The organism is Pseudarthrobacter sp. NPDC059871 (assembly GCF_042731175.1).
Taxonomy (GTDB): Bacteria; Actinomycetota; Actinomycetes; order Actinomycetales; family Micrococcaceae; genus Arthrobacter.
Genome location: NZ_JBHWJV010000004.1, coordinates 157,814 through 214,012 on the forward strand (window position 1 = coordinate 157,814; position 56,199 = coordinate 214,012).

At 67.2% G+C, this 56,199-nt stretch carries 50 protein-coding genes and 1 pseudogene (1 of these 51 running past the window's edge); 26 read left to right on the forward strand and 25 right to left on the reverse strand.

What is annotated here, in order from left to right; all coding sequences use genetic code 11:
- Positions 1-371: pseudogene (locus ACFV4R_RS07590) on the forward strand (hypothetical protein); the annotation flags it as partial.
- A 138-nt stretch (positions 372-509) separates the two neighbouring features.
- Entirely contained in the window at positions 510-2,258 is a 1,749-nt protein-coding gene (locus tag ACFV4R_RS07595; RefSeq protein ID WP_377201783.1) for a pyruvate dehydrogenase, read from the forward strand.
- Between the two features lie 101 nt (positions 2,259-2,359).
- Here ACFV4R_RS07595 and ACFV4R_RS07600 read toward each other — a convergent pair whose 3' ends face one another.
- From ACFV4R_RS07600 to ACFV4R_RS07615, 4 genes are all read right to left on the reverse strand, one after another.
- On the reverse strand, positions 2,360-3,217 hold the full coding sequence (locus ACFV4R_RS07600; RefSeq protein ID WP_377201784.1) for a hydroxymethylpyrimidine/phosphomethylpyrimidine kinase: 858 nt from the start codon (positions 3,215-3,217) through the stop codon (positions 2,360-2,362).
- A gap of 70 nt (positions 3,218-3,287) precedes the next feature.
- Positions 3,288-3,713, reverse strand: a complete 426-nt coding sequence (locus tag ACFV4R_RS07605) for a hypothetical protein (protein WP_377201785.1) — start codon at positions 3,711-3,713, stop codon at positions 3,288-3,290.
- Positions 3,710-4,621 carry a TIGR01777 family oxidoreductase gene (locus ACFV4R_RS07610; RefSeq protein ID WP_377201786.1) on the reverse strand — a complete coding sequence of 304 codons (912 nt, stop codon included), beginning with the start codon at positions 4,619-4,621 and terminating at the stop codon, positions 3,710-3,712. The genes ACFV4R_RS07605 and ACFV4R_RS07610 overlap by 4 nt, the downstream gene beginning before the upstream one ends.
- Positions 4,622-4,661: 40 nt before the next feature.
- Entirely contained in the window at positions 4,662-5,318 is a 657-nt protein-coding gene (locus ACFV4R_RS07615) for a TetR/AcrR family transcriptional regulator (RefSeq protein ID WP_377201787.1), read from the reverse strand.
- Between the two features lie 190 nt (positions 5,319-5,508).
- Here ACFV4R_RS07615 and ACFV4R_RS07620 point away from each other — a divergent pair, with 190 nt between their 5' ends.
- A complete protein-coding gene (locus tag ACFV4R_RS07620) occupies positions 5,509-6,246 on the forward strand; it encodes a queuosine precursor transporter (protein WP_377201788.1) in 738 nt (245 codons plus the stop codon).
- 97 nt (positions 6,247-6,343) lie between these two features.
- Here the strand turns inward: ACFV4R_RS07620 and ACFV4R_RS07625 are convergent, their stop codons facing one another.
- The 6 genes from ACFV4R_RS07625 to ACFV4R_RS07650 form a co-directional block, all read right to left on the reverse strand.
- Entirely contained in the window at positions 6,344-7,276 is a 933-nt protein-coding gene (locus ACFV4R_RS07625; protein ID WP_377201789.1) for a hypothetical protein, read from the reverse strand.
- 172 nt (positions 7,277-7,448) lie between these two features.
- Entirely contained in the window at positions 7,449-8,753 is a 1,305-nt protein-coding gene (tgt, locus tag ACFV4R_RS07630) for a tRNA guanosine(34) transglycosylase Tgt (protein ID WP_377201790.1), read from the reverse strand.
- A 128-nt stretch (positions 8,754-8,881) separates the two neighbouring features.
- Positions 8,882-9,607, reverse strand: coding sequence for an SRPBCC domain-containing protein (locus ACFV4R_RS07635; protein ID WP_377201791.1), 726 nt, complete (start codon positions 9,605-9,607; stop codon positions 8,882-8,884).
- 48 nt (positions 9,608-9,655) lie between these two features.
- Positions 9,656-10,732 (reverse strand): DUF6707 family protein, encoded by a 1,077-nt coding sequence (locus ACFV4R_RS07640; RefSeq protein WP_377201792.1) that lies wholly within the window; start codon positions 10,730-10,732, stop codon positions 9,656-9,658.
- 87 nt (positions 10,733-10,819) lie between these two features.
- The gene (locus ACFV4R_RS07645) at positions 10,820-11,359 is read right to left on the reverse strand and encodes an NUDIX hydrolase family protein (RefSeq protein WP_015935952.1); all 540 of its coding nucleotides are present in this window, start codon (positions 11,357-11,359) and stop codon (positions 10,820-10,822) included.
- Between the two features lie 9 nt (positions 11,360-11,368).
- Positions 11,369-12,103, reverse strand: coding sequence for a VOC family protein (locus tag ACFV4R_RS07650; RefSeq protein ID WP_377201793.1), 735 nt, complete (start codon positions 12,101-12,103; stop codon positions 11,369-11,371).
- Between the two features lie 147 nt (positions 12,104-12,250).
- On the opposite strand from ACFV4R_RS07650, the gene ACFV4R_RS07655 reads away from it, so the two are divergent.
- Complete coding sequence (locus ACFV4R_RS07655; RefSeq protein WP_377201794.1) at positions 12,251-12,859, forward strand: YdeI family protein; 609 nt, start codon at positions 12,251-12,253, stop codon at positions 12,857-12,859.
- A gap of 181 nt (positions 12,860-13,040) precedes the next feature.
- Positions 13,041-15,032, forward strand: coding sequence for a glycoside hydrolase family 32 protein (locus tag ACFV4R_RS07660; protein ID WP_377201795.1), 1,992 nt, complete (start codon positions 13,041-13,043; stop codon positions 15,030-15,032).
- On the opposite strand, the gene ACFV4R_RS07665 is transcribed toward ACFV4R_RS07660, so the two are convergent.
- From ACFV4R_RS07665 to ACFV4R_RS07680, 4 genes are all read right to left on the reverse strand, one after another.
- Positions 15,029-16,225: an ABC transporter ATP-binding protein gene (locus ACFV4R_RS07665; RefSeq protein WP_377201796.1), complete on the reverse strand. Its 1,197-nt coding sequence runs from the start codon at positions 16,223-16,225 to the stop codon at positions 15,029-15,031. The two genes, ACFV4R_RS07660 and ACFV4R_RS07665, sit on opposite strands and share 4 nt — an antisense overlap.
- Positions 16,222-17,814, reverse strand: a complete 1,593-nt coding sequence (locus ACFV4R_RS07670) for an ABC transporter permease (protein WP_377201797.1) — start codon at positions 17,812-17,814, stop codon at positions 16,222-16,224. Before ACFV4R_RS07670 ends, ACFV4R_RS07665 begins: the two co-directional genes overlap by 4 nt.
- A gap of 4 nt (positions 17,815-17,818) precedes the next feature.
- Entirely contained in the window at positions 17,819-18,877 is a 1,059-nt protein-coding gene (locus ACFV4R_RS07675) for an iron ABC transporter substrate-binding protein (RefSeq protein WP_377201798.1), read from the reverse strand.
- Positions 18,878-19,047: 170 nt separating this feature from the next.
- Entirely contained in the window at positions 19,048-20,262 is a 1,215-nt protein-coding gene (locus tag ACFV4R_RS07680; RefSeq protein WP_377201799.1) for a glycoside hydrolase family 76 protein, read from the reverse strand.
- 151 nt (positions 20,263-20,413) lie between these two features.
- On the opposite strand from ACFV4R_RS07680, the gene ACFV4R_RS07685 reads away from it, so the two are divergent.
- Positions 20,414-21,217 carry an SDR family NAD(P)-dependent oxidoreductase gene (locus ACFV4R_RS07685; RefSeq protein ID WP_377201800.1) on the forward strand — a complete coding sequence of 268 codons (804 nt, stop codon included), beginning with the start codon at positions 20,414-20,416 and terminating at the stop codon, positions 21,215-21,217.
- Positions 21,214-22,446 (forward strand): acyl-CoA dehydrogenase family protein, encoded by a 1,233-nt coding sequence (locus tag ACFV4R_RS07690; RefSeq protein ID WP_377201801.1) that lies wholly within the window; start codon positions 21,214-21,216, stop codon positions 22,444-22,446. Before ACFV4R_RS07685 ends, ACFV4R_RS07690 begins: the two co-directional genes overlap by 4 nt.
- Positions 22,447-22,499: 53 nt before the next feature.
- Here ACFV4R_RS07690 and ACFV4R_RS07695 read toward each other — a convergent pair whose 3' ends face one another.
- Positions 22,500-23,390, reverse strand: coding sequence for a DUF1684 domain-containing protein (locus ACFV4R_RS07695; protein WP_377201802.1), 891 nt, complete (start codon positions 23,388-23,390; stop codon positions 22,500-22,502).
- A gap of 151 nt (positions 23,391-23,541) precedes the next feature.
- Between ACFV4R_RS07695 and ACFV4R_RS07700 the strand changes: the two genes are divergently transcribed.
- The 4 genes from ACFV4R_RS07700 (at position 23,542) to ACFV4R_RS07715 (ending at position 27,628) form a co-directional block, all read left to right on the forward strand.
- On the forward strand, positions 23,542-24,024 hold the full coding sequence (locus ACFV4R_RS07700) for an NADPH-dependent F420 reductase (protein WP_377201803.1): 483 nt from the start codon (positions 23,542-23,544) through the stop codon (positions 24,022-24,024).
- Positions 24,025-24,031: 7 nt separating this feature from the next.
- Positions 24,032-24,229 carry a hypothetical protein gene (locus tag ACFV4R_RS07705; protein ID WP_377201804.1) on the forward strand — a complete coding sequence of 66 codons (198 nt, stop codon included), beginning with the start codon at positions 24,032-24,034 and terminating at the stop codon, positions 24,227-24,229.
- A gap of 123 nt (positions 24,230-24,352) precedes the next feature.
- Positions 24,353-27,166, forward strand: a complete 2,814-nt coding sequence (gene ppc, locus ACFV4R_RS07710) for a phosphoenolpyruvate carboxylase (protein WP_377201805.1) — start codon at positions 24,353-24,355, stop codon at positions 27,164-27,166.
- 156 nt (positions 27,167-27,322) lie between these two features.
- The gene (locus tag ACFV4R_RS07715) at positions 27,323-27,628 is read left to right on the forward strand and encodes a hypothetical protein (RefSeq protein ID WP_056077060.1); all 306 of its coding nucleotides are present in this window, start codon (positions 27,323-27,325) and stop codon (positions 27,626-27,628) included.
- A gap of 23 nt (positions 27,629-27,651) precedes the next feature.
- Here ACFV4R_RS07715 and ACFV4R_RS07720 read toward each other — a convergent pair whose 3' ends face one another.
- Together ACFV4R_RS07720 and ACFV4R_RS07725 are read right to left on the reverse strand one after the other, a co-directional pair.
- Positions 27,652-28,269, reverse strand: a complete 618-nt coding sequence (locus ACFV4R_RS07720; RefSeq protein ID WP_377201806.1) for a DedA family protein — start codon at positions 28,267-28,269, stop codon at positions 27,652-27,654.
- A gap of 48 nt (positions 28,270-28,317) precedes the next feature.
- A complete protein-coding gene (locus ACFV4R_RS07725; RefSeq protein WP_377201877.1) occupies positions 28,318-29,337 on the reverse strand; it encodes an RluA family pseudouridine synthase in 1,020 nt (339 codons plus the stop codon).
- Between the two features lie 98 nt (positions 29,338-29,435).
- Between ACFV4R_RS07725 and ACFV4R_RS07730 the strand changes: the two genes are divergently transcribed.
- Together ACFV4R_RS07730 and ACFV4R_RS07735 are read left to right on the forward strand one after the other, a co-directional pair.
- Entirely contained in the window at positions 29,436-30,068 is a 633-nt protein-coding gene (locus ACFV4R_RS07730; protein ID WP_377201807.1) for an ArsR/SmtB family transcription factor, read from the forward strand.
- Entirely contained in the window at positions 30,061-30,753 is a 693-nt protein-coding gene (locus ACFV4R_RS07735; RefSeq protein ID WP_377201808.1) for an SRPBCC domain-containing protein, read from the forward strand. The genes ACFV4R_RS07730 and ACFV4R_RS07735 overlap by 8 nt, the downstream gene beginning before the upstream one ends.
- A 131-nt stretch (positions 30,754-30,884) precedes the next feature.
- Here the strand turns inward: ACFV4R_RS07735 and ACFV4R_RS07740 are convergent, their stop codons facing one another.
- Positions 30,885-32,366, reverse strand: a complete 1,482-nt coding sequence (locus tag ACFV4R_RS07740) for a PLP-dependent aminotransferase family protein (protein ID WP_377201809.1) — start codon at positions 32,364-32,366, stop codon at positions 30,885-30,887.
- Positions 32,367-32,426: 60 nt separating this feature from the next.
- Between ACFV4R_RS07740 and ACFV4R_RS07745 the strand changes: the two genes are divergently transcribed.
- Positions 32,427-33,116 (forward strand): YitT family protein, encoded by a 690-nt coding sequence (locus ACFV4R_RS07745; RefSeq protein WP_377201810.1) that lies wholly within the window; start codon positions 32,427-32,429, stop codon positions 33,114-33,116.
- On the opposite strand, the gene ACFV4R_RS07750 is transcribed toward ACFV4R_RS07745, so the two are convergent.
- The 6 genes from ACFV4R_RS07750 to ACFV4R_RS07775 form a co-directional block, all read right to left on the reverse strand.
- Positions 33,080-33,910 (reverse strand): Fpg/Nei family DNA glycosylase, encoded by an 831-nt coding sequence (locus tag ACFV4R_RS07750; protein ID WP_377201811.1) that lies wholly within the window; start codon positions 33,908-33,910, stop codon positions 33,080-33,082. The genes ACFV4R_RS07745 and ACFV4R_RS07750 overlap by 37 nt on opposite strands.
- Complete coding sequence (locus tag ACFV4R_RS07755) at positions 33,903-39,068, reverse strand: DEAD/DEAH box helicase (protein WP_377201812.1); 5,166 nt, start codon at positions 39,066-39,068, stop codon at positions 33,903-33,905. Before ACFV4R_RS07755 ends, ACFV4R_RS07750 begins: the two co-directional genes overlap by 8 nt.
- 118 nt (positions 39,069-39,186) lie before the next feature.
- Positions 39,187-39,828: a DUF4232 domain-containing protein gene (locus ACFV4R_RS07760; RefSeq protein WP_377201813.1), complete on the reverse strand. Its 642-nt coding sequence runs from the start codon at positions 39,826-39,828 to the stop codon at positions 39,187-39,189.
- A 100-nt stretch (positions 39,829-39,928) separates the two neighbouring features.
- A complete protein-coding gene (locus ACFV4R_RS07765; RefSeq protein WP_377201814.1) occupies positions 39,929-40,666 on the reverse strand; it encodes a YcnI family protein in 738 nt (245 codons plus the stop codon).
- Positions 40,667-40,749: 83 nt separating this feature from the next.
- Positions 40,750-41,376 (reverse strand): hypothetical protein, encoded by a 627-nt coding sequence (locus tag ACFV4R_RS07770; RefSeq protein WP_377201815.1) that lies wholly within the window; start codon positions 41,374-41,376, stop codon positions 40,750-40,752.
- A 153-nt stretch (positions 41,377-41,529) separates the two neighbouring features.
- Positions 41,530-42,597 (reverse strand): NAD(P)H-dependent flavin oxidoreductase, encoded by a 1,068-nt coding sequence (locus ACFV4R_RS07775; protein WP_377201816.1) that lies wholly within the window; start codon positions 42,595-42,597, stop codon positions 41,530-41,532.
- Between the two features lie 180 nt (positions 42,598-42,777).
- Here ACFV4R_RS07775 and ACFV4R_RS07780 point away from each other — a divergent pair, with 180 nt between their 5' ends.
- From ACFV4R_RS07780 to ACFV4R_RS07790, 3 genes are all read left to right on the forward strand, one after another.
- The gene (locus tag ACFV4R_RS07780; protein WP_091718143.1) at positions 42,778-43,125 is read left to right on the forward strand and encodes a hypothetical protein; all 348 of its coding nucleotides are present in this window, start codon (positions 42,778-42,780) and stop codon (positions 43,123-43,125) included.
- Positions 43,126-43,204: 79 nt separating this feature from the next.
- Positions 43,205-43,462 (forward strand): hypothetical protein, encoded by a 258-nt coding sequence (locus ACFV4R_RS07785; protein WP_377201817.1) that lies wholly within the window; start codon positions 43,205-43,207, stop codon positions 43,460-43,462.
- Positions 43,463-43,563: 101 nt separating this feature from the next.
- The gene (locus ACFV4R_RS07790) at positions 43,564-44,418 is read left to right on the forward strand and encodes a phosphotransferase (RefSeq protein ID WP_377201818.1); all 855 of its coding nucleotides are present in this window, start codon (positions 43,564-43,566) and stop codon (positions 44,416-44,418) included.
- 139 nt (positions 44,419-44,557) lie between these two features.
- On the opposite strand, the gene ACFV4R_RS07795 is transcribed toward ACFV4R_RS07790, so the two are convergent.
- Complete coding sequence (locus ACFV4R_RS07795) at positions 44,558-45,577, reverse strand: LacI family DNA-binding transcriptional regulator (protein WP_377201819.1); 1,020 nt, start codon at positions 45,575-45,577, stop codon at positions 44,558-44,560.
- 205 nt (positions 45,578-45,782) lie between these two features.
- Between ACFV4R_RS07795 and ACFV4R_RS07800 the strand changes: the two genes are divergently transcribed.
- The 9 genes from ACFV4R_RS07800 to ACFV4R_RS07840 all read left to right on the forward strand — a co-directional run.
- Complete coding sequence (locus ACFV4R_RS07800; protein WP_377201820.1) at positions 45,783-46,625, forward strand: sugar phosphate isomerase/epimerase family protein; 843 nt, start codon at positions 45,783-45,785, stop codon at positions 46,623-46,625.
- Positions 46,622-47,632: a Gfo/Idh/MocA family protein gene (locus ACFV4R_RS07805; protein WP_377201821.1), complete on the forward strand. Its 1,011-nt coding sequence runs from the start codon at positions 46,622-46,624 to the stop codon at positions 47,630-47,632. The genes ACFV4R_RS07800 and ACFV4R_RS07805 overlap by 4 nt, the downstream gene beginning before the upstream one ends.
- Before the next feature lie 146 nt (positions 47,633-47,778).
- Positions 47,779-49,311: an ABC transporter substrate-binding protein gene (locus ACFV4R_RS07810; protein ID WP_377201822.1), complete on the forward strand. Its 1,533-nt coding sequence runs from the start codon at positions 47,779-47,781 to the stop codon at positions 49,309-49,311.
- A gap of 6 nt (positions 49,312-49,317) precedes the next feature.
- The gene (locus ACFV4R_RS07815; protein ID WP_377201823.1) at positions 49,318-50,259 is read left to right on the forward strand and encodes an ABC transporter permease; all 942 of its coding nucleotides are present in this window, start codon (positions 49,318-49,320) and stop codon (positions 50,257-50,259) included.
- On the forward strand, positions 50,256-52,157 hold the full coding sequence (locus ACFV4R_RS07820; protein WP_377201824.1) for a dipeptide/oligopeptide/nickel ABC transporter permease/ATP-binding protein: 1,902 nt from the start codon (positions 50,256-50,258) through the stop codon (positions 52,155-52,157). The genes ACFV4R_RS07815 and ACFV4R_RS07820 overlap by 4 nt, the downstream gene beginning before the upstream one ends.
- Positions 52,154-53,035: an ATP-binding cassette domain-containing protein gene (locus ACFV4R_RS07825; protein WP_377201825.1), complete on the forward strand. Its 882-nt coding sequence runs from the start codon at positions 52,154-52,156 to the stop codon at positions 53,033-53,035. The genes ACFV4R_RS07820 and ACFV4R_RS07825 overlap by 4 nt, the downstream gene beginning before the upstream one ends.
- Before the next feature lie 61 nt (positions 53,036-53,096).
- Positions 53,097-53,957 (forward strand): sugar phosphate isomerase/epimerase family protein, encoded by an 861-nt coding sequence (locus ACFV4R_RS07830; protein WP_377201826.1) that lies wholly within the window; start codon positions 53,097-53,099, stop codon positions 53,955-53,957.
- Between the two features lie 30 nt (positions 53,958-53,987).
- A complete protein-coding gene (locus ACFV4R_RS07835; protein WP_377201827.1) occupies positions 53,988-55,154 on the forward strand; it encodes a Gfo/Idh/MocA family protein in 1,167 nt (388 codons plus the stop codon).
- 83 nt (positions 55,155-55,237) lie between these two features.
- On the forward strand, positions 55,238-56,199 hold the 5' portion of the coding sequence (locus ACFV4R_RS07840; RefSeq protein ID WP_377201828.1) for a LacI family DNA-binding transcriptional regulator. The gene runs 109 nt beyond the window's last position; the window shows 962 of its 1,071 coding nt (coding positions 1-962); its start codon is at positions 55,238-55,240; the stop codon falls past the right edge of the window.

A 56,199-nucleotide genomic window follows, 5' to 3' on the forward strand; every position in this document is an offset into this window, starting at 1 on the left:
CGGCTGACCTGGGCAAGACGTTGACGGTCCGGGTGACCGGCACCAAGTCCGGGTTTACGACGGCGGCGAAGACCTCAGCGGCCACGGCCGCCGTGGTTGCCGGTACCTTCACAGGACCCACCCCGACGATCACCGGCACCAAGACCGTCGGAAGCACCCTGACGGCAAACCCCGGCAGCTGGGGCCCGGCCCCGGTCACGCTGGCCTACCAGTGGTACCGCGGCAGCACCGCCATCACCGGAGCCACAGCCCAGACGTACAAGCTGGTGGCCGCTGACAAGGGAGCCGCCGTCAAGGTCCGGGTCACCGGCACCAAGACGGCCTACACCGCGCTGGCGCGCTACTCGGCTGCAACTGCGCTGATCGGCTGATCCCTCCGGAGCAACAGGCTCGCCGCCCACCCGTGCCAGCTGCACGGGTGGGCGGCGCCACTTAACAGGGGCCGGTGAGCCGCGCGGACTATATTGGGGCGTGTCAGCACACCACCACCACCGCGGGAGTCTGCACCCATGGCCAAGGAACTTGCCACCCAGCTCATCGAACAACTCCAGGCTGCCGGCGTGCAGCGGATATATGGGATTGTGGGGGACAGCCTCAACCCCCTTGTGGACGCCGTCCGGCAAACCGGCGGTTCGGCCAAGGGCGGCATCGACTGGGTCCACGTCCGGCACGAGGAGGCCGCCGCGTTTGCAGCCGCCGCAGAGGCACAGCTCACGGGCCGCCTCGCCGTGTGCGCCGGTTCCTGCGGCCCCGGCAACCTGCACCTCATCAACGGGCTGTACGACGCCAACCGCAGCGGCGCCCCGGTGCTGGCCATCGCCTCCCACATCCCCAGCAAGCAGATTGGCAGCAGCTTCTTCCAGGAAACCCACCCGGACCGGCTCTTCAACGAATGCTCGGTCTACTCGGAACTGGTCAGCACCGCCGAGCAGGCACCGCGCGTCATGCACAGCGCCATCCAGCATGCGCTGGGACTGGGCGGAGTGGCCGTCGTGACCCTTCCCGGCGACATCGCCGGGCTCGAAGCCAGCGCGCCGACGCCGCTGCCCGCCACCTTCCGCCCCGCCAGCCTCGTCCCGGACCCGGCCAGCGTCCAGGCCCTGGCGGACGCCATCAACGACGCCGGCAAGGTCGCCATTTTCGCGGGCGCCGGCGTCGAAGGTGCCCACAGTGAACTGATGGCACTCGCGGAACTCGCGAAGGCGCCCATCGGCCACTCCCTCCGCGGCAAGGACTTTGTCCAGTACGACAATCCGTTCGATATCGGCATGACCGGGCTGCTGGGCTACGGCGCCGCCGCCGAGGGAATCGAGGATGCCGATCTCCTGGTCCTTCTTGGCACCGATTTTCCGTACGACCAGTTCCTTCCGGACACCCGGACTGCGCAGGTGGACCGGGTGGCGCACCGGCTGGGACGGCGGACCGACGTCGACATTGCCGTGCACGGCGACGTGCTGCCGACCCTGCGCGCCCTGCTGCCCCTGGTGAAGGCAAAAAGGAGCCGCCGGTTCCTGGACCAGATGCTCAAGAAACACGACCGGCTGATGAACAAGGCCGTGGGCGCCTACACCCGCAAGGTGGAGAAGAAGCAGCCCATCCACCCGGAATACGCGGCCTCCCTGCTGGACCAGATAGCCGCAGAGGATGCCATCTTCACCGCGGACACGGGCATGTGCAACGTCTGGACGGCACGGTACATCAACCCGCTGGGCACGCGGCGGCTGATCGGGTCCTTCCTGCACGGCTCCATGGCCAACGCCCTGCCACACGCCATCGGCGCGCAGCTGGCGTACCCCGGCCGGCAGGTCATCTCCGTATCCGGTGACGGCGGGCTGTCCATGCTGCTCGGCGAGCTCATCACCGCCGCCGCCTACAAGCTGCCCGTCAACGTGGTGGTGTTCAACAACTCCACCCTGGGCATGGTTAAGCTCGAGATGCTGGTGGACGGGCTCCCCGACTTCGGCGTGGACGTACCGGACGCCAACTACGCCGCTGTGGCCCAGGCGCTGGGCTTCCATGCCGTCCGCGTTACGGATCCCGCGCAGATCGAGGCCGCATACCGGGAAGCGTTCGCGCACCCGGGGCCGTCGCTGGTGGAGCTCATCACCGATCCCAAGGCGCTGTCCATTCCGCCCAAGATTTCCGGCTCGCAGGTCATCGGGTTTGCCACGGCCATGTCCAAGGTGGTCCTGAACAGGGGAGCGGGTGAGGCCGTCAGCATGGCGCGCAGCAACCTGCGGAACATCCCCCGGCGCTGATCCCTTCACAGAAGCCCCCAGCGGATAAGGGGGCTTAAACACTGAACGCTCCTGCAGCCGGTGCAGGAGCGTTCAGTGTTTGGTGCTGCGTTGTGCCCGGGCTAGCGGGCGCCGCCCTGCCACAGGGCGTCGAACGGTGCACCGGAGGCCACGCGGTTGCGGATGCCCTCGGTCACGAACGCCTTGGCTGTGCGGGCCGCCTCCAGCGGGGTGGCGCCCTTGGCGAGTTCGGCGGTCACGGCAGCCGCGAGCGAGCAGCCGGCGCCGGAGACGGCCACCTCGCCCACCTTAGGGGCGCTGAGGACTTCGAGGGTTTGGCCGTCAAAGAAGACGTCGACGGCGTCCGGGCCTTCCAGCCGCACCCCGCCCTTGGCCAGGACTGCTGCGCCGCTCAGTTCGTGGATGCGGACAGCGGCCGCCTTGAGGGACTCGACGTCGGTGATCTCCAGGCCGCTGAGGGATTCTGCCTCGAAGTGGTTGGGGGTCACGAAGGTGGCCAGCGGCAGGATTTCGGCTTTCAGTGCCTGGTCTGTGTCCAGGGCGTGGCCGGGCTCCTGGCCCTTGCAGATCAGCACCGGGTCCAGCACCACGTTGCCGAAGCCGTTGGCCTTCAGGGAGCCTGCCACGGTGCTGATGGTGGCCGGGCTGCCCAGCATGCCGATCTTCACGGTGTCCAGCACGGAGGGTGCGCCCGACGCCGGTCCGTACGCCGCCGCCGTCGCCTCCAGCTGGTCGGCAATCACCTGCTGGTCCACCGGGACGAAGCGGTGGTTCCAGTTGTCCTTCGGGTCGAAGGACACGATGCAGGTCAGGTTGGCGATGCCGAAGACGCCCAGCTCCTGAAAGGTCTTCAGGTCGGCCTGGGCGCCGGCACCACCGGTGGCTTCGGACCCTGCGATGGTGAGGACGACGGCCGGAGTGGTGGCGGACGGCGAGGCGCCGGTGGAAACGGAAGTCATCCCACCATCCTGCCATCCGGCGTCGTGCGTTGCCTTGTGTTGCTGAACAGGGGGAGCGGTAAGGCTGTGTTCAGGACCCCAACGTGGATGGCTGCGCGTCGGGATCCACGCGGACCAGCCGCCAGACGGCCAGACGGCCGATGGCCACGGCGCCGCCCATCACGAATGCCGTGGACAGCATGAAGTCCGGACTTGAACCGGACCAGGGCCTCAGTGCGGCGAGACCAGTGCCAATGAGTGCCCCAACGCCGCCGAACGCGGCAACATGAAGCCACTGGTTCCGCACGGGCTGGAGCAGGATTCCCAGCGGCGCCCCCGCGCAGAAGGCGAGGACCGCCGCCGGTACGGCTCCCCAGACGAGGGTCGCCAGGAACATGGGCAGGAACCACGATCCGCCGCTCCAGACAGCCAGGATGACGGCCAGGCACAGCAGGCTGACCAGCGCGCCGACGGCCAAGGCTGATGTTCCCAGGACCACGCGGCGCGGTCTGCTCACACCCGTCCCTTGGCAACTTGCTGGAGGGCCCCGCCCAGTTCCGGCTGGCGGTAGATGAAGCCGGCTGTGAGGAGCTTCTGCGGCAGGACCCAGCGGCTCTTGAGCACCAGTTCCGTTTCGGTACGGATCAGTACGGCGCCCGCGCGCAGGAGCCAGGCGGGAGTGGGCAGGCCAAAGCGCTTCCCGTAGGCGCGGCGGACCAGCCGCATCAGCTCGTGGTTGCTCACCACATCCGGCGAAGCCACGTTGACCGGTCCGGTGATGTCCGTCCGGGCGTGCAGGAACCGCATGCACCGGTACAGGTCCTCCACGTGGATCCAGCTGAACTTCTGGTTGCCGTCGCCCATGTGCCCGCCCAAGCCCAGCCTGGCGAGGTTGGCGAACGGCCGCAGCGCCCCGCCGCCGGGGCCGAGGACAATAGAGATCCGCAGCGGGATCTTCCGGGTTCTCGGCGTGGCCGCAGCATCCAGGGCAGTCTCCCAGGCTCGCGCCACGTCCACGGAGAATCCGGTGCCCGGCTCGCCGTCGTTCTCTGATTGCGGCCGGTCCCGGGCGTCCCGGTAGATGGTCCCGGTGCTGGCGTTCAGCCACGTCGACGGCGGTTCCTGGCACCGGGCGATGGCGCGGCCCAATGCCTCGGTGGTCCGGACCCGTGACTCAAGAATCGAGGTCCGGTTACGGGCGCTGTACCGGCAGGACACCGAGCGTCCGGCGAGGTTGACCACGAGGTCGGCGCCGTTGAGCACCCTGGCGAGGGCGTCGTCGTCGTTCCAGCTTGCCGAGGAACCCCCCGCTCCCTTGCGCCCGATGGTCCGCACGGCCCAGCCGTCCTGCTCGAACCGCGACCGGACATATCTGCCGATGAAACCCGAAGCGCCGGTGAGTACCACCGTCTTGGTTCTGCGCATTGTTCCCCCTTGTTGGTTTTCCATGATGGTCGCCGCCTGCCTAACTGCGGACGCTGCGGCTGAGGTTGAGGACGTCATCCAGGACCTTGCCTACGCCTGGAACGCGGGCCAGCCCAAGTCCGCGGGCGATCAGCGGTGCTGCCCCATCGACCAGCCGCCTGGTGCGTTGCTGCCCGTCCGACGTGTCGTAGACCCAAAACAGGGTGACGCCCATGTAGCACAGCCACAGCAGCTCGGGCAGATCGCTCCGCAGCTTCCTGGGAACAGCCGGCCGGGCGCCGTCCACCGCCCGCCGGAAGATCTCCAGCGAGGCTTCCCGAGCGGGGGTGGAGGCTGTGGAAAAGGGGTTGACCGGGGAGGTGGGGCGGATGGCCGTGGCCACAAAGTCCGCGCCGAACCGGTGGTAGGGGGCCATGACGTCCAGGCCTGCGTGGAGGACGGCCTTGAGCCGCTCTGCAAGCCCGCCCGTGGTGTCCAGCGCTCCGGCCGCGCGCTCGGCGTGCTCCGCTTGGACCTGGACGTAGAGCTCGTGGACAAGGTCGTCCTTTGACTCAAAGTAGTAGTACGCGTTGCCGGCAGAGACGCCTGCCTCGGCCGCGATAGCCCGCATCGTGGTCTTTTCGAAGCCGATCTCGCGGAACATCCGCAGTGCCACTTCTGCCAGTTTCTGCCGGGTCTGCTCACTCTTCGCAGCCAACTGTTTCCCCCAAATTTGAACGTGTTCAAGAATAAGTATGGCACGTCTTTTGAACGTGTTCAGTTTCCGCTGTGCCCCCTCGCGCGCCCGTGGACGGTGGCGATGGGAGAATGGACTGACCCCAGTGCTAATACAGCCGGCGGCCCGGTTCCGCGGCCGCCGAGCGAACCACTCCGAACGGATCTCCTCCATGCCTGCTGCCCCAGGACATAACGCCGCGCCCGAGACCACCTCGCCGGAATCTCCTGCAAAATTCGCCTCAATCGGCTCGCCGTACTTCGGCATCATGCTGGCCTTCATGGCGGTGGTGCTCATCCTGTCCAACATCGGCGCGTCAAAGGGTGTGGCGATTGGCCCCATCGTGACGGACGGCGGCTTCTTCCTGTTCCCGCTCGCCTACATCCTGGGTGACGTCATCAGCGAGGTGTACGGCTTCAAGGTGGCGCGCAAGGCCATCTTCACCACGTTCGCACTGTCCGTGTTCGCGTCCCTCTGCTACTGGGTGATCATCGCCCTCCCCGGGTTCGACGACGAGTACGGCATCGCCAAGCAGTCCGCGCTGGAGGGGGCCCTGGGCCCCGTGCCACAGATCGTGCTGGCCTCCCTCCTGGCGTTCCTCGCAGGCCAGACCATCAATTCGTGGATCCTGGTGAAGATGAAGGCGCGTACGGGCGAGAAGTCGCTGTGGGCCCGGCTGATGGGATCCTCCGGGGCCGGCGAGTTCGTGGACACACTGATCTTCTGCAGTATTGCCGCGTCCGTCATCGGCATCACCGACGCCGGCACGTTCCTGAACTACGTGGTGGTGGGGTTCCTCTACAAGACCCTGGTGGAGTTCCTCTTCGTCCCTGTGACGGCGCTGGTGATTGGGTGGGTCAAGAAGCGCGAACCGAGTTACGGCCTGGTTTCCCCTTTACCGGCAGCTTGACTCTGCGGCCGCCTGGCCCGCCGATTCGACGGTTCCCTGCATGCTCGATGTTTCGAAGCCACGCATAGGCAGGGAACCGTCGAAACGGGCGTAGCGGTCAGGTTTCGCAGTTCCTGGCAAACGCGCGCAGTACGCGATATTTGAACTCCGCCTCGCTGAAGAGATGTTTCCACTCGATACGCAGTACGATCCAGCCGTCCTCGGTGAGTGCCTTTTCCCGCTGTCTTTCGTTGTAGATCACCTCGTCAGTCGGACGGAAGTCGAAGTACTTGGACTTGCCGTCGAATTCGAGTGCCACCTTGCGGGCAGGCCATGCGAAGTCCAAGCGATAGGGTCCGCTGGCCGTATACACCGAAAACTGAAGTTCCGGCGTGGGAAGTTTCAGCCTGTGGATGAGTTCGCGGGTGAGGCTTTCGCCGGCTGACTCGGAGCGCGGATCCACCAGTTCAAGAGCCGTCCTGAGCGCCACGGCTCCGTTGCGGCCTGCCAGTGCAGCGCATCTTTCCCGAAGGAGCGGGACGTCTGCACCGAGCCTGGCGGCGTGATCCACCAGAATTACCGCCTGCCTAACGTTGAACATCAGGCAGGAGTCCACCACTGTCCGTTCCAGCGAGGTGCACGGCAGGCCGTCAACGAGCGAAAGTTCACGTCGGTTTATTGTCCCTGTGTGGGCGGCAACGCCGTATCCGTGGGAAATTCCGGAGGGGCGGCCCGGTTGCGTCAGGTGAACTGTGTCATCGACGTTCCAGAGATGGAGCCGGCGTAGGGCTGCGGCTGAGGTGTGGCTGTAAACAAAACTTCCTGCCGACGTCGTCAGCGTTCCGTGTGCGTGGCCGTAAACGCGTTGACGCCGGCGATCCGGCTCCGTCAAACCGTTCCACCAGTCACCGCGGGCGTAGCAGCCGCGTCGAATCCTGACCAACTGCCCGCCGCGCACCAGCGCGGAGATGGCCCGGGCGTTGAAACCCTGTTCCAGCAATTCGGCGGTCCGCCAGAAATTTGCCTGGCCAAAGGCAGGGATACCATTCATGGTTCAAGCGTTGCCGGAATGCCTCCCGCCGCCCAGTACTGGAGACGGCTATGTGGACAATGCCGTTTCGACGATCAGCTGCGCATCTGATGTTTACCCACGTCGAGTGCGCAGGGAACCGTCGAAACGGGTAGGCACTGGAACGCGACGGCGGGAGGCCGCCTCACTGCCCTCAGGAGTAATAGTTCGCCAGGGTTTCGGCCTTGAAGTCGAAGAAGGTGCCGGACTCGATGGCCAGGCGGGCGTCGTCCACCATCTTCACCACGAACCGCTCGTTGTGAATGGAGATCAGCGTGGCAGACACCATTTCCTTGGCCTTGAACAGGTGGTGGATGTACGCCCGCGAGTAGTTCTGGCAGGTGTAGCAGTCGCAGCCGTCCTGCAGCGGGCCGAAATCACGCTTGTACTTGGCTCCGGACAGGTTGTAGCGCCCGGTGGGGTGGTAGAACGCGGAGTTGCGGGCGACGCGGGTGGGGGAGACGCAGTCGAACGTGTCGGCTCCGTTCTCAATGGCCGTGAAGATGTCATCCGGCTCCGAGATGCCCAGCAGGTGGCGTGGCTTGTCCTCGGGAAGTTCCTCGTTGCACCAGCGAACGATAGTGCCCAGGTTCTCCTTCTCCAGCGCCCCGCCGATCCCGAATCCGTCGAACGGCATGGCACCCAGATCTCGGCAGGCCTTCCGGCGCAGGTCCTCGTACTGGGCGCCCTGGATCACTCCGAACAGCGCCTGGTACGGCTTGCCCACCCGCTCGCCGGTCAGCCGGAAGTGCTCGGCGATGCACCGCTCGGCCCACAGCCGGGTGCGCTCCAGCGACTCCTCCTGGTAGCCGCGGGAGTTCTGCAGCGTGGTCAGCTCGTCGAAGGCAAACATGATGTCCGCGCCGATCTGGTGCTGGACCTGCATGGAAATCTCGGGGGAGAACCGGTGCCGGTCCCCGTTCAGGTGGGACTTGAACCAAACGCCGTCGTCATCGATGTGCGCCAGGCGTTCCTTGCCGGGCGCCACGGCGTCGTCGGGGCCGGAGGCATCAACGGACTTCATGTCGATGACCTTCTTGAACCCCGAGCCCAGGCTCATCACCTGGAACCCGCCGGAATCGGTGAAAGTGGGGCCGGCCCAGTTCATGAAGGCGCCCAGCCCGCCTGCCTCGTCCAGGATGTCCGCGCCCGGCTGCAGGTAGAGGTGGTAGGCGTTGGCCAAAAGCGCCTGCGCCCCGAGGTCCGCCATGGACTCCGGCAGGACTGCCTTGACGGTGGCCTTGGTTCCAACGGCGATGAACGCCGGAGTACGGATCTCACCGTGCGGGGTGGTGATGGTGCCGGTTCGCCCCAGGAATTCCCCGCCGTTCTCCGAGACCTGGGCGGCCGACGGCGGGCACGATTCACTCAGGCGGGTCCCCACCGTGAACGAGAATTCGGATTGTTCCGCGGGAAGCGCGGGATCAGACGTGGTTGCGGGGGCGGGGTTGGCTGGCACCGTACCAGTGTGCCAGCAAACCGGCCGGCACCAACAAAGCGGACCCGCCGGCAAGTGCCCGGTCAGCCCGGGCGCCTACTCCGATAAACGCCGCTTCAGCCCAAACGCGCATCCGCCGGCTGAGCCAGTCAGCTCACCGGCTCCGACCCGGAATACTCGGCCTGCCGCCACGTATCCCAGGAGGACCGGATGGCATCCACCTTCGCGGCACCCAGATCGTACGTGGAGGCAATCACCATGGACCCGCCGTGGGGCCGCAGGTCCTCGATGACCGGCTGGTCCGTCACCACCAGGAGCCCCTCGCCGTGTGCGGCGTAATCGTGGACGGTGAGTCCCACCTGGTGGTTGCTGCGGTACCAGACCTTTCCGGAGATCTCCTCTCCGGTGGCCAGGGTGAGGCGGTAGTCCTCGCCAGGAGCCGGGACGTCGGTGAGCCCGAGTTTCTCAATCGCGGAGCCAGGGCCGCCCGGAAGCTGCAGGAACAGCGTGTGCCGCGTGCCATTGGGATGGCGCTCCAGTGCAAAGCGGAGCTGCTGCAGGAAGGTGAGCCACCCCTGGGTGATGTCCTCGTCCCAGGCAGCCCATTCCGAGTTGTGGTCCAGCGCCGCGCGGGTGACGTTGACCCGTGTTCCGCCGGCCACGGGATGCAGCTCGAACGTGTCGCCGCCGTGCACGGTCAGGCTGGTGTGGTCCGGTGCTTCCTGCACATTGTCGGCGAAGTAGATTTCCTTGATTTCGGCGTCAAGGTCGTCGGCCTGCCAGCCATGCCACTGGGCCACCCGGGACGGTTCACGCAGCATGTTCCAGACCTGCGGCGCGTCGGCGTTGATCACTACGCTGAGATTGTTCGTCATAGCCCCGAATCTACAACGCCGTCCGGGGCCCGGGTAGGGCTAATTTGTTCAGGCGCGGACGGCCTCAAGTTCGTTGCCGATCCGGCGCTCCAGCTCGGACATACCGATGGTTTCCGAGCCGCCGTGCGCCCGCAGGAACAGCAGCGACTCCAGCCGCAGCAACCGCCACTCACGCTCGGCGTCGTGGTTGGAGTTGTCGATGGAACGGAAGATTTCCTTGTCGTACAGGTTGGGCTCGTTGAGCGAGCGCTGCCGTACCTTGGCCGCCATCCGGGCCTTGAACGGATCCGTTTCCTGGCTCTCCGGGGTGCGGATGAGTTTTTCGTAGACGGCCGCGCGTTCGTCCTGGCCGTCCTGCCGGCAGATGTAGCTCGCCAGCGCCAGGGATGCCTCCACGGACGCCCAGCGCCCGGGGTTTCCGTCGTAGGGCAGGACCGTGAGGAGGTCCGCGATGGACAGCGCGCCCTCCGCGTCCTTCAGCGCAACGAACAGTTCGTGCGCGAGGTCGGTGAGGTCCTTTAGGCAGCTGCCTGACTTGAAGTTCACGCCCTTGGAGAGGCGGTCCGTCAGCAGCAACACGCCTACGGCATCCGGGTGCGCTTCCGCAGCGGCTTCCACGACGGATTCGGGGGTGCCGTCCGGGGTGGGGATCAGTGCCAGTTCCTCTTCGCTGGGCCCGTTGGCCGCGGGCGGAGCCGCCGGAAGGGGAGGTACGACGACGGCGGGCACCGGGGCGTCGGCGGCCGGTTTACCGCCGGGCTGCTCCTGCCCGGATTCCGTGCCAGCCGCGGCACCGGCCGAGTGCGTGGCCTCCGGCACCGTGGTGTCCGCCGCTGTGGCATCCGGAACTGGTGCTGTCCCCTCCGGGGCGACTGCCCGCGGAAGGTGCGTGACGGCGTCGTGCGCTGCGTCAACGAGCGTGACCGTGCTGCCGGCGGCGATGCGCAGGGTTCCCCCGCCGGTCAGGCTGGCGAGGACCAGGGCAGGCACGCCAAAGTCGTCCCGCTGCAGCTCCAGCTGGTGGATTTCCGCCGTCCGTTCACCGTCGGGCAGGAGGATGTGGCTGCCGGTGGTCAGTGATCCAGCCTGCTGCTCGCGATGTTGCCGGGCCGGTGTTTCGGTCATGGGAGTCCTTAAGTTCTCTTGCGGTCCGCCCTACAGTCTACAAAGGCAGGTGCCTGAAACCGGGGACCCCCACGTCCCGGCGGGATGTCAGAAGCCGACGCCCGCGAAGGCCAGTGCCTGCCGGATGAGGCCGCCGCGGCCGCCGCTGAACTCCAGCTGGACACCCGGGCTGAGGACTTCGTCAGGGGTCATCCAGGTCAGTTCCAGGGCATCCTGGCGCGGTTCGCATTCGCCGGTCACCGGGATGACGTAGGCCAGGGACACGGCGTGTTGCCGCTCATCGGTGAAACCGGTCTGGGACGGCGCCGGGAAGTATTCGGCCACGGTGAACGGCACCGGGCTGATGGGCAGCTGTGGGAACGCCAGGGGGCCCAGGTCCTTTTCCATGTGCCGCAGCAGTGCGGCGCGGATGGTTTCCCGGTAGATCACGCGGCCGGACACCAAGGACCGGACCATGGTGCCGTCGTCGTCGGCCTGCAGCAGCGTGCCTACTTCGTTGACGTACCCCAGCGGGTCCAGCCTGACCGGGACCGCTTCCACGTAAACCATGGGCAGCCGGCCCCGCGCCTCAAAAAGGTCTTCTTCGGAGAGCCAGCCGGGATTCGGGTCAGGGGTGCGCACGTTCATGGTTAAGTTCTACCCCATGGGGCGGCGCTCGGAGATCCACACCGTGGCGGGCACGCTGGCGGCGAACACGGTGGCGTCCGGGTTGGCCACGTGCAGGGTGCTGCCAAACGCTTCCTCCGTCACGCCCACCTGGAACCCCGCGGAGGTGAGCCGTTCCCGCACCGGTTCCAGGCCGCCGTCGTACTCGAAGCCCAGCCCTGAACGGGCCGGGCCGGAGGCCGGCCGGACCATCAGGACGCCGCCGTTCTTGGCGGTAAAGTCGGCTGTTTCGTCGTCGTCCGGCACAGGCCGCGGACGGGCACCGACGTGGCGCAGCGTCCGGGCGGCGCCGTCGGCGTCCTGGGTGAACCAGACCACGACGACGGCCAGCGCCTGATCGGCATCGGCGCACTGGGCGCCGTGCCCGGCAGGGTCCGCGAGGAAGCTGAAACCGTCCGGCCCGGTAATCCGGCACGCGTCACCGTGGTCCGCGGTGACCAGTTCTGCGGACGTGCTGCCGTCCTCCGCCGCAGACTCATTGGTGCGCCGGGCGAATTCCGCAAGGTCGCCCACCTCCACCGCAAGGGTGGTGGTGCCGTCCAGTGCATCTCCCTCGGGGACGCTGTGCAGGGCCAGCCGCCCGGCCCCGGAGTCAAAGACGCGGAAGCCGCCGTCCCCTTCGGTCAGGACCAGCCCCAGCGCCGTGAGGAACCGTTCCCAGTGGTCGATGCGGGAGGTGAAATGCAGGGGGCGGACGCGGAGCATTGGGGGTCCTTAAGCTCGGAATCGGGGCTATACGCCCATGATGGCACAGGGCCGCCGGGGCCGCGCCGGCCGAGGTGTCCGTTGAGCTGATGCGTCCCGCGGTGGTGCCGGCCTTGTGATGTCGGAGGGCGGGGGCACAATAGGGCCATGGCTGTTGAACTCGACGAACTGTTGGTGCCTGATGCTGCCGCCTGGCGCGCCTGGCTGGAGGAGAACCATCGGAGCAGCCCGGGCGTGTGGCTGGTGCTGCATAAAAAGGGCGGCACGGTGACGGAACTCGACTACGCCGCAGCGCTGGACGAGGCCCTGTGCTTTGGCTGGATCGACGGGCAGGGCAGGCGGCGCGACGACGAAACTTCCTTCCAGCGCATGACCCGCAGGGGTCCGCGGAGCCCCTGGTCCGCCCGGAATGTGGGCCATATTGCCCGGCTGGAGGAAGCGGGCAGGATGACCGAGGCCGGCAGGGAGGCCGTGGAGTCTGCGAAGGCGGATGGCCGCTGGGACACGGCCTACAGCGGGCAGGCCACGGCTGAAGTTCCCGAGGACCTGGCCGCAGCCATTGCCGCGGTTCCGGCGGCGCAGGCCATGTTCGATGTCCTGACCAGGACCAACCGTTTTGCCTTGATCTACCGGACCAACTCGGTGAAGCAGGCGGCCACCCGGGAACGGAAGATCGCGGGTTTCGTCGAGATGCTGGCCCGCGGCGAGGCACCGTACCCGCAGAAGAAGCGTCCCGGCAACGCCCCGAACACGTAAGCGGGCCGCAGACCCATGCCCCTGGAGCCGGTGGTGCCAAAACGTTACGCCACTGACGTGCGGCGATGGCTGCGCAGTTGGGTTCCGGGCTGTGGACCGGTAAATTTGATGGCTTACTTGCGCTGGTGCCGTTCCCCAACCCGGGGGACGGCACTTGCGCGTTCAGCGACGGATTGAAACCATGCCCCGAACATCGCCCCGTACTGTCCTCCCTGCGCTGGCCACGGCTGTGAAGCGCCGCCCCGTCCTGTGGGGTGCGGCGGCGGTGGCGGCCGTCGCCATGCTGCTCCTCTCCCTGGTCCTGGCAGGGCAGGCGCGCACCGGCCCGGAAGCCACAGCCGGGCGGGTGCTGGCCGGGGTGGCGGCCGCCCAGGAGGCGTCGAAGGGCCGGTCCGGCGGTTACGCCTCGCTGTGGCTCAAGGGCAACGACCGGACCCTGTTCGAGCGCGGGGAGGAGGTCCCGGCGGACGGCGCAGAGGATGTCCGGAGCATCGAGTGCGGAGCGGGCTGGCTAACCGGGGCGCGGGTGGAAGGCAAGGTCTACCTGCGGAGCAGTGCATCGGACACGGTGACCGCGGATGCCGGCCGTGTCCGGTTGCCGGACTGCATCAGCGCGGAGGCCCGCGACGCCCTCCTCACGGACCTGGGCAACGGCAGGACTTTCCCGGCGCCCGACGCCGCCGCGCTCGCTGCCCCGGCGAAGGATCCCGGCTACCGGCCCGCCTACCACCTCACCCCGGACCAGCGCTGGATGAACGACCCGCAGCGGCCGTTCCTCAAGGACGGGCTCTGGCACTACTACTACCTCTACAACGCCGACTACCCGGAAGGGAACGGCACCGAGTGGTTCCACGCCACCAGCACCGACCTGGTGCACTGGAAGAACGAGGGCGTGGCCATCGGGAAGTTCCGCAACGGACTGGGCGACATTGAGACAGGCTCCGCGGTAGTGGACGCCGAAGGGACCGCAGGATTCGGCAAGGGCGCCGTGATCGCCGTCCTCACGCAGCAGGATGCCGGTGTGCAGCGACAGTCGCTCTTCTATTCCACGGACAACGGCTACACCTTCACGAGCTACGACGGCAATCCCGTCATGGACAACCCCGGCGCCGAGCACTGGCGGGACCCGCGGATCGTGTGGGACGACGCGAACAGCCGGTGGCTCATGCTGCTCGCCGAGGGCCACAAGATCGGCTTCTACACTTCGCCGGACCTGAAGAAGTGGACGTACGTTTCCGCGTTCGAGCAGGACGGAATGGGCATCCTGGAATGCCCGGACTTCTTCCAGATGGACGTGGACGGCGACCCCGCCAAGCGCACCTGGGTGCTCGCTGCAGGCGCCAACGGGGCAGAGGAAGGCCGCACCACCGGCTTGGCGTACTGGACCGGCAGCTTTGACGGGGAGGCCTTCACGCCGGACGGCGGCCACCAGTGGCTCGACGACGGCGCGGACTTCTACGCCGCCGTCACCTGGGACGATCCCCGCCTGACGGACGGCCAGCGCAAGGCCTCCCGGCATGCCATCGGCTGGATGAACAACTGGGCCTATGCCCGGGACCTGCCAACGGACGGCTGGTTCGGTGCGGCGTCCGTGGTGCGGGACATCCGTTTGGAGTCCGACGACGGCCGCCCGGCTTTGGTCTCGGCGCCCACCCCCGCGCTGCAGTCGCTGGAGGGGGAGGCCAGCGAGGTGCCGGCAGGGAACCTGGGCGCCGGGAAAACACTGCCTCTCCCGGAGAGCGACGCCTTCAAGGTGGACGTTGAGCTGGAAAGGCCCGCCAACGGAGCGGGGGAAGCCCGGGTCCTCCTGCAAAGCGCCGGGAAGACCTACGCCACCGTGGGCTACGACTTCAGGGCGGGCCGGGCGTTCGTTGCCCGAGACGGGGATGCTGTCGCCACCGCCGACTCCAAAGTGGACGCGGCCTATGGTCAGGTCCGGGCCGGAATCGGCGGTTCACCGGGGGCTGCGCCGGCAGCGGCCGGCAGTGACACGGTGCACCTGACCGTGTACGTGGACCGGTCCTCGGTAGAGGTTTTCGCGGACGGGGGCCGGCAGACGCTGACGTCCCTGGTGTTCCCGCCGGCCGGTGCCAAGGAGGTCCGGCTCGCAGCGGACGGCGGCGATGTGACCGTGCGGAAGGGCACCGTCACGCCGCTGGCCTCGATCCGCTAGTACTTCACGGGGGAAGCGCCGCCTGGTGCCGGGCCCTGCGGCTCGGCGGGAAACGCCACTCCTTCGCCCACCACGCGGAGGCAGAGTTCCATGCCCGGCCGGGCGATGGAGGCGTTCCAGTGGCGGATGGTGATGATTTCCCCGCCGCCGGGATAGCGGTGGTCGGAGCGCCCGGCCAGTTCGGGCGGGACGGCGAGCTTCAGCCGGACGGTGGTTTCCGGGCCGAAGTAGTCCGTGTCCACCACAACGCCGCGGATATCGCCGTCTTCGGCGATCCGGATCTGCTCAGGCCGGAGCATGAGCTGGACCGGGCCCTGGGCCGGCGGCCGGCGGACGGGGATGCCGCCCAGTGAACAGGTGGCCAGCGAACCCTCCATCCAGGCGTCCAGGATGACGGCGTCACCCAGGAACTCCGCGGTGGCCCGGTCTGCGGGGCGGGTGTACACCACGAACGGATTGCCGATCTGGGCCAGCTTCCCGCCGCGCATGACAGCCACCTGGTCCGCGAAGGACAGTGCTTCGGCCTGGTCGTGCGTGACCAGGATGGTGGTGACTCCGGCCTCGGCGAGGACCTTTGCCACGGCCCGGCGGGTGGCAACGCGCAGCCCGGCGTCGAGCGCGGAGAACGGTTCGTCAAGGAGCATGAGTTCCGGTTCGCGGGCCAGCGCCCGGGCCAGTGCGACGCGCTGCTGCTGGCCGCCGGAGAGCTGGTGGGGCCGGCGCTTGGCCATGGCCGGGTCCAGCGACACCATTTCCAGGAGGTCGCTGACGCGGCCCGCCACGGCGCGGCGGCCGCCGGACAGTTTGGCGGTGTCCAGTCCGAAGGCAATGTTCTGCCCCACCGTGAGGTGCGGGAAGAGGGCGCCGTCCTGCGCCACGTAGCCGATGTGGCGCTTGTGGGCGGGGACCCAGACGCCGCCGCCGGCCACGGTGTTGCCGTTCAGGGCGATGCTGCCGGCCAGCGGGTGTTCGAACCCGGCAATGAGCCGCAGCAGGGTGGTCTTCCCGGAACCGGAAGGGCCCACAATGGCGGTGGTGCCGCCCTTGGACACGGCCAGGTTGACGCCCTTCAGGACCTCCTGCGGGCCGAAGTTCTTGGTGACATCGGTGATCTGCAGGTGCGGGTTGGTGCTGGCCGCCACCGACGGGGAGACCCGGGGCTCCGGCAACCTCGATGTGGATGGTGCTGTCACTGTCCGGCTACTTTCTTGGACTGTTGGAAGAGGAGGTAGGTCATCGGTGCGGAGAGCAGGATCATCAACAGCGCGTAGGGGGCGGCGCCGGCGTAGTCGATCTCGCTGCTCTTGCTCCAGAATTCGGTGGCGAGGGTGCGGGTGCCGTTGGGGGACAGCAGCAATGTGGCCGTCAGCTCATTGGCGATGGCCAGGAACACCAGGGCTGCGCCGCCGGCGGCCGCCGGTGCGGTGAGCCGGAGGGTGACCCGGATGAACGACGCGAGCGGAGGCTTGCCCAGGGACTGCGCGGCCTCGTCCAGTTCCTTGGGCGCCTGGGCCAGGCCGGCGCGGAGGCTGACCAGGGCGCGCGGCAGGAACAGCAGGACGTAGGCTGCCACCAGTACGCCGGCGGTCTGGTACACGCCCGGAACCAGCCGGATGCTGACCGTGACGAAGGCCAGGCCCACCACGATGCCCGGCAGGGAGCTGGTGATGTAGTTGGACAGCTCGAGGGACTTGCTGAACCAGCCGGGATGCCGGACCGCCAGGTAAGCCATGGGGAAGGCCACCACGATAGTGGCCGCCGCGCCGGCAAGGCCGTAGCCCAAGGTGGCCAGGAGGGCGGGGAGGAACTCGTCGGCAGCCCACGCCGAGGCCCCGCCCAGCGCGGTCCAGCGCAGGACGAAGAACAGCGGAAGTCCCAAAGCCAGCGCCGTCAGTGCCAGCAGGAACAGCTGGGACGGCAGCTGGTAAACGTGCAGGGGCAGCCGCAGCGCCCGGCCCTGGGCGCCCGGCCCGATCCGGGCGTACCGGGCGGTGCCGCGGCTCCGGACTTCGGCTACCAGCAGGAGCAGGCAGAAGAACACCAGGACGCTGGCCAGCATGTTTCCGGCGGCGCCGTTGAACGTGGACTGGTACTGCACCATGATCGCGGTGGTGAACGTGTCGAACCGGATCATCGCGAAGGCGCCGTATTCAGCCAGCAGGTGCAGCGAAACCAGCAGCGCGCCGCCGGTCATCGCGATGCGGAGCTGGGGGAGCACCACCCGGAAGAACGTGGCCCAGTTGCCCAGGCCCAGGGCGGCGGCGGACTGTTCGATGGCCGGGTCCAGCCGGCTCAGGGACGCCGCTGCAGGGATGTAGACCAGGGGGAAATAGGAGAGCGTGGCGATCAGGACGCCGGACCACAGCCCGCCCATCGAGGGCACCGCCGAGACCCACGCGTAGCTGTTGACGAACGCCGGGATGGCCAGCGGGGCGGCCAGGAGCACCGCCCAGATCCGGTGGCCGCGGAGGCTGGTGCGCTCCACCAGCCAGGCGCCTGCCACCCCCAGCAGCAGGCAGAGGGGCACCGTGATGATGGTCAGCAGCAGCGTGTTCAGCAGCAGCTCCATGACGCGCGGCCGGAAGATCAGGGCGACGGCGGTGTCCCAGCCGGTTGCCACCGTCATGTAGGCCACGTACCCCAGGGGAACGAGGGAGAACAGGGCGATCAGCACCGCCACGATGGACACTGCTGAAACGCCGAAAGGCGGGCGGGGGCGCTTGCCCCGGCCCGCCGTCGTCGTGCTCCCGCCCGAAGGGGGAGCCGATAGATCGGTGGTCACGGAATTAGAGGAGTCCTGCCTTGGTCATCAGGTCGGTGACCTTCTCGGAGTTGAGCTTCGCGGCGTCCACCGTAGGGACCTGCAGGTCCTTGATGGGGACCAGCTTGTCGTTGGAGGGAACGTCGGAAGCGACGGCGTACTCGAAGGACGTGCCGTTCTTCAGGACCTCCTGGCCCTTCTTCCCGGTGACGAACTTCAGGAATTCCTGCGCGGCCGCAGCGTTCTTGGAGGACTTAAGCACGCCGCCGCCGGAGACGGACAGGAACGCGCCCGGGTCCTGGTTCTTGAAGTAGTACGGCGTGACGTTCTTGGAGTTCTCGCCGGTCTTCGCCTGGTCGCCGTAGTAGTAGTAGTGGTAGATCAGGGCGGCATCCACTTCACCGGCGTTGACGGCCTTCATGGCGGTGCTGTTGCCCTTGTAAGCCTTGAAGTTTTCCTTCATGCCCTGCAGCCATTCCTCGGTGGCGTCCTCGCCCTTGAGTTCCAGCAATGCCGAGACGATGGCCTGGAAGTCCGCGCCGGTGGGCGACGCGGCCCACTTGCCCTTCCATTCCGGCTTGGCCAGGTCAAGCATGGACTTGGGGAGCTGGTCCTCGGAGATCTTGGTCTTGTCGTAGACCAGGACGGTGGAGCGGGCCGCGATGCCGGTCCACTTGCCCGTGGAGGGCTGGAATTCCGTGGGGACCTGCTCCAGCGTGGCCTTGTCCACATCGGCGAAAAGGTCGGCGTTTTCCACCTGGGTCATGGCGGGGGAGTTCTCCGTGAGGAAGACATCGGCGGGGGAGGCCTGTCCCTCCTGGATGATCTGGTTGGACAGCTCGGTGTCCGACCCCTGGCGCATGGTCACCTTGATGCCGGTCTCCGCCGTGAAGGCGTCAACCCATTCCTTGGTGAGGCTTTCGTGCTGGGCGTTGTACACGGTGATTTCGCCTGATGCCCCGGCGGCGCTGCCGGATGCGGAGGACGTAGCTGCGGGCGTGGTGCTGCCGCCACAGGCGGTCAGGCCGAGGACAGCGGACGCGGCAAGGGAGATGCCGGCCAGGGCGCGGTTGCGGATCTTCATTGAGGAGCTGCTTTCTGGGAAATGTCAGGGGGACCGTTGGTGCCGGTCCGTGTGGGCCGTGGGGAAGGGCCCTCGCAAAACTGTAGGGTAGGCAACCCTAAGCAGCCACAGGGAAAGCGCTTAAGGTGACCAGCATCACAATAATTACGGAAGTGTGGCGTGACTTAATTCTAGTAGGGCGCAGTGAGCAGTGCGGCGGCTTCTATCGTCATCCAGGCCTGCAGCTGGGTGGAAAGTTCGACGGCGGCGCCCGCCGGGTAGGTCTGGGCGGCGGGCGTGTTGGCGTGCAGGGAGAAGACGCTGGCGTCCTTCTGCCCTGATTCGCCGGGCTCCACGGCGCGGCGGCCGTTCCAGAATGCCTCTGCCGTGCCGGTGACCAGGCGGGCGGCGGTGCGGCGCGTCCCTTCGGGGAGCCGGGCATCCCTCGCGGCCAGCGCCAGGTACCGGCACAGGATGCCGGTGAAAAGTCCGCCGTCGCCCGTTCCTTCACAGCGGAGCACGCTGCCCTGTCCTGGTGTGGAGCCGGCGACGGTCAGCAGCCGCTCCACCCCGTCCACCACCGAGGCCGCCCTGGCCAGGTTGGCGTCTCCGCCCAGTTCGAGCAGCGCGCCCAGCACTGGCCCTTGGTTGTAGGTGTAAACGGTGCGCTCCACCAGCACTTCCCCTGCCGTGCCGGCGCGCGCACCATCGAGGTACAGGTGCTGATCCGCGTCGAACAGCGTGGCGTCCAGCCAATTGACCAGCGCCTGGGCCTTGGCCGTCTCCCCGGTACGGGCATAGAACAGCGCCACAGGGCCGTTGGCCGGGGTGTTCTTGAAGTCCCGCTTCTTGCTCCAGAACACGCCGCCACCCAGGTCGTCGGTTCCGGCGGCATCAAACTGCAGGGTCAGGGAACGGCGGACCCGCGCGTTGCGGCCGCGTCCCGGCCGCCGGGTTTCCTCGGCGAGCCGGTCGAGGCGGTGGGTGGCAAGCGCCAGCCACGCCATGTCGTCGTAGTAGTTGTTGACCACCGTGAAGGCGTTGCGCAGCCGGATGCCCGTCACCAGCCGGGACGCCAGGTGGCCGGCGCTCGGATTGGAGGGGCCGTTGAAACGCGCCGCCGGGGTGGCGCCGCTTCCCAACTCCCGCCGGCCGGTGTCCACCAGACAGTCGACATAGTGTGCCTGCCACCAGTAGTGCCAGGGGTTGAGCAGCGCCGTGGTTTGGGCAAGGGTGCGCAGCTTCCCGCGCCAGCCGTGCTCCGCCCGGCCGCCCTGCCAGGTCACCGCCGCCAGGTGCGTATTCGGCAGGAACAGCAGCCTGCGGCCGAAGAGTGCGGTGACGGACCGTGCCGCATGGTTGGCACGCTGCTGCCAGTCGGGCGTGGAGGCATCACTGGACGTCATTGGCCCAGCCTAGCCATGCTGCCGGTCCCGATGCTGCTTGTCCGGGCCCGGGGCGTCCGGAGCGTGCGGTGCGGCGGCATTTCAGTTAACATTGACTAACTGATACGTCGCGGTCCGCCTGCGCTTTCGGGGGCCACATCAAGGAGGATGCATGGATGTCAGAGGCAGTGCAGCACTGATCACCGGAGGTGCGTCGGGCCTGGGGGCTGCCACGGCCCGGGCGCTGTTCCAGGCCGGAGCGTCGGTGGTGCTGTTGGATCTCCCGTCCTCGGCCGGCGCGGAGCTGGCGCAGGAGCTGAATGCGTCCGCGGAAACGCGCGCATCAGGCCAGTCCGCAGTCTTCGCCCCCGCGGACGTGACCAGTGAGGCTGAGGTGCGCGCCGCCGTCGCCACCGCCTCCGGGCTGGGGCCCCTGCGGATCGCGGTGAACTGCGCGGGCATCGCCACCCCCGGCAAGGTTTTGGGCCGCGACGGCGTTTTGCCGCTCGAAGCGTTCAACCGGGTGGTCCAGGTGAACCTCATCGGGACGTTCAATGTGCTGCGCCTGGCCGCGGAGGCGATGGTGGCCACGGAGCCGGCCAACACGGACCTGGGCGGTCCCGAGCGGGGCGTCATCATCAACACCGCCTCCGTGGCTGCCTTCGAAGGGCAGATCGGGCAACCCGCCTATGCCGCCTCCAAGGGTGCGGTAGCGGCCATGACGCTGCCCATCGCCCGGGAACTGGCGCGCTCGCTGGTCCGCGTGGTCACCATCGCGCCCGGCATCTTCGAAACGCCCATGATGGCAGGCCTGCCGCAGGAAGCCCAGGACTCGCTCGGAGCGCAGGTACCGCACCCGTCGAGGCTGGGCAGGCCCGGGGAGTACGCCAACCTGGTGCTGCACATTGTGGACAACGCCATGCTGAACGGCGAGACCATCCGCCTTGACGGCGCCATCCGGATGGGGCCCAAATGAGCGCCGCCGGGCGTTCGGCCGCTGCTGGGCTGCCGGACGCAGACTTCTTCGCCGTCGAATCCCTGCTCAGCCAGGCGGAACGGAACAAGCTCGCCGAGCTCCGGGACTTCCTCGCCGCCGAGATCGCCCCGTACGCCGGGGACTGGTGGAACAGTGCCGAGTTCCCCGCCCACATCCTGCCCAAACTCGCCGCCCTGGAGCTGAGCACCCCCTCCCAGCGCGGCTACAGCCACTTGTTCGCAGGGCTGGTGATCGCCGAAATGACCCGGGTGGACACTTCGATCGCAACGTTCTTCCTGGTCCACCATGACCTGTTCGTCCAGTCCCTGCACGCCTTCGGATCCGAGGGCCAGAAGGAGCGGCTCCTCGCCGACGCCTCGGACCTCCGCATCACCGGAGCATTCGCGCTCACGGAGCCGCTGCACGGCTCCGACGTGGCCGGCGGCATGGAAACCACGGCACGGCGGATCTCCTCCGCCACAGGGGAGGACGACGACGGCGGCGACACCTGGGTGCTCAACGGAGCCAAGCGGTGGATCGGCAACGGGACGTTCTGTGACTACATGCTCGTGTGGGCGCTCGACGAAACGGCCGGGCCGGATAACCCGGCCGGGTCGGTGCGGGGGTTCATCGTGGACGCCACATTGCCGGGCATCACCCGCAGCCGGATCGAGAACAAGATCGCGCTGCGTACGGTGCAGAACGCGGACATCGTCTTCAAGGACGTCCGGGTGGCCGAGGCCGACCGGTTCACGCCGGTCAGCAGCTTTGACGACACCAAGGAGCTCCTGCGCAGTTCACGGATCATGGTGGCCTGGCAGGCCGTGGGGCAGCAATTGGCGGCATTCGACGTTGCACGGCAGTACGCCGTGGAGCGCCAGCAGTTCGGCCGGCCGCTGGCCCACTTCCAGCTGATCCAGCAGCAGTTGGTGACCATGCTGGGCAACGCCGTGGCCAGCATGGGGATGCTGGTCCAGCTGGCCAGGCTGCAGGAGGAAGGCTCGGCGGACATGGCCCAGGTGGCGCTCGCCAAGTCCTACGCCAGCGCCAGGATGCGGGAAACCGTGGCGCTGGGCCGCTCCATCCTGGGCGGGAACGGCATCGTCACCGATTACCGCATGGCCAAGATCTTCGCCGATGCCGAGGCCATCTACACCTACGAGGGGTCTTACGAGATCAACACCCTCATTGTGGGGCGGGCCATCACCGGGATTTCGGCGATCGCCTGAGCCCGGCCACGGTGGTTCCCGAGGCTGGGCGCCTGTGGTTGCGCCGGTAGAGGCTACGCCGGGTACGGCTGCTTCTCGCCCGCCTCCACCCGGAGATCCAGGCTGTTGTTCCGGACCGGCATGGGGCAGGTTCCGAAGGGCGTGAAAGCGCTGGGATAGTTGATGGCCCGGTTGAAATCGAGGACCACCGTGAAGCTGCCGTCCGGATTCGGCCGCGGCCTGGGCGCCGAGACCTTCCGCCACTCATCTGTCGTATCGCCGTTCGTTTCGTCATGGAACGTGACCGTCAAAGCCCCGAGCTTCTCCTCCTCGGCCTGCAGCCGGAACTCGTGGGGACTGCCCGGAAGCCGGAACACCACCTCGCCCACGGTCCGGTGGACGCCGTCCACCAAAGGGTTGGCGGTGCTGATCGGAACATCAACCGGTGAAGGGTACGGCTCAAAGCGGGCCGTCACTTCCCACTCCGGGTTGTAGGGATAAGTAGGCACGCCGTCGAATTCGGTGAACACCGGCGACTCAGCGTCCCGCGTGCGGATCGCATACCGCCCTCCGCGCCTGGCCAGTTCCACCACCGTCCGGTCGCCGGCGGGGCCGCCGAACTGCACCCACATCAGGGATTCCTCATCGGCGAGGACCGCGGTGATGGTGCCGTCCACCGTTTCGCCCGTCTCCACCAGCGTGAGGCCGTCGGAAGGCGCCGCGGTGAGTACCGCCGTCGTGCGTTCCTGGGAGTTGGCGCCTTCCGCGGACCCGCTGCCCTGCGTGGACCACAGACCGGGGACGAGTTCGACGGCGGCAGGGGAGTCCTCCAGCCACTTGAAGGAGGTGAGCGTGAGCCAGCCGTGGCCGGCGGCCAGGGCCTTGTCCCGGTTGGCGCGGAACCGCTGCCAGCGCTCGAGTTTGGCGGTTGGCGCGGTGGTCCCTGCGGGTGTGGTGGTGCTCATGATTCCTTCCAATCTCGTCTGCCCGCTACAACCGGCGCCTGCCCCGGTTCATTCCGGGGCGTCCGCAGCGGCTGCCTGCCCCTTGCGGCGCCGGCCAGCGAAGGTACGCTCTTGAGGCAAGGGGACAGGGATCCGGCGAGCAGGAGAAATCATGAAAATCGCAGTCTTTGGAACCGGCACCGTGGGCCGGACGCTCGCCGCGGCGTTCAGCTCCCTGGGACATGACGTGGTGATGGGAACCAGGGATCCTGCGGAGACTGCCCGCCGTACGGAGCCTGGCCCCATGGGCGGGCAGCCATTCAACGAGTGGCAGGCGGCGCACCAAAGCATCCGGCTGGAAACGTTCGCCGCAGCCGCGGAAGAAGGCGAAGTGGTGGTCAATGCCACCAACGGTGCCGCATCGCTTGCGGCCCTTGCTGCCGCCGGGGGCGCCAACCTGGCCGGGAAGGTCCTGCTGGACGTGTCCAACCCGCTCGACTTCTCGCAGGGAATGCCGCCCGTCCTGAACCCGGTCAACACCGAAAGCCTGGGGGAACGGATCCAGCGGGCCTTCCCGGACGCGAGGGTGGTCAAGACCCTCAACACCATGAACGCGGGACTGATGGTTGACCCGGGGAAGGCTGGCGGACGGTGAGCATTCAGTGTTCGTCTCAGGCGACGACAGCGAGGCCAAAGCCCAAGTCACAGGGCTGCTGCAGGCGCTGGGCCACCGGGACATCATCGACCTTGGCGATATCACGTCAGCCCGCGGGGCGGAGATGGTGCTTCCGCTGTGGCTGCGCCTCTTCGGGGTCCTGGGCACCCCGGATTTCAACTTCAAGGTGGTGCGGGGCGGGTGACACAGTCTGAGACACATTCTGCCTTCGCCGTGCCAAAGGGGTAGCATCTTCTGCTAGTAACGTGGCTCACAGTATCCAGCGCAGTGTACGAGCCAAGTCCGAAACCCTCGAAAGATTGCTTCCATGGCTCACACTGCAGCACACCCCGAATCCGATCTTGCCTCCGAACTCAGGGCAGACGTCCGCCGGGTCTCCACCCTGCTGGGCGAATCCCTGGTCCGCCAGCACGGGCCCGAGCTCCTTGACCTCGTGGAGCAGGTCCGCCTCCTCACAAAGGAATCCAAGGAGGCTGCCCGCGGCGGCGCCGACGCCACCGGCCCGTGGAGCGCGCACGACGTCGTCGCCCAGGTCCGCGAACTCCTGGGCTCCCTGCCGATTGAGCAGGCAACAGACCTGGTGCGGGCCTTCGCGTTCTATTTTCACCTGGCCAACGCCGCCGAACAGGTCCACCGTGTCCGTGGCCTGCGCACCCGCGCGGAGAAGGATGGCTGGCTGGCCAAGACGGTAGCGGAGATCGCCGGCCAGGCCGGACCCGAGGTGCTGCAGGAAGTGGTCAATGGACTGGACGTCCGCCCCATCTTCACCGCCCACCCCACCGAGGCCTCCCGCCGCTCGGTGCTGGACAAGATCCGCAAGCTCTCCGACGTCCTGGCCCAGCCCACCATCGAGGGCACCACAGCGCGCCGCCGCCAGGACCGGCAGCTGGCCGAAATCATCGACCAGATGTGGCAGACCGACGAGCTTCGCCAGGTCCGCCCCACCCCGGTGGACGAGGCCCGGAACGCCATCTACTACCTGGGCGGCATCCTCACCGATGCCATGCCGGAAATGCTGTCCGAGCTGTCCGAACTCCTGGGCGAACACGGCGTCACCCTGGCCGCGCAGGACGCCCCGGTGAAGTTCGGCTCCTGGATCGGCGGTGATCGTGACGGCAACCCCAACGTGACGGCAGCGGTCACCCGCGAGATCCTCCAGATCCAGAACCAGAACGCCATCCGCATCAGCATCGGCATGATCGACGAACTGATCTCCATCCTCTCCAACTCCACGGCGCTCGCCGGCGCGGACCAGGTGCTGCTGGACTCCATCGACGCCGACCTGAAGAAGCTCCCCGGCCTGGACAAGCGCGTCCTTGAACTGAACGCCCAGGAGCCCTACCGGCTGAAGCTGACCTGCATCAAGGCCAAGCTGATCAACACCGGCAAGCGCGTCGTGGCGAACTCGAACCACGAGCACGGCCGCGACTACAGCAGCACGGACGAACTCCTGGCAGACCTCGACCTGCTGGAACTCTCGCTCCGCAACCACTCGGCGTCGCTGGCTGCCGACGGCGCCCTCGCCCGGGTCCGCCGGGCCATCGCGTCCTTCGGCCTGCACCTGGCCACCCTCGACATCCGAGAGCACGCCGACCACCACCACGACGCCGTCGGGCAGCTCATGGACCGCATCGGCGGACCCGGGCTGCACTACGCCGAACTGAGCCGCAAGGAACGCTTCGAGGTACTGGGTTCCGAGCTCGCCTCCCGCCGCCCGCTGTCCGGCCACCCGATCAAGCTCGACGGCGCCGCCGACGGCACATACGACGTCTTCCGCGAGATCCGCCGGGCCCTGCGCATGTACGGCCCGGACGTCATCGAGACCTACATCATCTCCATGACCCGCGGCGCGGACGACGTCCTGGCTGCCGCCGTGATCGCCCGCGAGGCCGGCCTGGTCAACCTGTTCGGCGAGAAGCCCTACGCCAAGCTGGGGTTCGCGCCGCTGCTCGAAACCGTGGAGGAACTCCGCGCCTCCGCCGAAATCATCGACCAGCTCCTCTCCGACCCCTCCTATCGCGAACTGGTGCGGCTGCGCGGGGACGTCCAGGAAGTCATGCTGGGCTACTCGGACTCCAACAAGGAATCCGGCGTGATGACCAGCCAGTGGGAAATCCACAAGACCCAGCGGAAGCTGCGTGATATCGCCGCTAAGCACGGCGTCCGCGTCCGCCTGTTCCACGGCCGCGGCGGTTCCGTGGGCCGCGGCGGCGGACCCACTTACGACGCCATCCTGGCCCAGCCCAACGGCGTCCTGGAAGGCGAAATCAAGTTCACCGAGCAGGGCGAGGTCATCTCTGACAAGTACTCGCTGCCTGAGCTTGCCCGCGAAAACCTGGAGCTCTCGCTGGCCGCCGTGCTCCAGGGCTCGGCGCTGCACCGCGATCCCCGGACTTCCGACGACCAGCGCGAACGCTACGCGCACGTCATGGAAACCATCTCGGACGCCGCCTTCGAGCGGTACCGCAGCCTGATCGACCACCCGGACCTGCCGGCGTACTTCATGGCGTCCACCCCGGTGGAGCAGCTCGGGTCGCTGAACATCGGCTCCCGCCCGTCCAAGCGCCCTGACTCGGGTGCGGGCCTTGGCGGGCTGCGCGCCATCCCGTGGGTGTTCGGCTGGACCCAGTCCCGGCAGATCGTCCCCGGCTGGTTCGGCGTGGGGTCAGGCCTCAAAGCCGCCCGCGAGGCCGGCAACTCTGAGCAGCTGGTGGAGATGATCGGGCACTGGCACTTCTTCCGCTCTGTGCTCTCCAACGTGGAGATGACGCTCGCCAAAACGGACCTGGACATTGCCGGCTACTACGTGGACACCCTGGTCCCCAAGGAGCTGCACCACATCTTCCGTGCCATCCGTGACGAATACGAACTCACGGTGACCGAGGTGCAGAACCTCACCGGCGAGCACGTGCTCCTGGACGCCCAGCCCACGCTCAAGCGCTCCCTCGAGGTCCGCGACCAGTACCTGGATCCCATCAGCTACCTTCAGGTGGAGCTGCTTCGCCGTGTCCGCGCGGAAGCCGGCGAGGGCATGAGCAACGGCGAGATCGACGAACGCCTCCAGCGGGCCATGCTCATCACCGTCAACGGTGTGGCAGCGGGCCTCCGCAACACCGGCTAAACCCCACGCGCGCTCACTAGTGGCGCTTCTCCCCGGAACGCGCGCTCACGTGTGGTGCCTAAAACCGCAACCCCCGCTCACTCTCCTGAAGAGAGTGAGCGGGGGTTGCGGGTTTAAGCCCGGCATGTGAGCGCGCGTTTCGATAAGGTTGAAGGCATGCCTTCGTTCCAGACCCGCCTGAAGATCACCGGGCTCCGGCCGGGCAACGCCCCCGAATCCGTCATGGACGCCGCCGTGGAGGCACTGGGAACCCGCCACCACGTCGAGTCGCACCAGCTGCAGATCGCCGGCGGTGTGCCGCTGCTCAACCTGCGCTTCCTGGTGGAGGCCACCGAATACAGCGGCGAGAACCGGCAGGCGGTGGAATCGGCAGCCATGATGCGCGACGCCGTCGAACGCGTTGCGCTGACAGGTTCCCTGAGCGTGCTGCGGCGCAGCCGCGGCAAGTGGCTGCCTGTCTGAACTAGAAGAACTCCAGCCAAGGTTCAGCCCAGCGGGCCGGGCTCCTCCACGGGGGAGCGGTTGCCGCGGCGGCGGGTCACGATGATTCCGACGACGGCGCCCACCACCAGGCCGAGCACCACACCGATGAGGGAACTCGCCCAGAACGGCAGCTTCGTTGCCGATCCCGTGAAGTAGCCGAGCCCCACCAGCCAGCAGGCCCACAGCACCGCCCCGAGGCCCGCGCACAGGCTGAAGCCCCGCACCGAAACATTGGCAATGCCGGCGGCGGCTGACGTGGCAAGCCGCCCGCCCGGAATGAACCTGGCACCGATGATGGCCCCGTAGGTGGAGGACCTGCCGGCCTTCGCGAGGCCGACGTGGATGCCCTGATGCACCCGACGGCCCCATTTCCAGCGGTCCAGCACATGGCTCAGGCGGCGGCGGAACAACTGGAACACCACGATGTCGCCCGTCCACGATGCAATGGCGGCGAGGGCCAGCACCAGGAAAATGTTCGCCCTGCCGTCGGCGGAGAGCGCGCCGCCGGTGATGACCACCATTTCGGACGGGATGGGCGGAAAGATGGCGTCGCCAAGGACCACGGGGATGATCCAGAAATAGATCGCCTCTCCCCAGCTGTCAGCGCTGACGAAGTCCATTGCCACAAGGTACCGCACTTCCGCGGCCGGGCGGCCGGGCTGCCGGGGTCAGGCCGCAGGACTCCCGAAGTTTTCCGGTGCCGTCCGCGAGCGTGCCCGGACCGTTTCGCTGAGCTCAAGGCTGCTCCGGTATTCCACCGGGCTGCCCGAGATCGGATCCACGAACCGGATGCCGCGGGCCAGCAGCTGCAGCGGTTTGGCGTAGTTGTCCGGGGCCTTGTCCAGCAGCTCGGGGTAGAAGGCATCGTTGACGATCCCGAGTCCCAGTGAGGCCATGTGGACGCGCAGCTGGTGGGTCTTGCCCGTGTGCGGTTCCAGCCGGTACCGGGCGAGGCGGGCGGGACTGCCCGGCGCCGCGGCCATGCTGCCGTCGGCACCCGCGGAGGCGCCGCCGTCGAGCATTTCCTGCTGCTCAATCCGCGTCTCCGCGTTCGGCTCGCCCTCCACCACCTCGGCCAGCAGGTAGCTGCGGGACTTGGTCATCCGGTTGCGGACCACCACGGGGAAGTCGACGGCGGGATGTCCCGGCGCGGGGTCCGCGGCCGAAATGCACTCGTACTCCTTCTGCACCTGGCGCTTCTCGAACAGCACCTGGTACTTGCCGCGCGTCTGCGGGTTGGTGGAGAACAGCAGGACGCCGGCGGTCATGCGGTCCAGCCGGTGCATGGGGATCAGGTCCGGCAGTTCCAGCTGGTTCCGCAGCCGCACCAGGGCCGATTCCTGGATGTAGGTGCCGCCGGGGGTGGTGGGCAGGAAGTGTGGCTTGTCTACCACCAGGAGGTGTTCGTCCTGATGCAGGATGCTGAGGTCCACGGGGATTCGTGTTTCCGGGGGAAGCGTGCGGTAGTACCAGATGAAGGTGTGGTCTTCGAGCCTGGTGTTCCGGCTCAGGGGCACGCCGCCCTCGCCCACAATCTCGCCGGCGTCGAACCTGTCCTCGATGCCCTGCGGATCGATGTGGCCCCAGCGGTGCATCATGTAGTCCATGGCGGTGTCCCACGGGCCCTCTTCAGGGAGGCGAAGGCGGGTGGCATTCACGCCGTCGCGCACGGGAAGGGGGGACTGCATCACCGGTCCATTCTACCGGCGCGGCTTGGGGGCCCCTTGCGGTACCGACGACAAAAAAGTTCTTGACAAAAAAAGTTGTCGGTTGGCACACTTAACCCATGTTGGACATTGCAGTGATCGAGGACCCAGCGGCGGCCGAAGCCTCGCTGGACCCCATCCGCTCCACCATCCTCCGTGAGTTGGCAGAGCCCGCCTCCGCCACGCAACTGGCGGTCCGGGTGGGGCTGCCGCGGCAGAAGGTGAACTACCACCTCAAATCGCTGGAGCGGCACGGCCTGGTGGAACTGGTGGAGGAGCGGCGCAAGGGCAACGTCACCGAGCGCGTCCTCCAAGCCACGGCGGCCTCCTACCTGATCTCACCCACGGCCCTGGCTTCCGCGTCGCCGGATCCGCGGCGCTTTGCCGACAGGTTCTCGGCGTTCTGGCTCCTGGCACTCGCGGGCCGGATGGTCCAGGAAGTGGGGAAGCTGATCGCCGGAGCTGCGACGGCCCGGCAAAAGCTGGCCACCTTCGCCATCGAGGGCGAGATCACCTTCCGCACGGCAGCGGAGCGTGCCGCCTTCGCCGAGGAGCTGGGCGTCGCCGTCACGCAGCTGGTGGACAAGTACCACGACGCCGGCGCCTCCTCCCGCGGACGGCGCCACCGCCTGGTGGTGGCACTCCATCCCGTCCTCAAACCGTCCCCCGAAACCCCACACGAACCCGCAACCAAGGAGCAGGGCCATGACTGACAACCGCAACTTCGAAATCGTCTACGACACCGAGCTTCCCGGTACGCCGGAGCGGGTCTGGGAGGCTGTCACCGCAGGGACGCCCGGATGGATGTTCCCCACGGACCAGTGGCCTGCAGTGAAAACCGTGGAGGAGTACCCCGCCCACCTCGTTTCCCGGATGGACGGGCCGGATGGCTGGTTCAACCAGCTGGAGCACGTCCTGGAGCCGCTGGACGGCGGCCGTGCGCGCCTGCACTACGTCCACAGCGGGATCTTCGCGGACAACTGGGATGAGCAGTACGACGGCGCCAGCCGCCACACCGAGTTCTACCTGCACACCCTGGGCCAGTACCTCCAGCACTTCGACGGCAAACCTGTGGTGTTCACGGACATCCAGGGGCCCGCTGGCTCCCAGGCGCCGGACGGCTTTGCACGGCTCCGCCGGGCGCTGGGCGTTGAGTCGGCGGTGCAGGGCAGTCCGGTGGAGATAGAGCTCGACGGCGTGGGCCGGCTAGCGGGCGAGGTGGACTTCTCCAACGAGCACTTCCTCGGACTGCGCACGGAGGACGCCCTCTACAGGTTCTTCGGCCGCAACGCGTGGGGCGCCCCCGTGGGCATGACGGTGCACGATTTCAGCGGCGCCGGCGATTCTGAGACCACGGCCAAGGCCTGGAGCGGATTCCTGGAGCGCGTCTACGCCTAGCCTGGCCGGGCCGTTGCCCGCCATGGCCGCATGAGCTGCCGGATCGCTGGAACGCTGCGGGGACGCTGTTCCGCCGCTACGGCGATTCGGCACCGTTCCAGCGATTTCGGCGATCTCTTCGGCGGCCGCGGTCAGGCAATGGCGACGGCGGGGGCCTGGGTCAGTGAGCGCCGCAGCTGGGGTGCGGCATCGAGTCTGTCCTGGGCGGCCCGCAGGGCCAGCGCGGCGGCCTCGAGTTTGGTGGGCGGCAGGGTGAAGGGGAGCCGCAGGTACCGCTCAAAGGCGCCTCCGATCCCAAACCGGGGCCCGGCGGCCAGCCTGATCCCGTAGTCCGGGGCGATCACGGTCAGGGCCGTACTGACGGGGGCCGGTAGCCTGCACCACACCGACAGGCCGCCGGAAGGTGACGCTGTGTGCCATGCCGGCAGATGCTCCCGCAGCAGTTCCAGCAGCGCGGCACGGTTGTCCCGGAGGGTGTCCAGCAGGGCCGGCAATGGCTCGTCCAGGGCCCGCACCAGGTGGGCTGCGGCCAGCTGTTCCATGACCGGTCCGCCCAGGTCCAGGATGCTCCGGGCCGCAGTGAACCGCTGGATCATCGTCTCGGAGGCGCGGATCCAGCCCGTGCGCAGGCCGCCCCAGTGGGACTTGCTCAGCGACCCCACGGAAACCACCGCACTGCCGAAGCCGGCCAGGGGAGTGGAGCGGACGCCGTCGAGGTTCAACTCCCGCAGTGTCTCATCGGCGATCAGTACGGTTCCTGCTGCGGCAGCAGCCGCTACCAGCCGGCGGCGCTGGGCATCGGGCATCATCATGCCCGTGGGGTTGTGGAAGTCGGGAACGAGGTAGGCGATCTTGGGACGCTGCTGCGCCAGGGCGGCTTCCAACGCCGGCAGGTCCCAGCCGGACTCCGCGAAACCCACCGGCACGGGCCGGCAGCGGGCAGCACGGATGGCGTCCAGCGCGTTGGGGTAGCTGGGGTGTTCCACCAGGACTTTGTCCTGCCGGTCGGCCAGGGTGCGGATGATGATGGTCAGCGCATGCTGCGCCCCGGACGTGACCATGATCTGCTCGGGACCGGTGGGCACGCCGGCCGCCGCATACCTGTCGGCAATGGCCTGGCGAAGCGGCAGGATCCCCACGGCGTCGTACCCGAATCCCGGCAGCAGCGCCGGCAGTTCCGTCAGCGCCGCAGCGAAGGCCCGATGCACCACCTCGCCGCTGGCCGGGAGCGCCGAGTAGGCAAGGTCGATCAGCCCTTCGGGCGCGGCCAGGCCGGGAGCCGTCAGGGCGGGAGTGGCCGAAGTTTGCGGGCTGTAGAGGGCTGGGCCGAAGGCGGTCCGCTCCGGGATGCGCGTCCTGCCGCGGCTGCCCTGTCCGCTGCTGAGGAACCCTTGCTCACGCAGGGCGGAGTAGGCCGCGGTGACAGTGGTGCGGCTGACGCCCAGTGCGGTGCACAGGGCGCGCTCGCTGGGGAGCGCAGTGTCGAGCGGTACACGGCCGTCCAGGATCAGGAGCCGGAGTACATCGGCCAGTTCCCGGTAAGCGGGGGCGCCGCCGTGGTGCCAGGTGCCGAGCATGCGGCCGAGTGCTGCTGCGCCAAGGGAGGGAGCCATGTAGCCAGTATCTCAAACTGGCTATGTAAATCAATGCCAGTTGAATGGGAGGGTGGACCAATGATGCTCCGCAGACTCGTTCAACTTTTTACCGGCCTTGCCATGTACGGCATCTCGCTGGCCCTTTTCATTCGCGCCGGGCTGGGCCTGGACCCCTGGGACGTGTTCCACCAGGGCGTGGCCAACCGGACCGGTTTGAGTATCGGCGCCGTGGTCATCATCGTCAGTTTCCTGGTGCTCCTGCTGTGGATTCCGCTGCGCCAGCGGCCCGGCTTCGGCACCCTCTGCAACGCCATCCTGGTGGGTGTCTTCGCCGACGTCGGACTGGCGCTGATTCCCTCGCTGTCCAACCTTGCCGGACAGCTGGGCATGCTGGCCGGCGCCGTTCTCCTGAACGCAATCGCCTCAGCGTGCTACATCGGAGCCAGGTTTGGGCCGGGGGCCCGCGACGGCCTGATGACCGGACTCGCGCGCCGCACAGGGTGGTCCGTCCGGTTGTCCCGCACCCTCATCGAGGTGGCAGTCCTAGCAGCAGGCTGGCTGTTGGGCGGGTCAGTTGGCGTGGGAACCGTGCTCTATGCTCTGGCGATCGGGCCGCTGGTACAGCTGCTGCTGCCCTGGTTCATGGTTCCGGCCGGTGCGCCGAAAGTGGCCCGGGTGGCGCCTTCGGACGAGCAGCTGGATGGAGGCCCGGAAGCCGCCGGCGAAACCAGTTATTCCGGGACGGGCTGGCACTTCGGGCAAAAGTAGATGTCGCGTTCCTCTTCGCCGTTCAGTTTCCCCAGCAGTCCGCGCCGCACGGGCGTACCGCATTTGAGGCACGGGTGCTGGTCCCGGCGGTACACCCAGTAGCCGGGCCTCCCGGCCATCCGGCCCACCGGCATGCCGCGGGCGTTGAGGATGGTGACGCGGCGGCCTGGGCCCAGGTTTGCTTCCAGGAGCTGCTTGGCGTCCGTCATCAGGGTGCGCAGCTCCGCCACCCCGGACACGGGTGTGGCGGGATGTACGCCGGAGAGGAAGCAGGCCTCGCAGCGGTAGATGTTCCCGATGCCGGCGAGGTTGCTCTGGTCCAGGATGGCCACGCCGATGGGAACCTCCGGCCGTGCCAGGAGCCGGCGCTCGGCTTCGTCCAGGTCCCAGTCCGGGCCCAGGAGGTCCGGACCAAGAAACCCCACGATGGAGTCCTCGTTCGCAGTCGCCACCACTTCCAGGATGCCCAGGGAGAAGCCGACGGCGTCCGCGGCCGCAGTGCGCAGCACGCACCGCGCGGTAAAGCCGGGTTTCCGCCACCTGCCACCGGGCGGGTAGACCTGCCATGTGCCTTCCATCTTCAGATGGGAGTGAATGGTGAGGGCCTTGTCCCCTGGCCCCTTCACCCGCATGAGCAGGTGCTTGCCCCGCGGGACAACCTCCGTCACAGTCCACCCGGTGAGGTTCAGCGTGGCGAAGCGAGGCACCCGGAAGTCCGAGGCCGTCAGTGTCTGGCCGGCCAGCGCCTCGTGCAGTTGCCGGGCGGCCCGCCAGACCGAATCTCCCTCAGGCACGGATCCTCAGACCTTTGGGGGTTGAGTAGGCGCCGGCAGCGCTCAGGGCAGCTGCAATGGGGGTGTCCAGGATCCCCTGGCCGTTCACTTTTTCCATAATCAGTTTGTCCACGGCTCCGCGGGTGACCACGCCCACCAGTGCTGCTCCGGCAGCATCAAGGACGGCGGGGTCGTCGGAGAACGCCAGCAGTGTCTTGCCGCCCCGCTCCACGTAGAGGACCAGGGCGCCGTCCACCAGCACCACCAGGGCTCCGGCTTTGCGGCCCGGCCGGTGTCCGGTGCCGGCATCGTCCCGCAGGGCCGGCCAGGGCAGGGCAGCGCCGTAGGGATTCGCAGGATCCGTGGCGGCCAGGGCAAGGGCCACGGGTTCGGGTTTGGCGATCTCGCTATCCTCCGCGTACGAGCGCAGCCGGTCCACCGTGGCCGGGACAGCGAACTGTGCCGCACCGAGGTGTTCGATGAAGTACCCGCGGCGGCACCGGCCGGCTTCCTCGAGCCTGGCCAGGACCTTGTACATCAGGCCGAAGCCACCCAGGATCTGCTCCGCCATGACCGAACCACGGGTCACCACCCCATACCTGTCCAGCAGGAGCTCGGCCGTAGCCCGGGCATGGATGGTGGCATCCAGTTCCGGCTGCGGCAGGGCGGACCAGCGTCCGGCAGCCATAGGGGGAGTGGCGGCTGCACCCTGGGAACCGTACCGCCCGCCGGCCAGGCCCGCTGAGCCCATCAGCCCCGTGCCGTGGGAGCGGCCCAGCCTGTTCAGCCGCGGAGCCCTGGACCGGGGGGCCTTCGCCACCTGGCGGTGGGCCGTATGGCCGCCCGCGATCAGCGACCGGACGGGCGCGAAGGTGTCACCGGTGACCCGTCCGGCCCAGGCGAGATCCCAGAGGGCGGACACCACTTCCTGGTCGCTGAGCACCGAGTCCATGCCCCCTGCAACCTCCGTGAGCTGGCGGAAAAAGTATCCGCCGCCGTTGTTCCGGAGATGGTCGAGTAGCCGCAGGCCGGCATCACCCGGTTCGTAGTCCGGTGCAGGGTTCAGCGTCAGCTCCGCGGAGTCGGCCAGGTGCAGGCTGATCCAGCCGTCATTTCCGGGCAGGGCACCGGCTCCGGACCAGAGGACTTCGCCGGCCGCCATGAGTTCGTCCAGCATGGCGGGCTGGTAGTTGGACACCCTGCCGGCCAGGATCAGGGGTTCCCAGGCTGATGCCGGGATGGGAACGCCGGACAGCTGGTCGATGGCGGTGACGATGCCGTCCAGCCCCCGCAGTGCCGGCTGCCCCCGCCCGCCGCCCGGGATCCGGACGTTTTGCCAAGCAGGAAGGAAACGGCCGTAAGCGGCGGCGTCCACGGGTTCCACTTCGGCGCGCAGTGCGGCCAGGGACCGCCGCCGGAGCTTCCGCAGCACTTCGGCGTCACACCATTCGCTGACTGCTGTGTGAACGGCTTCGCGTAGGATCTCTCCCTGCCGTCCGTCCCCGTCCGCAAGCCCGTCGTCCTCCCCGCCGGTTGGTGCGGACTCCGGCCCGGCTGCGGCGGGCGTTGCGTGCGGCCGGAACTCGCCTTCCACCACGCGGCCGTCATCGGCAAGGCGTTTAAGGGCGGTGACCACCACAGCGACGCCCAGTCCCAGCCGGGCGGCGGCTTCAGCAGCGGTGAAGGGCCCGTGCGTGCGGGCGTAGCGGGACACAAGGTCGCCCAGCGGGTCCGCCACAGGCTCGATAAACGCCAACGGCACACCCATGGGCAACGGAACACCGATGGCATCACGAAGGCGGGCCGCATCCTCCACGGCAGCGAACCGTTCGGCGCCGCCGATGTTGACCTTGATGGCGCGGTTGGCCCGCTGCAGTGCCACGAGGTGGGCGGTGGCTTCCTCAACAGTGGCCGGGGCGGTGTGGATCGGCGTAGTCTCAGCAGGCTCAGGCACCGGGTCGTCGGCAAAATCGGCTTCGGCCTGAGCTGCAGGGGTCCCGCCGGGCCCAGCTACCGGGGTCTCGCCGGGCTCCCCGGCCGTTGCAGGCTCAGCTCCGGCTGCGGGCTCCAACCGGGCGGCGGCCTCGTCCGGGTCCAGCGGGCCAAGGAGCCGCAGGAGGTCGGCCACACCCTCAAGTCCCCGCACCCTGCGGTCCGGCACCAGCCGCTGCAGTTCGCGTTCGGTGGCGTCGATGACCTTGGCATCCAGGAGCTCGCGCAGCTCCACCCGGCCCAAAAGCTCGTTCAGGAGGGTGGAGTCCAAAGCCAGCGCAGCGGCGCGCCGCTCCGCCAGCGGGGAATCGCCCTCATACAGGAATTGGGCAACGTAGCCGAAGAGCAGGGACTTGGCGAACGGCGACGGCTGCTGTGTGGTGGTCTGCACCACCCGCAGTTCGCGGCGTTCAACGGCGGCCGCGATGTCCTTCAGCGCCGGAAGGTCGTAGACGTCCTGGAGGCATTCCCGGACGGTCTCCAGGACGATGGGGAACGTGGGGTATTTCCGTGCGACATCCAGCAGCTGGGCGGACCGCTGCCGCTGCTGCCACAGGGGCTGCCGCTTGCCGGGGGTCTGCCGCGGCAGCAGGAGGGCACGGGCCGCACACTCTCGGAACCGTGAGGCAAACAGGGCGCTGCCGCCTACCTCGGCCGTGACGATCTGCTCCAGTTCCTCGGGGTCGAAGAGGAACAGCTCTGCGCCCGGGGGCTCGTCCTCCATCATCGGCACCCGCAGCACGATGCCGTCGTCGGCGGCCATGGCAGAGCCATCCAGGCCGTACCGCTGGTGGAGCCGCTGGCCCACGGCCAGTGCCCACGGTGCATGGACCGGCATGCCGAAGGGGCTGTGCAGGATCACGCGCCAGTCGCCGAGTTCGTCGTGGAACCGTTCCACCACCAGGGTGGTGTCGCTGGGGACCACTTCGGTGGCCTGCTTCTGTTCGGAGAGGTACTGGATGAGGTTGTTGGCGGCGAAGGCGTCCAGCCCGCTGGCCTGGCAGCGTTCCGCGGCTGGTCCGGCGTCGGAGGCTGACAGCTCGCGCACGAAGGCGCCGAGGGCGCGGCCCAGGTCCACCGGCCGGCCCAGAGAATCACCCTTCCAGAAGGGCAGCTTGCCGGGCTGGCCAAAGGCCGGGGAGACCAGCACGCGGTCGTGGGTGATGTCCTCGATCTTCCAGCTGGTGGCACCGAGCGCGAACACGTCACCCACGCGGGATTCGTACACCATCTCCTCGTCCAGTTCGCCCACGCGCCGCCCACCTTTGGGGGCCGGAGCCGGCTTGCCGTCCTCCGACGGGGAAGCCGAGCCCTCCATCTCCGTGCCGATGATGTAGACGCCGAACAGGCCGCGGTCCGGGATGGTTCCGCCGGAGGTCACGGCGAGCCGCTGGGCGCCGGGCCTGCCTTCGATGGTCCCTTCGTTGCGGTCCCAGATGATCCGTGGCCGCAGTTCGGCGAATTCGTCTGAAGGGTAGCGGCCGGCCAGCAGGTCCAGGGTGGCCTCGAACGCGGAGCGGGGGAGCGAAGCGAACGGGGCCGACCGGCGGACCGTGGCGAACCATTCCTCGACGTCGATGCTGCCCAGGGCGGTGGCGGCCACCGTCTGCTGCGCCAGGATGTCCAGGGGGTTGGCGGGGATGCTGAGGCGTTCGATTTTTCCGTCCAGCATGCGTTCCACGGTGATGGCCGTGTGCACCAGATCCGCCCGGTGCTTGGGGAACAGGACGCCCTGCGAAATTTCGCCCACCTGGTGTCCGGCACGTCCCACACGCTGCAGGCCGCTGGCCACAGATGGCGGCGACTCCACCTGGACCACCAGGTCCACCGCGCCCATGTCGATGCCGAGTTCCAGGGAGGACGTGGCCACCACACACCGCAGCCGCCCGGATTTGAGGTCGTCCTCAATGAGCGCGCGTTGGTCCTTGGACACCGAGCCATGGTGGGCGCGGGCCAGCACCGGGTCCGCTCCTGCGGAGCTTCCGGCCTGCGCCATCATGTGGGCGGGGGTGGCAGTAGAGGCAGGCACGCCCGACGCCGGCACGGAGCCACCGCCCGGTGCGCCGAACACCTCCGTGCCTTCCTCCAGGGGGCCGTCCCAGCCGCCGCCCGCGGCCATGAGCTGGCGTTCGGCGTAGATTTCGTTGAGGCGCGCCGTCAGCCGTTCCGACAGCCGGCGGGAGTTGGCGAAGACGATGGTGGACTGGTTGGCAAGCACCAGGTCAACGATCTTTTCCTCCACATGCGGCCAGATGGACGCCTGCGGCTGCAGCCCGGAGGCCGGGCCGGAGTCGAACGCGCCCGCTGCACCCTGGAGATCGGACATGTCCTCCACCGGTACCGACACCGTAAGGTCCCAGTTTTTCTTCGACGGCGGGGCCACGATTTCGACGGGAGCGGTCCCGGCAAGGAACTGGGCCACGAGCTCCTTGGGCTCCACCGTTGCGGAAAGTCCGATCCGCTGTGCGGGCTTGGGCAGCAGCGCGTCCAGGCGTTCCAGTGAAACGGCCAGGTGGGCTCCGCGCTTGGTGCCGGCAACGGCGTGGACTTCATCGATGATGATGGTGTCCACCTCGGTGAGAGTTTCCCGGGCCCGGGACGTGAGCATGAGGAACAGGGACTCGGGCGTGGTGATGAGGATGTCCGGCGGGTTGCTCAGCAGCGCCCGGCGGTCCGCCGTGGTGGTGTCTCCGGACCGGACGCCCACGGTGATCAGCGGGGCGGGCAGTCCCAGCCGCTTGGCTGTCTGTGTGATGCCGATGAGCGGGGAACGCAGGTTCCGTTCGACGTCCACGCCGAGGGCCTTCAGTGGCGAAATGTACAGCACCTTGGTTTTGCGCTTGGGTGCCCGGGGACGGCGGGCTTTCGCCGGGGCTTTGGTTCCTTTGGCGCCGGCCGCAGCGGCGGGTACGGCAGCCTCCGCCGTTTCTTCGGTGTCTGCCGGGGGCGCGGCCGAGAGGAGCCGGTCCAGTGCCCAGAGGAATGCCGCGAGGGTTTTACCGGACCCGGTGGGTGCCACCACCAGGGCATGCGAGCCCGAGGAGATGGCGTTCCAGGCGCCGTCCTGGGCGGGGGTGGGTTCGGTGAAGGCTCCCATGAACCAGTCGCGGGTGGGCCGGGTGAACTGGCCCATCGGCGCTGTAGCCACGGCGCCCCGGCCGTCCGTGGAGGGCTCTTCCTGGTTCATGCCTCCATCATGCCCCACCCCACCGACAGCACGGACGGTGCCAAGGGAACGGCCCTTCAATCCTTCCCGGCCTGCGTAAGCCGGACCGCCTGCTTTTTGGTGTCCTGAGGCCCTGGCGTCAGGCGGGCTGGAAGGCGCCGATGGTCAGCAGTTTGATGTCTGCGTTGCTGCAGGCAGTGGTGGGCTGGGCCAGGAAAAGGGACTCGGTGTCTTCCGGCGGGTAGATCCGGTAGCCGGCCGCATCAACTGGTGAGCAGTCGGTGTAATTGCCCGCCTGCGTGTACCTCAGCTGGGCCCAGCCCGTTTGGCCGGGTGCCAGCAGGACGTCCGTGACAGGAACGGATTCGTCCCGGGTTGCCGCCGCGCCAATGGGGCCGCCTGCCGCGTCAGCCGCGAGGGACACTCCGGGGAAGCCCTTGAGGATGCAGGGCTCGCTCCCGGTGTTGGTGAGGTTGAGCTTCATGTACACGCTGCCCGCGGCGCCGCCGCCGGACGCGTCGGTCGCTGCGGAAAGCACTCCCGCCTTGCACAGTCCGGGCCCTGCCGGTGTGGTGGTGGCAGGGGCAGCGGACGACGGCGGCGCGGCCGTTGTAGCCGGGGGTGCGGACTGCGAGGGGCTGGCGGAGCCCGTCCCCGGCCCGGCCGGGGTGGTGGTCGTTTGGCTCTGCGGCTGGCCGAGACCGCACGATGCAAGCATCAGGACAGCCGCCACGCCGGCCGTCGACAAGGCTATCCCCTGGAGTGTTTTCTGAGACCTCATGCCACCACCTTCGCGGCAGTCCGGGGCGGCGTCAACGATGCCACGTGGTCCCAAAGCAATTTGATGCCCGGATCGTGATGATCCGGGCATCAAACCGGGACTACTTGGTGCTGTCGGCTGCCTTCCGGCGTGCGCCGCTCCGGAGCAGTGCGAGCCCGCCGAGTACCAGTCCGGCCACGCCGGCCCCGAGGCCGGCCCAGCTGCGGGCATCGGATCCGCTGTCCGTCACGGACGCTGCCTGTTCCGTGTGGGTTGCCGCGGCTGCGCTGGCACCGTGCCCGTCGGACGTGGCTGCTTCGGTGATGGTGATGGACGGGGCCGGCGCCTTCAGTGAGTGCGGATCCTGGCCATCCTTCGCGATTTCCGACCAGTCAGTCTGGCCGGCCTCGCAGGTCTGCATCGTGGGGAAGTTCAGCGTGGTGCCGGCGGCATCGGGAAGCTTGACGGACAGGACCAGCGTGTCACGGAGTTCGTGCGCCAGGGGCGTTTTGGCCGTGTAGACGATCTGGCTGGTCCGCTTGGTGATGGAGCTGCCGTCGGCGAGCTTCTTCGGCTCGGCGAGCTGTTCGGTCACCTTTTCCGCAGTCCAGTTGGGGTTCACGGTGGGCTGGGCGTCGTTGAGCTCTGCCGGCAGGGTGATGGCCACTTTGGTGGTGGCGGATTCCTCGCAGCCATGGGGGATGGCGAACGTCAGCAATGCGTAGGAGTTGGCTGAGGTCTTGTCCGGCGTCACGCCCACATGGGCGGACGCGGCTCCGGCGCCCGCCAGGATCAGCGCGGCGGTGCCGCCTGCGGCTGCGGCTGTGGTCAGGGTACGGCGAAGTGTCGAGGAGTTCATGGGTTGCCTTTCTGGTGCACACCATCAGTGGCGTGCAAATTCTTTTTGGGAAGGCCCGGGCCGGCGTGCAATGGCGGCGCGGGTCAGTACGAAAGCACGACGGCGGAAGGCGGGCCGCGTCGGCTGTCCTGCCGCAGGTTCCGCCAGGGGCGGAGGGGAGCGGCGGCGGGGGGAAGCGCTGCGGGAACCGGCCCCGCGTCGTTGAAGGCTATGGGTGCGGGCAGGCCGGCGAGGGGCCGCAGCCAGCTGGCAAGGGCCCAGAGCGCCGCTTCGCCCTTGGCCAGCAGCAGGGCACATCCAAGGGTTGCCAGCGCGTGCGCGGCCAGCATGAGGGAACCTGACGAAGGGTCCGTTGGGCCCGTGTGCCCGGCAAGGGCCAGCAGGTCCGGCGGGAGCGACGGCACACCGTGCTGGTGGCCCGCATAGGCTGCCACGGGACCTGAAGGCTGTGAGGGCACGCTGAACGTGGCGAACAGTTCGTGCAGCGCCAGCTGCCCGCCGCCCATCAGCCCGGCCATGGCCGGGAAGGAGAGCTTGAGCTTGGTGGCAGCGGTGCTGGCGAGACCCGTGAGCGCCAGGATGGCCAGGAGGATCCCCGGAGCGGGCAGCTGCCCGCCGCCGGCCACGTGGGCGCCCGCCGCAAGGGTCAGGATTCCAGTTGCGAGGGCCGAAGCGCGCAGGAGGTGGAAGGGGGTGCGGTGTGCCTGCACTGACTCTCCCCTCCCCGTGCGGTGGCGCGAACAACGTCAGGAAACAGCGGCTGTTCCTGCCCGCCCGATTCTACCGGGGAACCGGGGACGTTACGGCGCCGGGCTGGCGGTATGTGGATACCCGCAGCGGGCCCGCGGGGAGAAGAAGTAGCGTCAGGCCCCGGCGAGCAGTTCCGCCAGGACATCCGCAGCGCCCTGGTGCCGGATGAGCCGCGCAGACTGCCCCGCCCACAGGGACATGAGATCCGTGTTTCCGGCAGCGGCGGCCGTCGGACGGAACCGGCCGGTCAGCCAGTTCTGGACGGGGAACGGAGCGATGGCCGGCGGCGCCAGTTCAGAGGTAACCCGGTTGGGGATTCCGCGTGCCAGCCGGCCGCTCAGCGCGCGGGTCAGGACCGTGTTTCCTGCGGCCGGGCTGTGCAGCAACTCCCGGTAGGCGGGCGCGGCGGCCGATTCACTGGTGGCCAGGAAGGCCGTGCCAACCTGGACACCGTCGGCTCCCAGCGCCCGGGCGGCGGCGAACCCGCGCCGGTCGGCGATGCCGCCCGCGGCGATGACGGGGATGCTGACGGCATCGGCCACCTGCGGGACCAGGGAGAACGTGCCCACCAAGGATTCCTCGGCAGGGCGGAGGAAGGACACACGGTGGCCGCCGGACTCCATGCCGCTGGCCACCACGGCATCCACGCCGCCCGCTTCAAGGGCCAGGGCCTCCTCCACGGTGGTGGCGGTCCCGGCCACTTTGATGCCGCGCCGGTGCGCTTCTTCCACAATTTCCGGCGCGGGGACACCAAAGACGAAGCTGACGACGGCGGGGGCTGCTTCGAGCGTCGCCTCCACCTGCTCGCCGTAGTCGGCCATGAAGCGCGCCGGCATGTCCGGCAGTTCGAGGCCAAGCTCTTCGAAATACGGCTGGAGGGCGCGGACATAGCTGTCGAACTCCGTCCGGGGCAGCTCCGTCGTTTCGCTGCCGGTGGGCACCCACAGATTAAGGGCGAACGGCTTGGCCGTGGCGGCACGTAGCTGCGCCGCCGTATCAAGGATCGCGGCGCCGTCGTACCCGTACAGGCCGTACGAACCCAGCCCGCCGCCGTCGGACACCGCTGCGGTGAGCGCCACGGAAGACACGCCGCCGAAGGGGCCAAGCACCACCGGCACGTCAATGCCGAGTACGTCCGTGGTCCTGCTGCGGCGTGAAGGGGCGTGGTCCTGCTGGGGCATGGCATTCTCCTGACGGATCCGGTGGTTTGCTGCTGCTTCGACCAGTCTTGCAGGGCCTGGCTGCCCTCCCAAGTCCCGGCCGGGTCCCGCTGCGTTCGTGGGAAGGGAAGCGCCGGCCACAGCCGCGCCGCCCGGCGATAGACTGCATTTCATCAGTGCAGGCGATCTAAGGAGAAGTTCATGGACTACACCGGAAGCCAGTCAGAAAAGGTTGTTCCGGCTGGTGAACTTGGCCGCAGCCACATCGGCCAGACCATCACCTTCCAGCCCAACGAGTTCACCGTGGTGTTTGGGAAGCTTGCCGGGATCGCGCGGACGGAAGCCATGGTTTACCTGTCACTGCAGGGCGTCGGAAACGGCACGCACTTGAAGGACGAGTACGACCTCCCGGCCACGCATGACGTGTATGTGCCGGTGGATGTCATCAGCAACGCGGAATCCACCATCAAGGACCTCTTCGGCAAAGTCCAGGAGAACCTCCGCGGCGGCGGCCACAGGGGCGGCGAGGACCGCACCGACAAGCTGTAGCCGTACTGACGGACGGTGGCTTTATCCAGCTGGAGCCACCGTCCGGCCACAGTTCAGCAGCGGGCGATAGGAGCGGGCCATGCCCCTTTATCTCTCAAAATTCAGTTACACCCCGGAGACGTGGTCACGGCTGACGCGTAATCCGGAAGACCGGCGGAAAGCTGCCCAGGCCTACATCGAATCCGTGGGCGGAAAACTCCAGCGGCTGGCGGAGATCATCGAGCTGGCCAAGCCGGCTGACAAGGCCGGCCTCAGCGTCCGGGACTGGGCCAGCATCACCGCAATGACTTCGCGCTGTCGGCGCCCGAGATGGTGCTGGCTGCCATTGCCCGTGTAACCACCAACCTTGGGTTGGGCACCGGGAGCACGGGTCCTCGCCGGCCACGTGCCAGGGATTGCTAGTCTCCTCGGATGGGGAAAGGGCTGCGGGCGGGGCAAATGAACGGTCGCTGGGACGGCGGGCTGCTGGACGTCGAACAGTCCGCCCTGGTCGCATCGTGGCTGGGTTCCCCGGAGCTCCTGGCGGACCTGTCTTGGGGACTCGTGGACACGAAGGTTCTCCACGTTCAGGCGCCCGCCGGGCAGTTCATCATCAAGGCCGGGGGACCCGGTAACCACCACCTCGGCCGCGAGATCGCAGCCCACCGGGCCTATACCCGCCCGCTGGTGGAGTGCGGGCGGGCAGGCCGCCTGTTCCACGCGGATACCAGCGCCAGTGTCCTGGTCATGGAGTACTTGGAGGGCCACCTGGTTGAGGGCACGGAAGCCGAACTGGCTCCGCCGGTGTACGCCCAGGCCGGTGAGCTGCTGAGGCTGTTCCATAACCAGGAGCGCCGCATCGATGACCGCTATGAGCTCCAGGCCACAGCGAAGTCACTCGCGTGGCTGGACCGTGCCCATCGGATTGATCCCGCACTAGAGCGGGAAGCCAGGCGGCGGCTGGCGGAATACCGGCCGCAGCCGGCCACGGTGGTTCCCACCCACGGTGACTGGCAACCGCGGAACTGGCTCATCCACTCCGGCGAAGTCCGGGTTATCGACTTCGGCCGGTTCGAGTTCCGCCCGGCTGCTACGGACCTGTGCAGGCTGGCAGTGCAGCAGTGGCGGGGACGGCCGGAGCTTGAACAGGCGTTCTTGTACGGCTACGGGACGGATCCCAGGTCTCACACTGTGTGGCGCATTGACCTGCTCCGGGAGGCAGTCGGCACGGCCGTCTGGGCATTCCAGGTGGGGGACGAAGCTTTCGAAAACCAGGGTCACCGCATGTTGCGCGAGGCGCTGGAGCGCTGGTGAGTGGCAGTATCAGCCGCCCCATTTCTGACGTGCGTTTCTGATTTCGACACGCAAACTCGATTTCGCGCCGGAGATACGGGGTGCGCCAGCGCGGATGCGCAGCGAAAACGGGAACGCGCAGCGAAACAGGGCGCCCCCGTCAGGTTGCAGGCGCCGCAGTGGTGGAGGCGCGCACCGTCAAGTGTGTGGGCATCACCGAGCGGGTGCGCGTGCCGCCGCCGCGGAGGGGATCCAGCTGTGCCAGCAGCATGGTCACCGCCACCCGCCCGGCCTGCTCGATGGGGGAGGACATGGTGGTCAGGGGAGGGTTGCAGAAATCGGCGCCGAAGATGTCATCGCAGCCCACGATGCTCATGTCCTCAGGAACCCGGACGCCCCGTTCGCGCAGCCGCTGCAGCATGCCGATGGCGATCAGGTCATTGAACACGATGCAGGCCGTCGCACCGCTGTGGACCGCGGTGTCCGCTGCCGCGGCGCCGGACTGGGTCTTCGGGGCGAACGGACCCAGCTTGACCACTTCGATGCCGCGCTCCTTGCCGGCTTCGGACAGGGCATCCCACCGGCGGGCGTTCGACTGGGACGAGACAGGGCCGGAGATGTACGCCACCCTGGTGTGGCCCAGCGAGATCAGGTGGTCCAGGGCCTGGCCGGTGGCTGCGGGGGTGTCGATGATGACCGCGGGAACCCCGGGCACATCCCGGTTGATGGCCACCAGCGGCATGGCCTCGGAGGCTGCCAGCAGGGCCTCGTCCGTCAGGCGGGAAGCCCCCACAATCAGGCCGTCCGCGCTCTTGCGGAGCTGCTGGATGGCGCTGGCCTCCACCTCGTCCGATTCTTCGGTGTCAACCAGGAGCTGCGTGTATCCGGCAGCTTTGAGCTGAAGCTGGGTTCCGCGGATCAGGTCGAAGTAGAAGGGGTTGGTGATGTCCGGGACCAGGACGCCCACGGCGCCGGTCTTTCCCGAGCTGAGGGCCTTGGCCTGCGAGTTCGGTGTGTAGTTGAGTTCGACGGCGGCGGCCTGGATCCGCTCGCGGGTGCGGATATTAACCCGTTCCGGCGTGGACAGTGCACGGGACACGGTGGACGGGGCTACGCCGCACACGGCAGCAATGTCGTGGATGGTCGCGGGGCGGCCCACTGAAACTGGCGGCAGTGCCATGGCGTTCCTCTCTGAACGGACTGGCGAGAGCGCGGTTGTGACCGGAGACACTGCGCTGAAAGCCCTAGGATGTCACGGATTGCACCTTATGGCAACCGGTTGTCAGTGAATTGCAACGCGGCTAATGTTGCAGGGGAAATGTGACACCAGCCACGGCATGCCGCCGGCCAAAGACGCGCCGGCATGCCCGCACCAAGGAGAAACCGTGAGCGAAACTGCAACCTGGCCCCTGTCCGGATTCGGCGACGAAATCGATCCTGATCCGCACGTGCAGGCCGCCGTGCTGCTGGCCCTGGGCGCCAGCCACATCGAGGTCCGGAGCGCGTGGGGGACGAACGTCTCCGAGCTCACGGCGGAGCAGGTGCGGGAACTGAAGGGCATCCTGGACGGGCGTGGACTGAAGGTTTCGGCCGTTGCCAGCCCCATCGGCAAGGTGGACGTCAGCCTGCCCGTGGAGCACGAGGTGGAACGCCTGCGTCAGATCATTTCCGTTGCCAAGGGCCTGGACACCCGCTACGTGCGGATCTTCTCCTTCTACCGCGCCGAGGCCCAAAGCGCCGAAGACATCCGCGACGACGTCCTGGTCCGCATGGCCGCGCTGGCAGCGGAAGCCGAGGCGGCCGGCGTCGTGCTCCTGCACGAAAACGAAAAAGACATCTATGGCGACACCCCCGAGCGTGTCCTGGACATCATGGAGACGGTTGCCTCCCCGGCGCTCCGCGTCGCGTGGGACAACGCCAACTTCGTGCAGGTGGGCGTCAAGCCGTACACCGCGGGCTACGCCATGCTCCGGCCCTACCTCGAATACTTCCAGGTCAAGGACGCGCTGTTCAGCACCGGCGAAGTAGTTCCGTCGGGCCACGGCGACGGCGAACTGGACGCCACGGTGGCCGCCCTGAAAGCGGACGGCTTCAGTGGTTTCGCCTCCCTTGAGCCGCACCTTGCCAGCGCCCACGAACTGGGCGGCTTCTCCGGCCCGGTGGCGTTCGGCATCGCCGCCCGCGCCTTCGCCGCTCTCGCCGACAAGCATGGGGTTTCGTTCTCGTGACGGCGAGGGCGGCCGTCATCGGGTGCGGCGACGTTTCCTCCGTCCACTTCGAGGCCATTGCCAAGCTCGACGACGCCGTGCTGGCCGGGGTTTGCGACCCCGACCCCCAGCGGCTCGCCGCAGCCGTGGAGACTTTTGGTGTTCCGGGCTTCAGTGACCACCTCAGCCTGATCGAGCAGGTCCGGCCGGATGTAGTGCACATCTGCACACCGCACAATGAGCATGCTTCCATTGCCGCGGATTGCCTGGAAAAAGGCGTGAACGTCATTGTGGAGAAGCCGCTGGCCCACACGCTGGCCGAAGGCCGGCGCCTGGTGGCCGCAGCTGAAGCGAACCACGCAAAGATCGCTGTCTGCTTCCAGAACCGGTACAACGCCACATCCCAGGCGATGCACCAGCTCCTGGCAACCGGTGACCTGGGGGTTGTGGTGGGTGCCTCCGCCACTGTCATGTGGCAGCGCACTGCGGATTACTACCGCAACCGGCCCTGGCGCGGAACCTGGGAAGGCGGCGGCGGTGGCCTCCTCATGAACCAGGCCATCCACACCCTGGACCTGCTGCAATGGCTGGCGGGGGACATCACTGCCGTCAGCGGCAACGCGTCGACCCGTTTCCTGGGCGGTGACATCGAGGTGGAGGACACGGCGGAATTCGTGGCCGAGCATGCCAGCGGTGCCCGCAGCGCCTTCTACGCCACCCTGGCGAATCCGTACAACGCCCCGGTGACCCTGGACGTCGTCACCGAAAAGGCCGTCCTGAACCTGCGCGGCGACCTGACGGTGACGTACGCCGACGGGCGCGTGGAGGTGGTGCCCGAACGCAGGAGCGCCTCCGGCGGGCGCGACTACTGGGGTGTGTCCCACGAACTGCTGATTGCCGATTTCTACGCCCGCCTCGATGACGCAGAGCCGTTCTGGATCAGCCCGGCCGAAGCCGAGAAATCGCTGCGGATCATCAAGGACATCTACCGCCAGAGCTACCCGGACGCGGCTGAAACCGTTTCCTGAGAAACGGCTGCAAAACAAAAGTGCAACTTTTCTGACAACCGGTTGCCAAAGATGGCAACGATGCGTACTGTGGGTTTCACAAGCAGTGTGGCGCAGGCCACATGCTTTCACCTCGAGCACTACTCCACTCATTCAAGGAGCCAACAATGAAGTTAGGTCCCAAGGCGGCAGCGGCCGCCCTCGTACTGAGTGCCTCAATGGCACTCACTGCCTGCGGCGGCGGCAACGCCGGAGCAGGTGCGAATCCCGGTGGCACCACGGTTACCGCGCTCACGCTGGGAACCTTGCGGGACCTGACCTCGTGGGATCCGGCCCAGGCCCATGTTGGGCACGCGCTCCAGCCCTACCAGGCGGCTTACGACTCGCTGATCCTGCGCGAACCGGACGGCAAGCTCAGCCCGATGCTGGCCACGGAGTGGAAGTACAACGACGCCCGGACCAAGCTGACCCTCGATCTGCGCACTGATGTCACCTTCAGTGACGGCGCCAAGTTCGATGCCGAAGCCGCCAAGGCAAACCTGGACCACTTCAAGGAGGCCAATGGTCCGCAGATGGCGCAGCTGAGTTCGGTCTCCGACGTTGCCGTGGTGGACGCGGACACCGTGGACATCAACCTCAGCGCCCCGGATCCGGCGCTGGAGTTCTTCCTCAGCCAGGCGGCCGGCCTGATGGGCAGCCCCAAGGCGCTCGGCACCGACGCCATCAAGACCGAACCGGTGGGTTCCGGTCCCTACGTTATGGACAAAGCCGCTTCGGTGAAGGATTCGCAGAGCGTCTTCAACGCCCGCGAAGGGTACTGGAACAAGGACCTCCAGAAGTACAAGAAGCTCACCCTCAAGATCCTCCTGGATCCGACCGCCCGCACCAACGCACTGGTATCCGGCCAGATCGATGCCACGCTTCTTGACCCGAAGAACGGCAAGCAGGCCGAGGGCGCCAAGATGAAGCTCGAAGCCAACCAGGTGGACTGGGCAGGCCTGCTCCTCCTGGACCGCGACGGCGCCAAGAACCCGGCACTGGCCAACCTTAAGGTCCGCCAGGCCATCAACTACGCCTTCGACCGCAAGACCATCCTGGACCAGGTGATGCTTGGCCAGGGCACTCCCACCTCGCAGCCGTTCGGCAAGGACAGCGGAGCCTGGAGCGAAGAGCTGGAGAACTACTACAGCTACGATCCCGCCAAGGCCAAGGAGCTCATCAAGGAATCGGGATTTGAAGGCAACATCAGCATCGACGTTCCCACCCTGCCGGGGGCTGAGACCCTGATCTCCGTCCTCAAGCAGCAGCTGGCTGATGTGGGAATCACGCTCAATCCCGGTGCGGCCATCACCAACACCTTCACGGCAGACGTTGCGGCGCAGAAATACAGCGCTCTCTACTTCAACCTGTTCCAGGGCGAGCCCACGGTCGCGATTGACCAGATCGTCTCCGCCAAGGCACTCTACAACCCGTTCAAGTCCGCTACTCCCGAGCTTGACGCCAAGATCCAGGCTGTCCGCACCGCCGGAGACAATGCCGGAGAAACTGCCAAGGAAGTCAACAAGTATGTGGTTGAGCAGGCCTGGTTTGCTCCGCTCTTCCGCGTCAACCAGATGTACTACCACAACGACAAGGTGAACGTCGTGCCGCAGGCACAGCAGGCCGTTCCGTCCATCTACAACTACTCGCCTGCCAAGTAGGACCCCATGATCAAGTTCATTGCGAAGAGGCTGGCCAGCGGGGTGGTGGTGCTGCTCGTGGTCTCGATACTTACCTACACGCTGCTGTACACGGCCAGCGGCAGCATTGCCCAAAACATCCTGGGCGACCAGGCCACTCCCGAACAGGTTGCCGCGAAGGAACACGAACTGGGGCTCGATCAGCCCCTGTTCACCCGTTACTTCTCGTGGCTGGGCGACGCCTTGAGCGGGAACCTTGGGGCCTCGTGGTTCACCTCCGAACCGGTCGCCAACTCCTTGGCCACGCGGATTCCGGTAACCATGACCATGGTTTTCGCCGCAATGATCCTGATCGCCATCTGCGCAGCACTCATTGGTGTTGCCGCAGCCGTCAAGCGCGGCTGGGTGGACAGGGTGGTACAGGTGGGCGCGATCATTGGCGACTCCATTCCGGGGTACGTGATCGGCGTGTTCCTGGTAACCGTCCTGGCCATCCAGCTTGGCTTCTTCCCGGCCACCAGCACCATCTCTCCGGAAGTGGGGCCCGAGGCCTGGGTGGTTTCGATGACACTGCCCGTCATCGCACTGCTCATCAACGGGGTGACCGGTGGTGCCCAGCAGATCCGCAGCGCAGTCATCAAGCAGCTGGAACGCGATTACGTCCGGACGCTCCGCAGCCGCGGCGTCGGTGAGAGGGAGATTCTCTTCAAGCACGTGCTGCGCAGCGCGGCACCTGCCGGGCTCACCGTGCTGAGCCTGCAGCTGATCGGCATGCTGGGCGGCGTGGTGATCATCGAGCAGATCTTCGCCCTTCCCGGGATGGGCCCCCTGGCAGTGGCTGCTACCGGCCAGACTGACCTTCCCGTCGTCATGGGAGTCGTGATGTACACCGTGGTGGTGGTCATCGTGGTGAACCTCCTGGTGGACATCCTCAATGGTTGGCTCAACCCGAAAGTACGTGTGTCATGAGCGATTCCGTAGATGCAACAGCCGTAGCCGTTGCGGCCACAAAGACGGGCCAGAGCGGCACCGTGGTCCGGTCCTCCGTCCTTCTCCGCTTGCTCAAGAACCCCATGGGCATCGCATCGCTGATCATCCTGGTCAGCATCGCCTTGCTGGCGATCTTCGCCCCGGTACTGGCTCCTTTCGAGGAGAACTTCGCGAACATCAGCAAGACCCTCGCTGCGCCGGACTCCACCAACATCCTTGGAACGGACAGCGCCGGCCGCGATACCTGGAGCCGCCTGCTCTTCGGTGCCCAGCTGACTTTGCTCTCGGCCTTGCTGTGCGCCGGCGTGGCCATTGCCATCGGATTGCCCGCAGGACTGATCGCGGGCTACTACGGCGGCAAGTTTGAAGGTGTCTCCAACTGGGTAGTCAGCATCCTCATGAGCCTCCCGGGCCTGATCGTGCTGCTCACCATCCGGGCAGCCTTTGGACCGTCGGTCTGGATCTCCATGATCGCGTTCGGCATCCTCATCAGCCCGTCCTACTTCCGCCTCACCCGCACCGCGGTCCAGTCGGTGCGGAACGAGCTCTATGTTGACGCCGCCCGCGTCTCCGGCCTGTCCGACTGGAGCATCATCGCCCGGCACATCTTCTCGGTGGTCCGCGCACCGATCATCATCCAGACCGCCGCGATCGCCGGCGTGGCCATCGCCATCCAGTCCGGCCTTGAGTTCCTGGGACTCGGCGATCCCACCAAGGCAACGTGGGGCGTCATGCTCTCCGAAGGCTTCAAGAACGTCTACCTGACGCCTTCCTTGCTCCTCTGGCCGGCCTTGGCCATGGCCCTCACCATCGGGGGCCTCGTGCTCCTGGGCAACGCCATCCGCGACGCCCTGGAAGATGGCGAAAAGATCAAGCACCGCAGGAAGCGCTCGGGTTCTTCGACGGAACGCACGACGGCGGAGCCCGCCAAGGCGCGCCCGTCGCGGAAGTCCGTGGCCGCCGTCGAGCGTGGAACCGAGCACCACCTGGTCAAGGTCACCAACCTCGGCGTCGGATACCCGCAGGCCGACGGTTCCATCAAGAAGGTGGTTGACGACGTCTCCTTCCATGTGGATCGGGGCGAAATCCTGGGCATCGTTGGGGAGTCAGGCTCAGGCAAGTCGCAGACCGCCTTCTCCATCCTGGGACTGCTGCCGGACAACGCACGGATCGTCGCCGGTTCCATCCAGTTCGACGGCAACTACACGGTTGCCCCGGGCGAGGACAGGGTGAGCCAGGAGCGGTTGTCCAAGCTGCGCGGCAAGCGGATCTCCTACATTCCGCAGGAGCCCATGAGCAACCTGGATCCCGCGTTCACCATCGGCTACCAGTTGGTCACGCCCATGGTGCGCGTGCTGGGCATCTCCAAGGCGGAAGCCCGGACCCGGGCACTGAAGTTGCTGACCGACGTCGGAATCGTGAACCCGGAACGCACCTTCAACGCCTACCCGCACGAAGTGTCCGGCGGCATGGCGCAGCGTGTGCTGATCGCCGGTGCCATCAGCTGCGAACCGGACCTGGTCATCGCCGATGAACCCACCACCGCACTGGACGTCACCGTGCAGGCCGATGTCCTGGACCTGCTGCGCGAGCTGCAGCAGCGGCTGAACATCGGCGTCGTCCTGGTGACTCACAACTTCGGTGTGGTTGCCGATCTCTGCGACCGCGTAGCGGTGATGCAGAACGGCCGCCTCGTGGAGGAGGGCGCCGTCCGCGATATCCTCCGCAACCCGAAAGAGACATACACGCGGACCCTTCTGGGGTCCATGCTCGAAGGCAAGACGCCCATGACCATGCTCGTATCCCCGCCGGAGGGACCCGTGGCGCACGGTGAAACCTCCCGGCACGCAACCGCAGAAAAGGAGCCGGTGTCATGAGTACTGTTTCGCGGCAGGGTGCACCACTGCTGAGCGTCGAGAACCTGGTGGTGGAATACCCCAGCAAGAAGTTCCGTGCCAAGCCATTCCGTGCCCTGACTGACATCAACATCACTATCGGCCAGGGTGAAACCCTAGGCCTGGTGGGGGAATCAGGGTCCGGCAAAACCACGCTGGGACGGGCGGTCCTGGGCCTGGCACCAGTAACCCAGGGCAAGGTTATCTTCGAAGGCAATGACATCAGCAACGCCTCCCGCAAAGACCGCCGGACCCTGAGCAGGGACCTGCAGGTGGTGTTCCAGGACCCCTACACATCGCTGAACCCTGCCCTGGAGATCGGTGACATCCTGGCGGAACCGCTGGGCGTCCAAGGCTTGGAGAAGGATGCTGCCAGGAAACGGGTCAAGGAACTGCTGGATCAGGTGGGCCTGCCATCAGACGCCATCCACCGGCTTCCCCGCGAGTTCAGCGGTGGTCAACGGCAGCGTGTGGCCATCGCCCGGGCCCTGGCCCTGTCGCCCAAATTGATTGTCTGCGACGAGCCCGTCAGCGCCCTGGACCTCTCCACGCAGGCCCGGGTATTGGACCTGTTCCTGCAGATCCAGAAGGACACCGGTGTTTCCTATCTGTTCGTCTCCCACGACCTGGACGTGGTCCGACACATCAGCCACCGGGTAGCCGTCATGTTCCGCGGTGAAATCGTGGAGCAAGGCCCGGCGGAAACCGTCACCCGGAACCCTGAGCACCCGTACACCCAGCGCCTGCTCCTGGCGTCTCCGGTTCCCGATCCCGACAGGCAGGAGCAGCGCCGCGCTGACCGGCACCGCCTGCTGGAACAACAGCGCCAACAGACCGAACAGGCCGGCGCGGCAGCCTGACGCAGCCGATCCCAGCCCAGACCCATAGGGCCCTACCGGGCCGGAACAACGGAGGAATGACGTGGCCAAAATAGGCGTACAAGCCATGATGCTCAAGGACAGCTTCGCGGACATCGGGGCGTTCGAGACGCTGCGCAAGGTCAGTGCGATCGGCTACAACGCGGTGGAGATCTCGCAGATCCCCATGACACCGGAGAACGTGGCCGAGCTGGACCGGTCCCGCAACGAACTCGGCATGGACATCGCCGCATTGTCGGTCAATGTTGAAGGCCGGAAGGGCATGCCGGTGGAATCGCTGGCCGAGAACTTCGACAAGATCGTGGAAGATGCCAAGCAGCTGGACACCTCGCTGCTGCGGATCGGCATGCTGCCCTTTCCCGCCATGAAGTCACTGGATGCCGTGGTGGACTTTGCCAAGCAAGCCAACGGGTATGCGGAGCGGCTCCAGGAGCACGGCATCAGCCTGTACTACCACAACCACCACATCGAGTTCGCGAAGTTTGACGGCAAGTACATGCTGGACATCATCGCGGACAACTCCCCGGCCATGGGCATGGAAATCGACGTCCACTGGGTGCAGCGCGGCGGCCTTGACCCGGTCCGCACGCTGGAAAAGTACGCCGGCAAGACGGCCATGGTGCACTTGAAGGACTACCGGATCGGACAGATGCCGGAATCATCGTTCGGGCTGCTGGAGAAGGGTGATTTCCCCGGCTTCATGGCCGAATTCAAGAACGTGGTCCAGTTCGCCGAGGTGGGCGAGGGCAACCTGGACTTCCCCTCCATCGTTCCCGCCGCCGTCGAAGCCGGAGCCCAGTACCTGCTGGTGGAGCAGGATGAGCTGTACGGCCGCACTGTGTGGGACGCCCTTCAAACCTCCTGCGACAACCTGGCCGCCATGGGCCACGGGGACCTCTTCTAATTTTCGAACGAACAAACGGAGTACAACCACATGAGCAAGAAAGTACGCCTCGGCATCATCGGCCTGGGCCAGCAGGGCGGCGCCTACGCCAAGTTCATCACCGACGGACTGGTGCCGAACATGGAAATCGCGGCCATCTGCGACACGGACCCCGCCAAGAAGGAACTTGCCGCGTCAACCTACCCTGACGTTCCCTTCCATGATGACTACATCGCCATGCTCGACAGCGGCGACGTGGACGCCGTGGTCACCTGCGTCCCGCACTACCTCCATCCAGAAATGGGCATCGCGGCGCTGCAGCGCAACGTCCACGCCCTGGTGGAAAAGCCGGCTGGTGTTTACACCAAGCAGGTCAAGGAACTGAACGAATTCGCGGCGTCCAAGCCGGAACTCTCCTTCGCCATCATGTTCAACCAGCGCAACAATCCGCTGTACCGCAAGATCAAGGAGATCGTGGACAACGGCGAGATCGGTGCCATCCGCCGGACCAACTGGATCATCACCACCTGGTGGCGTCCGCAGGGCTACTACAACTCCAGCGCCTGGCGGGCCACCTGGGGCGGCGAGGGTGGCGGCGTGCTGGTCAACCAGGCCCCGCACCAGCTGGACCTGTGGCAGTGGATCTGCGGTGTACCCAAGTCCGTCTACGCCAAGGTGGCCTACGGTTTCCGCCGGGACATCGCCGTCGAGGATGAAGTCACCGCGGTGGTGGACTACGGCGACGGCGCCACCGGCGTCTTCGTCACCGCCACGCACGACCTCACCGGCACCGACCGCTTCGAGATCCTGGGCGACCAGGGCAAGATCGTCGTCGAAGGCTCCAAGACCGCCACCGTCACGCGCCTGAACAAGCCCGAGCGGGAACTCAGCGACGGCATGGGCATGGATGACGTCCGCAAGCTCTTCATGGGCCAGCTGAAGCCCGAGGAGTACTACACCACCGAGGTCATCGAGTTCGAGTCCGTCTGGGGCGGCCAGCACGCCGGTGTCCTGGAGAACTTTGCCGCCAACATCCTGGACGGCACGCCGCTGCTGGCCCCGGGCTCCGACGGCATCAACGGCGTCCGCCTGGCCAATGCCATCCACCTCTCCAGCTGGACCGGCACCGAAGTGGGCCTGGACTTCGACGAGGACGTGTTCCTGGCCGAGCTGAACAAGCGGATCGCCGCCGAAGGCCAGTTCCCCGAGCGGAGCTGACCGGCCCTGATGGCCAGCGGTTACCCTGCAACAGCAGGGCAACCGCTGGCCATTTCCGATCCTTCCCTCGTTAGGATGGGGCAGTGAGCGAATCCAGGACGCAGGACCTTTCCGATTCATCCGCCGAAGCCCGGAAACCGGTCCGCAGCGGCAAATCGAGCGCCACCATCTATGACATTGCCAAGCTGGCCGGCGTGAACCCCTCCACGGTTTCCCGCGCGCTCAGCAAGCCAGGCCGGGTCAGCGCCAAGACCCAGAAGCTGATCGAGGACGCCGCCGCCCAGCTCGAGTACCGGGTCAACCCCTTCGCCCGGGCCCTGCCCACCGGCCGCACCAACACCCTGGCCCTCATCGTCGCCGACATCACCAACCCCACGTTCTTCGGCATCATCCGCGGCGCTGAGTCCACGGCCACTGCCCGCGACTACACCCTGATGCTCGCCGAGTCCGCCGAATCCGCAGACACGGAATTGACAGCAGCGCGCCGAATGCTGACCACGGTGGACGGCCTTATCCTGGCCAGCCCCCGCATGGACGATGCCCGCATCCGCGAACTGGCCCAGGAGAAGCCGGTGGTGGTGATCAACCGCCAGGTGGACGGCGTCCCCTCGGTGGTGCCGGATGTGAACAAGGGCATTGGCGAGGCCGTGCGGAACCTCGCAGCCAACGGCCACCGGAAGGTGGCCTACGTTGCCGGACCGCCGCAGTCCTGGATGACCACCCGCCGCTGGGAGGGCGTCAAGGCTGCCTGCGAGTGGTCCCACCTGGAGTGCGTCCAGCTTCCGTCCTCCAAGCCAACGGTCGACGGCGGCAGGCAGGTTGCGCGCGACGTCGTCGCCAGCGGTGCCACGGCAGTGATGACGTACAACGACCTCCTTGCCATCGGCCTGATGCAGGAGCTGCTGGCCGCGGGCGTGCAGGTTCCGGACCGGATCAGCATTGTGGGTTTCGACGATATCTTCGGTGCGGATTTCACCACCCCGGCGCTGACCACCATCCGGTCACCGATGACGGCCTGCGGCACCGAGGCGGCAACCCTGCTGCT

Coding starts and splice junctions, on each gene's coding strand:
- ACFV4R_RS07595 (WP_377201783.1), top strand. CDS start 510: ATGGCCAAGGAACTTGCCACCCAGCTCATCGAACAACTCCAGGCTGCC.
- ACFV4R_RS07600 (WP_377201784.1), bottom strand. CDS start 3,217: ATGACTTCCGTTTCCACCGGCGCCTCGCCGTCCGCCACCACTCCGGCC.
- ACFV4R_RS07610 (WP_377201786.1), bottom strand. CDS start 4,621: ATGCGCAGAACCAAGACGGTGGTACTCACCGGCGCTTCGGGTTTCATC.
- ACFV4R_RS07620 (WP_377201788.1), top strand. CDS start 5,509: ATGCCTGCTGCCCCAGGACATAACGCCGCGCCCGAGACCACCTCGCCG.
- ACFV4R_RS07625 (WP_377201789.1), bottom strand. CDS start 7,276: ATGAATGGTATCCCTGCCTTTGGCCAGGCAAATTTCTGGCGGACCGCC.
- ACFV4R_RS07635 (WP_377201791.1), bottom strand. CDS start 9,607: ATGACGAACAATCTCAGCGTAGTGATCAACGCCGACGCGCCGCAGGTC.
- ACFV4R_RS07640 (WP_377201792.1), bottom strand. CDS start 10,732: ATGACCGAAACACCGGCCCGGCAACATCGCGAGCAGCAGGCTGGATCA.
- ACFV4R_RS07645 (WP_015935952.1), bottom strand. CDS start 11,359: ATGAACGTGCGCACCCCTGACCCGAATCCCGGCTGGCTCTCCGAAGAA.
- ACFV4R_RS07650 (WP_377201793.1), bottom strand. CDS start 12,103: ATGCTCCGCGTCCGCCCCCTGCATTTCACCTCCCGCATCGACCACTGG.
- ACFV4R_RS07655 (WP_377201794.1), top strand. CDS start 12,251: ATGGCTGTTGAACTCGACGAACTGTTGGTGCCTGATGCTGCCGCCTGG.
- ACFV4R_RS07660 (WP_377201795.1), top strand. CDS start 13,041: ATGCCCCGAACATCGCCCCGTACTGTCCTCCCTGCGCTGGCCACGGCT.
- ACFV4R_RS07675 (WP_377201798.1), bottom strand. CDS start 18,877: ATGAAGATCCGCAACCGCGCCCTGGCCGGCATCTCCCTTGCCGCGTCC.
- ACFV4R_RS07680 (WP_377201799.1), bottom strand. CDS start 20,262: ATGACGTCCAGTGATGCCTCCACGCCCGACTGGCAGCAGCGTGCCAAC.
- ACFV4R_RS07685 (WP_377201800.1), top strand. CDS start 20,414: ATGGATGTCAGAGGCAGTGCAGCACTGATCACCGGAGGTGCGTCGGGC.
- ACFV4R_RS07690 (WP_377201801.1), top strand. CDS start 21,214: ATGAGCGCCGCCGGGCGTTCGGCCGCTGCTGGGCTGCCGGACGCAGAC.
- ACFV4R_RS07695 (WP_377201802.1), bottom strand. CDS start 23,390: ATGAGCACCACCACACCCGCAGGGACCACCGCGCCAACCGCCAAACTC.
- ACFV4R_RS07700 (WP_377201803.1), top strand. CDS start 23,542: ATGAAAATCGCAGTCTTTGGAACCGGCACCGTGGGCCGGACGCTCGCC.
- ppc (WP_377201805.1), top strand. CDS start 24,353: ATGGCTCACACTGCAGCACACCCCGAATCCGATCTTGCCTCCGAACTC.
- ACFV4R_RS07715 (WP_056077060.1), top strand. CDS start 27,323: ATGCCTTCGTTCCAGACCCGCCTGAAGATCACCGGGCTCCGGCCGGGC.
- ACFV4R_RS07720 (WP_377201806.1), bottom strand. CDS start 28,269: ATGGACTTCGTCAGCGCTGACAGCTGGGGAGAGGCGATCTATTTCTGG.
- ACFV4R_RS07725 (WP_377201877.1), bottom strand. CDS start 29,337: ATGCAGTCCCCCCTTCCCGTGCGCGACGGCGTGAATGCCACCCGCCTT.
- ACFV4R_RS07730 (WP_377201807.1), top strand. CDS start 29,436: ATGTTGGACATTGCAGTGATCGAGGACCCAGCGGCGGCCGAAGCCTCG.
- ACFV4R_RS07735 (WP_377201808.1), top strand. CDS start 30,061: ATGACTGACAACCGCAACTTCGAAATCGTCTACGACACCGAGCTTCCC.
- ACFV4R_RS07740 (WP_377201809.1), bottom strand. CDS start 32,366: ATGGCTCCCTCCCTTGGCGCAGCAGCACTCGGCCGCATGCTCGGCACC.
- ACFV4R_RS07745 (WP_377201810.1), top strand. CDS start 32,427: ATGATGCTCCGCAGACTCGTTCAACTTTTTACCGGCCTTGCCATGTAC.
- ACFV4R_RS07755 (WP_377201812.1), bottom strand. CDS start 39,068: ATGAACCAGGAAGAGCCCTCCACGGACGGCCGGGGCGCCGTGGCTACA.
- ACFV4R_RS07760 (WP_377201813.1), bottom strand. CDS start 39,828: ATGAGGTCTCAGAAAACACTCCAGGGGATAGCCTTGTCGACGGCCGGC.
- ACFV4R_RS07765 (WP_377201814.1), bottom strand. CDS start 40,666: ATGAACTCCTCGACACTTCGCCGTACCCTGACCACAGCCGCAGCCGCA.
- ACFV4R_RS07775 (WP_377201816.1), bottom strand. CDS start 42,597: ATGCCCCAGCAGGACCACGCCCCTTCACGCCGCAGCAGGACCACGGAC.
- ACFV4R_RS07780 (WP_091718143.1), top strand. CDS start 42,778: ATGGACTACACCGGAAGCCAGTCAGAAAAGGTTGTTCCGGCTGGTGAA.
- ACFV4R_RS07785 (WP_377201817.1), top strand. CDS start 43,205: ATGCCCCTTTATCTCTCAAAATTCAGTTACACCCCGGAGACGTGGTCA.
- ACFV4R_RS07790 (WP_377201818.1), top strand. CDS start 43,564: ATGAACGGTCGCTGGGACGGCGGGCTGCTGGACGTCGAACAGTCCGCC.
- ACFV4R_RS07795 (WP_377201819.1), bottom strand. CDS start 45,577: ATGGCACTGCCGCCAGTTTCAGTGGGCCGCCCCGCGACCATCCACGAC.
- ACFV4R_RS07810 (WP_377201822.1), top strand. CDS start 47,779: ATGAAGTTAGGTCCCAAGGCGGCAGCGGCCGCCCTCGTACTGAGTGCC.
- ACFV4R_RS07815 (WP_377201823.1), top strand. CDS start 49,318: ATGATCAAGTTCATTGCGAAGAGGCTGGCCAGCGGGGTGGTGGTGCTG.
- ACFV4R_RS07820 (WP_377201824.1), top strand. CDS start 50,256: ATGAGCGATTCCGTAGATGCAACAGCCGTAGCCGTTGCGGCCACAAAG.
- ACFV4R_RS07825 (WP_377201825.1), top strand. CDS start 52,154: ATGAGTACTGTTTCGCGGCAGGGTGCACCACTGCTGAGCGTCGAGAAC.
- ACFV4R_RS07835 (WP_377201827.1), top strand. CDS start 53,988: ATGAGCAAGAAAGTACGCCTCGGCATCATCGGCCTGGGCCAGCAGGGC.